The 57,516-nt window shown below is 60.6% G+C and carries 52 protein-coding genes and 1 pseudogene (1 of these 53 only partly in view); 36 read left to right on the top strand and 17 right to left on the bottom strand.

Annotated elements, in window-relative coordinates; genetic code table 11:
- Positions 1–340, top strand: partial view of a NorM family multidrug efflux MATE transporter gene (locus EGM97_RS16810; RefSeq protein ID WP_238961729.1) — the 3' end only. It extends 1,061 nt beyond the left edge of the window; 340 of the gene's 1,401 nt are visible here — the last part of the coding sequence; its start codon lies off the left edge, out of view; its stop codon occupies positions 338–340.
- Between the two features lie 49 nt (positions 341–389).
- Here the strand turns inward: EGM97_RS16810 and EGM97_RS16805 are convergent, their stop codons facing one another.
- The gene (locus EGM97_RS16805; protein WP_238961730.1) at positions 390–2,057 is read right to left on the bottom strand and encodes a putative bifunctional diguanylate cyclase/phosphodiesterase; all 1,668 of its coding nucleotides are present in this window, start codon (positions 2,055–2,057) and stop codon (positions 390–392) included.
- Between the two features lie 272 nt (positions 2,058–2,329).
- Between EGM97_RS16805 and rep the strand changes: the two genes are divergently transcribed.
- Both rep and EGM97_RS16795 read left to right on the top strand, forming a co-directional pair.
- Entirely contained in the window at positions 2,330–4,339 is a 2,010-nt protein-coding gene (gene rep, locus EGM97_RS16800) for a DNA helicase Rep (RefSeq protein ID WP_238961731.1), read from the top strand.
- Positions 4,340–4,394: 55 nt separating this feature from the next.
- Entirely contained in the window at positions 4,395–4,967 is a 573-nt protein-coding gene (locus EGM97_RS16795) for a xanthine phosphoribosyltransferase (protein WP_238961732.1), read from the top strand.
- A 116-nt stretch (positions 4,968–5,083) separates the two neighbouring features.
- Here the strand turns inward: EGM97_RS16795 and EGM97_RS16790 are convergent, their stop codons facing one another.
- The 6 genes from EGM97_RS16790 to dadA form a co-directional block, all read right to left on the bottom strand.
- The gene (locus EGM97_RS16790; protein WP_238961733.1) at positions 5,084–7,006 is read right to left on the bottom strand and encodes an acetyl-CoA hydrolase/transferase C-terminal domain-containing protein; all 1,923 of its coding nucleotides are present in this window, start codon (positions 7,004–7,006) and stop codon (positions 5,084–5,086) included.
- A 133-nt stretch (positions 7,007–7,139) separates the two neighbouring features.
- Positions 7,140–7,553 carry a c-type cytochrome gene (locus EGM97_RS16785; RefSeq protein WP_343075398.1) on the bottom strand — a complete coding sequence of 138 codons (414 nt, stop codon included), beginning with the start codon at positions 7,551–7,553 and terminating at the stop codon, positions 7,140–7,142.
- Positions 7,554–7,736: 183 nt separating this feature from the next.
- Positions 7,737–8,285 carry a cupin domain-containing protein gene (locus EGM97_RS16780; protein WP_053148616.1) on the bottom strand — a complete coding sequence of 183 codons (549 nt, stop codon included), beginning with the start codon at positions 8,283–8,285 and terminating at the stop codon, positions 7,737–7,739.
- Positions 8,286–8,413: 128 nt separating this feature from the next.
- Positions 8,414–9,487, bottom strand: a complete 1,074-nt coding sequence (alr, locus tag EGM97_RS16775) for an alanine racemase (RefSeq protein ID WP_238961734.1) — start codon at positions 9,485–9,487, stop codon at positions 8,414–8,416.
- A 98-nt stretch (positions 9,488–9,585) separates the two neighbouring features.
- A complete protein-coding gene (locus EGM97_RS16770) occupies positions 9,586–9,939 on the bottom strand; it encodes a RidA family protein (protein ID WP_238961735.1) in 354 nt (117 codons plus the stop codon).
- Complete coding sequence (gene dadA, locus EGM97_RS16765) at positions 9,911–11,215, bottom strand: D-amino acid dehydrogenase (protein ID WP_238961736.1); 1,305 nt, start codon at positions 11,213–11,215, stop codon at positions 9,911–9,913. The genes EGM97_RS16770 and dadA overlap by 29 nt, the downstream gene beginning before the upstream one ends.
- Before the next feature lie 154 nt (positions 11,216–11,369).
- Between dadA and EGM97_RS16760 the strand changes: the two genes are divergently transcribed.
- Complete coding sequence (locus tag EGM97_RS16760; RefSeq protein WP_003206849.1) at positions 11,370–11,858, top strand: Lrp/AsnC ligand binding domain-containing protein; 489 nt, start codon at positions 11,370–11,372, stop codon at positions 11,856–11,858.
- Between the two features lie 18 nt (positions 11,859–11,876).
- On the opposite strand, the gene EGM97_RS16755 is transcribed toward EGM97_RS16760, so the two are convergent.
- Positions 11,877–12,230 (bottom strand): YkgJ family cysteine cluster protein, encoded by a 354-nt coding sequence (locus EGM97_RS16755; protein ID WP_238961737.1) that lies wholly within the window; start codon positions 12,228–12,230, stop codon positions 11,877–11,879.
- A 146-nt stretch (positions 12,231–12,376) separates the two neighbouring features.
- Between EGM97_RS16755 and EGM97_RS16750 the strand changes: the two genes are divergently transcribed.
- Complete coding sequence (locus EGM97_RS16750) at positions 12,377–13,690, top strand: NAD(P)/FAD-dependent oxidoreductase (RefSeq protein WP_238961738.1); 1,314 nt, start codon at positions 12,377–12,379, stop codon at positions 13,688–13,690.
- Between the two features lie 72 nt (positions 13,691–13,762).
- Here EGM97_RS16750 and EGM97_RS16745 read toward each other — a convergent pair whose 3' ends face one another.
- The gene (locus EGM97_RS16745; protein ID WP_238961739.1) at positions 13,763–14,008 is read right to left on the bottom strand and encodes a DUF1127 domain-containing protein; all 246 of its coding nucleotides are present in this window, start codon (positions 14,006–14,008) and stop codon (positions 13,763–13,765) included.
- 168 nt (positions 14,009–14,176) lie between these two features.
- Here EGM97_RS16745 and EGM97_RS16740 point away from each other — a divergent pair, with 168 nt between their 5' ends.
- Together EGM97_RS16740 and EGM97_RS16735 are read left to right on the top strand one after the other, a co-directional pair.
- The gene (locus tag EGM97_RS16740; RefSeq protein ID WP_238961740.1) at positions 14,177–15,610 is read left to right on the top strand and encodes an aminotransferase-like domain-containing protein; all 1,434 of its coding nucleotides are present in this window, start codon (positions 14,177–14,179) and stop codon (positions 15,608–15,610) included.
- Positions 15,611–15,669: 59 nt separating this feature from the next.
- On the top strand, positions 15,670–17,235 hold the full coding sequence (locus tag EGM97_RS16735; protein WP_238961741.1) for a phospholipase D family protein: 1,566 nt from the start codon (positions 15,670–15,672) through the stop codon (positions 17,233–17,235).
- A 3-nt stretch (positions 17,236–17,238) separates the two neighbouring features.
- Here the strand turns inward: EGM97_RS16735 and EGM97_RS16730 are convergent, their stop codons facing one another.
- Together EGM97_RS16730 and EGM97_RS16725 are read right to left on the bottom strand one after the other, a co-directional pair.
- Positions 17,239–18,381, bottom strand: coding sequence for an MFS transporter (locus tag EGM97_RS16730; protein WP_238961742.1), 1,143 nt, complete (start codon positions 18,379–18,381; stop codon positions 17,239–17,241).
- Between the two features lie 169 nt (positions 18,382–18,550).
- On the bottom strand, positions 18,551–20,044 hold the full coding sequence (locus EGM97_RS16725) for an aldehyde dehydrogenase (RefSeq protein WP_238961743.1): 1,494 nt from the start codon (positions 20,042–20,044) through the stop codon (positions 18,551–18,553).
- Between the two features lie 235 nt (positions 20,045–20,279).
- On the opposite strand from EGM97_RS16725, the gene EGM97_RS16720 reads away from it, so the two are divergent.
- On the top strand, positions 20,280–20,642 hold the full coding sequence (locus EGM97_RS16720) for a cupin domain-containing protein (protein ID WP_238961744.1): 363 nt from the start codon (positions 20,280–20,282) through the stop codon (positions 20,640–20,642).
- 134 nt (positions 20,643–20,776) lie between these two features.
- Here the strand turns inward: EGM97_RS16720 and rpmG are convergent, their stop codons facing one another.
- Positions 20,777–20,932 (bottom strand): 50S ribosomal protein L33, encoded by a 156-nt coding sequence (gene rpmG / locus EGM97_RS16715; RefSeq protein ID WP_003177274.1) that lies wholly within the window; start codon positions 20,930–20,932, stop codon positions 20,777–20,779.
- An 11-nt stretch (positions 20,933–20,943) separates the two neighbouring features.
- On the bottom strand, positions 20,944–21,177 hold the full coding sequence (gene rpmB / locus EGM97_RS16710) for a 50S ribosomal protein L28 (RefSeq protein ID WP_007921114.1): 234 nt from the start codon (positions 21,175–21,177) through the stop codon (positions 20,944–20,946).
- Between the two features lie 437 nt (positions 21,178–21,614).
- On the opposite strand from rpmB, the gene EGM97_RS16705 reads away from it, so the two are divergent.
- A complete protein-coding gene (locus EGM97_RS16705) occupies positions 21,615–23,201 on the top strand; it encodes an ABC transporter substrate-binding protein (RefSeq protein WP_238961745.1) in 1,587 nt (528 codons plus the stop codon).
- Positions 23,202–23,338: 137 nt separating this feature from the next.
- On the opposite strand, the gene radC is transcribed toward EGM97_RS16705, so the two are convergent.
- Positions 23,339–24,013: a RadC family protein gene (gene radC / locus EGM97_RS16700; protein ID WP_238961746.1), complete on the bottom strand. Its 675-nt coding sequence runs from the start codon at positions 24,011–24,013 to the stop codon at positions 23,339–23,341.
- A 145-nt stretch (positions 24,014–24,158) separates the two neighbouring features.
- Between radC and coaBC the strand changes: the two genes are divergently transcribed.
- The 4 genes and pseudogenes from coaBC (at position 24,159) to argB (ending at position 28,410) form a co-directional block, all read left to right on the top strand.
- Entirely contained in the window at positions 24,159–25,367 is a 1,209-nt protein-coding gene (gene coaBC, locus EGM97_RS16695) for a bifunctional phosphopantothenoylcysteine decarboxylase/phosphopantothenate--cysteine ligase CoaBC (RefSeq protein WP_053148657.1), read from the top strand.
- Positions 25,368–25,369: 2 nt separating this feature from the next.
- On the top strand, positions 25,370–25,825 hold the full coding sequence (gene dut / locus EGM97_RS16690; RefSeq protein ID WP_053148660.1) for a dUTP diphosphatase: 456 nt from the start codon (positions 25,370–25,372) through the stop codon (positions 25,823–25,825).
- A gap of 272 nt (positions 25,826–26,097) precedes the next feature.
- Positions 26,098–27,480, top strand: a pseudogene (locus EGM97_RS16685) (phosphomannomutase/phosphoglucomutase); the annotation flags it as partial.
- A gap of 24 nt (positions 27,481–27,504) precedes the next feature.
- A complete protein-coding gene (gene argB / locus EGM97_RS16680) occupies positions 27,505–28,410 on the top strand; it encodes an acetylglutamate kinase (protein WP_238961747.1) in 906 nt (301 codons plus the stop codon).
- Positions 28,411–28,517: 107 nt separating this feature from the next.
- On the opposite strand, the gene pyrE is transcribed toward argB, so the two are convergent.
- Positions 28,518–29,162 (bottom strand): orotate phosphoribosyltransferase, encoded by a 645-nt coding sequence (gene pyrE, locus EGM97_RS16675; protein WP_238961748.1) that lies wholly within the window; start codon positions 29,160–29,162, stop codon positions 28,518–28,520.
- An 82-nt stretch (positions 29,163–29,244) separates the two neighbouring features.
- On the opposite strand from pyrE, the gene EGM97_RS16670 reads away from it, so the two are divergent.
- Positions 29,245–30,024 carry an exodeoxyribonuclease III gene (locus tag EGM97_RS16670; protein WP_013694557.1) on the top strand — a complete coding sequence of 260 codons (780 nt, stop codon included), beginning with the start codon at positions 29,245–29,247 and terminating at the stop codon, positions 30,022–30,024.
- A 177-nt stretch (positions 30,025–30,201) separates the two neighbouring features.
- Here EGM97_RS16670 and EGM97_RS16665 read toward each other — a convergent pair whose 3' ends face one another.
- A complete protein-coding gene (locus EGM97_RS16665; RefSeq protein ID WP_053148672.1) occupies positions 30,202–30,570 on the bottom strand; it encodes a DUF4870 domain-containing protein in 369 nt (122 codons plus the stop codon).
- 30 nt (positions 30,571–30,600) lie between these two features.
- Complete coding sequence (rph, locus tag EGM97_RS16660) at positions 30,601–31,323, bottom strand: ribonuclease PH (RefSeq protein ID WP_024780256.1); 723 nt, start codon at positions 31,321–31,323, stop codon at positions 30,601–30,603.
- A gap of 263 nt (positions 31,324–31,586) precedes the next feature.
- Here rph and EGM97_RS16655 point away from each other — a divergent pair, with 263 nt between their 5' ends.
- The 22 genes from EGM97_RS16655 to EGM97_RS16550 all read left to right on the top strand — a co-directional run bounded on the left by EGM97_RS16655 (position 31,587) and on the right by EGM97_RS16550 (position 57,038).
- Positions 31,587–32,450 (top strand): YicC/YloC family endoribonuclease, encoded by an 864-nt coding sequence (locus EGM97_RS16655; protein ID WP_053148675.1) that lies wholly within the window; start codon positions 31,587–31,589, stop codon positions 32,448–32,450.
- A gap of 12 nt (positions 32,451–32,462) precedes the next feature.
- Positions 32,463–33,083 (top strand): guanylate kinase, encoded by a 621-nt coding sequence (gene gmk, locus EGM97_RS16650; RefSeq protein ID WP_053148679.1) that lies wholly within the window; start codon positions 32,463–32,465, stop codon positions 33,081–33,083.
- A 167-nt stretch (positions 33,084–33,250) separates the two neighbouring features.
- Positions 33,251–33,514 carry a DNA-directed RNA polymerase subunit omega gene (rpoZ, locus tag EGM97_RS16645; RefSeq protein WP_003177259.1) on the top strand — a complete coding sequence of 88 codons (264 nt, stop codon included), beginning with the start codon at positions 33,251–33,253 and terminating at the stop codon, positions 33,512–33,514.
- Positions 33,515–33,574: 60 nt separating this feature from the next.
- On the top strand, positions 33,575–35,680 hold the full coding sequence (spoT, locus tag EGM97_RS16640; RefSeq protein WP_238961749.1) for a bifunctional GTP diphosphokinase/guanosine-3',5'-bis pyrophosphate 3'-pyrophosphohydrolase: 2,106 nt from the start codon (positions 33,575–33,577) through the stop codon (positions 35,678–35,680).
- 23 nt (positions 35,681–35,703) lie between these two features.
- The gene (locus EGM97_RS16635) at positions 35,704–36,084 is read left to right on the top strand and encodes a RidA family protein (protein ID WP_024780260.1); all 381 of its coding nucleotides are present in this window, start codon (positions 35,704–35,706) and stop codon (positions 36,082–36,084) included.
- Between the two features lie 55 nt (positions 36,085–36,139).
- Entirely contained in the window at positions 36,140–36,880 is a 741-nt protein-coding gene (locus EGM97_RS16630; protein ID WP_238961750.1) for a hypothetical protein, read from the top strand.
- Positions 36,881–37,329: 449 nt separating this feature from the next.
- Positions 37,330–38,886 carry a type VI secretion system protein TssA gene (gene tssA, locus EGM97_RS16625; protein ID WP_238961751.1) on the top strand — a complete coding sequence of 519 codons (1,557 nt, stop codon included), beginning with the start codon at positions 37,330–37,332 and terminating at the stop codon, positions 38,884–38,886.
- A gap of 30 nt (positions 38,887–38,916) precedes the next feature.
- Complete coding sequence (tssB, locus tag EGM97_RS16620) at positions 38,917–39,420, top strand: type VI secretion system contractile sheath small subunit (protein ID WP_238961752.1); 504 nt, start codon at positions 38,917–38,919, stop codon at positions 39,418–39,420.
- A 25-nt stretch (positions 39,421–39,445) separates the two neighbouring features.
- Positions 39,446–40,921, top strand: a complete 1,476-nt coding sequence (tssC, locus tag EGM97_RS16615; protein ID WP_238961753.1) for a type VI secretion system contractile sheath large subunit — start codon at positions 39,446–39,448, stop codon at positions 40,919–40,921.
- Between the two features lie 9 nt (positions 40,922–40,930).
- Positions 40,931–41,341, top strand: coding sequence for a type VI secretion system baseplate subunit TssE (tssE, locus tag EGM97_RS16610; protein ID WP_238961754.1), 411 nt, complete (start codon positions 40,931–40,933; stop codon positions 41,339–41,341).
- 7 nt (positions 41,342–41,348) lie between these two features.
- On the top strand, positions 41,349–43,136 hold the full coding sequence (gene tssF, locus EGM97_RS16605; RefSeq protein ID WP_238961755.1) for a type VI secretion system baseplate subunit TssF: 1,788 nt from the start codon (positions 41,349–41,351) through the stop codon (positions 43,134–43,136).
- Positions 43,100–44,107 carry a type VI secretion system baseplate subunit TssG gene (tssG, locus tag EGM97_RS16600; RefSeq protein WP_238961756.1) on the top strand — a complete coding sequence of 336 codons (1,008 nt, stop codon included), beginning with the start codon at positions 43,100–43,102 and terminating at the stop codon, positions 44,105–44,107. Before tssF ends, tssG begins: the two co-directional genes overlap by 37 nt.
- Before the next feature lie 11 nt (positions 44,108–44,118).
- The gene (gene tssH, locus EGM97_RS16595; RefSeq protein WP_238961757.1) at positions 44,119–46,704 is read left to right on the top strand and encodes a type VI secretion system ATPase TssH; all 2,586 of its coding nucleotides are present in this window, start codon (positions 44,119–44,121) and stop codon (positions 46,702–46,704) included.
- A gap of 11 nt (positions 46,705–46,715) precedes the next feature.
- Positions 46,716–48,233 (top strand): sigma-54 interaction domain-containing protein, encoded by a 1,518-nt coding sequence (locus tag EGM97_RS16590; protein ID WP_238961758.1) that lies wholly within the window; start codon positions 46,716–46,718, stop codon positions 48,231–48,233.
- Positions 48,234–48,286: 53 nt separating this feature from the next.
- A complete protein-coding gene (locus EGM97_RS16585) occupies positions 48,287–48,427 on the top strand; it encodes a type VI secretion protein (RefSeq protein WP_238961759.1) in 141 nt (46 codons plus the stop codon).
- A gap of 15 nt (positions 48,428–48,442) precedes the next feature.
- Positions 48,443–49,246, top strand: a complete 804-nt coding sequence (tagH, locus tag EGM97_RS16580) for a type VI secretion system-associated FHA domain protein TagH (RefSeq protein WP_238961760.1) — start codon at positions 48,443–48,445, stop codon at positions 49,244–49,246.
- A gap of 5 nt (positions 49,247–49,251) precedes the next feature.
- Positions 49,252–49,755: a type VI secretion system lipoprotein TssJ gene (gene tssJ / locus EGM97_RS16575; protein ID WP_238961761.1), complete on the top strand. Its 504-nt coding sequence runs from the start codon at positions 49,252–49,254 to the stop codon at positions 49,753–49,755.
- Positions 49,752–51,080 carry a type VI secretion system baseplate subunit TssK gene (gene tssK / locus EGM97_RS16570; RefSeq protein ID WP_238961762.1) on the top strand — a complete coding sequence of 443 codons (1,329 nt, stop codon included), beginning with the start codon at positions 49,752–49,754 and terminating at the stop codon, positions 51,078–51,080. The genes tssJ and tssK overlap by 4 nt, the downstream gene beginning before the upstream one ends.
- A 4-nt stretch (positions 51,081–51,084) precedes the next feature.
- The gene (gene icmH / locus EGM97_RS16565; protein WP_238961763.1) at positions 51,085–51,948 is read left to right on the top strand and encodes a type IVB secretion system protein IcmH/DotU; all 864 of its coding nucleotides are present in this window, start codon (positions 51,085–51,087) and stop codon (positions 51,946–51,948) included.
- A gap of 13 nt (positions 51,949–51,961) precedes the next feature.
- Positions 51,962–55,396: a type VI secretion system membrane subunit TssM gene (gene tssM, locus EGM97_RS16560; protein ID WP_238961764.1), complete on the top strand. Its 3,435-nt coding sequence runs from the start codon at positions 51,962–51,964 to the stop codon at positions 55,394–55,396.
- Positions 55,397–55,398: 2 nt separating this feature from the next.
- Positions 55,399–56,118, top strand: coding sequence for a PP2C family protein-serine/threonine phosphatase (locus EGM97_RS16555; protein WP_238961765.1), 720 nt, complete (start codon positions 55,399–55,401; stop codon positions 56,116–56,118).
- Entirely contained in the window at positions 56,115–57,038 is a 924-nt protein-coding gene (locus tag EGM97_RS16550) for a serine/threonine-protein kinase (protein WP_238961766.1), read from the top strand. Before EGM97_RS16555 ends, EGM97_RS16550 begins: the two co-directional genes overlap by 4 nt.
- Positions 57,039–57,516: the final 478 nt, after the last annotated feature.

Below are 57,516 nucleotides of genomic sequence, written 5' to 3'. Positions count from 1 at the left end.
CCGTGGGGTCATCGACCTCGCGGTGAGCCTGCTGGCGGTCGCGGCATGGTTCGAGTTGTTCGACGGCACACAGACCATCGCCATGGGCTGCATCCGTGGGTTGAAGGACGCCAAGACCACGTTCCTGGTGGGCCTGGGTTGCTATTGGCTGATCGGTGCACCGGCCGCGTGGTCGATGGCCTTCCACCTGAACTGGGGGCCGACCGGTGTCTGGTGGGGCCTGGCCCTGGGACTGGCGTGCGCCGCGGTGAGCCTGACACTGGCGTTCGAAGGGAAGATGGCGCGGATGATCAGGGCTGAGACTGGGCAGCGGGGTTTCGACACCGTCCAGATCGATTGAGCATCCCCCTGTGAGAGCGAGCAGACTCGCTCCCACAGAAAACGGGGGGTCAGGCCATGCCTTGCTGTGTCGACTTGCCACCTTGCATCAGGTAGTCAACCAAGTCAGGCAACGGCAACGGTTTGCTGATCAGGTAACCCTGCACCTGGTCGCAACCGAAGCCCCGTAGCAGCGCCAGTTGCTCCGGGGTTTCCACGCCTTCGGCCACCACTTCCAGGTTCAGGTTGTGAGCCAGGTTGATCATCGCGTGCACCAGCTTGCGGTTCTCTTCACGCTGCTCCATGCCGCCGACAAAACTCTTGTCGATCTTGAGCAGGGCGATGGGCAGGCTGTTGAGGTGCACGAATGAGGAAAATCCGGTGCCGAAGTCGTCCAGGGAAAAACGCACCCCCAGGCGTCCCAGGGCGTCCATGGTCTGCTTGACCAATTCACTGCGGCGCATGACCGCGGTTTCGGTGAGTTCGAATTCAAGCCATTGGGCCTCGACACCGCGCTCGGCGATCAGCCGGCTCAAGGTCACCAGCAACTGACTGTCCTGGAACTGCCGGAACGACAGGTTGACCGCCATGTGCAAGGGCGCCAGGCCCCGCTCGCGCAGTGCCTGCATGTCCCGTAGCGCCCGGGAAATCACCCAGTAGCCCAACGGCACGATCAAGCCACTCTGTTCGGCCAGCGGCACGAATTCGCTCGGCGGCAGCAACCCGCGCTCACCGTGGCGCCAGCGCACCAGGGCTTCGAGGCCGACAATATTGCCGCTATCGAGATCCAGTCGGGGTTGGTAATGCAGTTCCAGCTCATCGCGCCGCAGTGCCCGGCGCAGTTCGCTCTCCAGGTCGGCGAGGCTACGGGCATTGCGGTTGATCCGTTCGTTGAAGATATGGAAGGTGCAGCCCTGAGTGCTCTTGGCCTGCTGCATGGCGATGTGGGCGTGCCACATCAGCGGATCGGCGCCAGCCTGGGCGCGAGCGTGGGCTATGCCCAGGCTGCAGCCGATCAGCAGGCTTTCACCGTCCACCCAATAAGGCTCGGCCATGGCTTGCGTGATGCGCTCGGCGATCCATTCGGCCCGTTGAGGTGCGCGGCGGGTGTCAATCAGCAAGGCGAACTCGTCGCCGCCCAGGCGCGCCAGCTGGTCGCCTGCCTCGAGCGATCCCTTGAGACGCGACACCACTTGCAGGATCAAGCGGTCGCCAGCCTGATGGCCGAGGGCATCGTTGGCGTGGCGGAAATTGTCCAGGTCCAGATGACCGAGCGCCAGGCCGCGGCCGTCGTTTTCCGCCAGGCGCGCCGCCAGCAGGGTCTGGAAACCCTGGCGGTTCGCGATGCCGGTCAACGGGTCCTGTTCGGCCAGACGTTGCAGCGTGTTCTCCAGCACGCCGCGTTCGCGCACGTGGCGCAGGCAACGGCGCAGGGTCGCGCTGTCGAGCATGTCACGCACCAGCCAGTCGCTGGCGCCATCGGGCGGTGTCGCCGGCTCCTGTTCAAGCAGCAGGACCGTCGGCAGGCGGCAACGACCGGGCGCCGGTTGCAATGCCGCGACGGTCAGCAGTACAGCATTGCGATTATCTTCGAACAGACTGCTGACCGACTCCCAGTCCGGGGCGCTGATCAGCACGACGGAGCCCGCCATGGGCGCCAGGCACTCGCGCAATATCGCCGGCCATTCAGGCTCTTCGGCCAATAGCAGCAAACGCAAGGGTTCGACAGGCGTGGACAAGCTGACTCCCTAGACTCTGCAAGGTGATAGGCGCCGGGCATTATGACCTGCCAATCGGCAATGACCAATGGCAATGGTTCTCAAATACAGGCTTCTGGTGAATTTTTCATCCAAAAATCGAACATTCCCCGCAAATCCGCCGCAAATTCCGGGGCGCGCCAGCAAAACGGCGATGTTCCTGCGAGTGGCGTCACAAGTCGGACAGAGCAGCACAATTCGCTGAGCCTGTTAAAATGCCGGCCCATTTTCGCAAACGACTCCCTGACCCCGTCATGTCCCGACTCAATCCCCGGCAGCAAGAAGCCGTGAACTACGTCGGCGGCCCACTTTTGGTGCTCGCCGGTGCTGGCTCCGGCAAGACCAGCGTGATCACCCGCAAGATCGCCCATCTGATCCAGAATTGTGGCATCCGCGCCCAGTACATTGTCGCCATGACCTTCACCAACAAGGCCGCCCGGGAAATGAAGGAGCGAGTCGGCGGCCTGCTGCGCCCCGGCGAAGGCCGGGGCCTGACGGTGTGCACATTTCACAACCTGGGCCTGAACATCATCCGCAAGGAACATGCGCGACTGGGCTACAAGCCGGGCTTTTCGATTTTCGACGAGACCGACGTCAAGGCCCTGATGACCGACATCATGCAGAAGGAATACTCGGGCGACGACGGCGTGGACGAGATCAAGAACATGATCGGCGCCTGGAAAAACGACCTGATCCTGCCGCCCGAGGCCCTGGAAAACGCCCGCAACCCCAAGGAACAGACCGCTGCCATCGTCTACGCTCACTACCAGCGCACGCTCAAGGCCTTCAACGCGGTGGACTTCGACGACCTGATCCTGCTGCCGGTCAAGCTATTCCAGGACCACGCCGACATCCTCGAAAAATGGCAGAACAGGGTCCGCTACCTGCTGGTGGACGAATACCAGGACACCAACGCCAGCCAATATCTGCTGGTAAAGCTGCTGATCGGCAAACGCAACCAGTTCACCGTCGTGGGTGATGACGACCAGTCGATCTACGCCTGGCGCGGCGCGCGGCCGGAAAACCTCATGCTGCTCAAGGAAGACTACCCGTCACTCAAGGTGGTGATGCTGGAGCAGAACTATCGCTCCACCAGCCGCATCCTGCGCTGTGCCAACGTGCTGATTTCCAACAACCCCCACGAGTTTGAAAAACAACTGTGGAGCGAGATGGGCCACGGCGACGAGATCCGCGTGATCCGCTGCCGCAACGAAGACGCCGAAGCCGAACGCGTGGCCATGGAAATCCTCAGCCTGCACCTGCGTACCGACCGACCGTACAGCGACTTTGCCATCCTGTATCGCGGCAACTACCAGGCCAAGCTGATCGAACTGAAGCTGCAGCACCATCAAATCCCTTATCGCCTGTCGGGCGGCAACAGCTTTTTCGGTCGCCAGGAAGTGAAGGACCTGATGGCCTACTTCCGCCTGATCGTGAACCCGGACGACGACAATGCCTTCCTGCGGGTCATCAACGTCCCCCGCCGGGAAATCGGTTCGACCACCCTGGAAAAACTTGGTAATTACGCCACCGAACGCAAGATTTCGATGTACGCCGCCACCGACGAAATCGGTTTGGGCGAGCACTTGGACAGCCGTTTCACCGACCGCCTGGCGCGCTTCAAGCGCTTCATGGACAAAGTACGTGAACAGTGCGCCGGGGAAGACCCGATCGCCGCGCTGCGTAGCATGGTCATGGACATCGACTACGAGAACTGGCTGCGCACCAACAGCTCCAGCGACAAGGCCGCCGATTACCGCATGGGCAACGTCTGGTTCCTGATCGAGGCGTTGAAAAATACCCTGGAGAAAGATGAAGACGGCGACATGACGGTCGAGGACGCCATCGGCAAGCTCGTGCTGCGGGACATGCTCGAACGTCAGCAGGAGGAGGAAGAAGGTGCCGAGGGCGTGCAGATGATGACTCTTCACGCCTCCAAGGGGCTCGAATTTCCCTACGTGTTCATCATGGGCATGGAAGAAGAAATCCTGCCGCACCGCTCCAGCATCGAAGCCGACACCATCGAAGAAGAGCGGCGCCTGGCCTATGTCGGCATTACCCGGGCCCGCCAGACCCTGGCGTTTACTTTCGCCGCCAAGCGTAAGCAATACGGCGAAGTGATCGACTGTGCCCCGAGCCGCTTCCTCGACGAACTGCCGCCGGACGACCTGGCCTGGGAAGGCAACGACGATACACCGACCGAAGTGAAGGCCGTTCGCGGCAATAACGCTCTGGCGGATATACGAGCGATGCTCAAGCGTTAGAATCGACTACTTTTTACTGACCCCAGGCGCTGATGGCGCCACCAGAGGAGGCTTCATGGAAGCCCTGCAGCAGAAAATCCGTGAACTGGGCATCGTGCTTTCCGATCAGGTCCTGAAAGTCGACGCTTTCCTGAACCATCAGATCGACCCGCAATTGATGAAGCTGATCGGCGACGAATTCGCCACGCTGTTCAAGGATTCGGGTATCACCAAGATCGTCACCATCGAAGCCTCGGGCATTGCCCCGGCGATCATGACCGGCCTGAACCTGGGCGTGCCGGTGATTTTCGCCCGCAAGCAGCAATCCCTGACCCTGACGGAGAACCTGCTGTCAGCGACCGTGTATTCGTTCACCAAGAAAACCGAAAGCACCGTCGCCATCAGCCCCCGTCACCTGACCAGCAGCGATCGGGTGCTGATCATCGATGACTTCCTGGCGAACGGCAAAGCCTCCCAGGCGCTGATTTCCATCATCAAGCAAGCCGGCGCCACCGTCGCCGGGCTGGGGATCGTGATCGAGAAATCCTTCCAGGGCGGTCGTGCTGAGCTGGATGCCCAGGGCTATCGCGTTGAATCCCTGGCGCGGGTGAAGTCGCTGGCGGGTGGTGTCGTCACCTTCATCGACTAACCCTATCTCCTGTGGGAGCGGGCTTGCTCGCGAATGCGGTGTGTCAGCTAAAGTAATTTCGACTGACACACTGCATTCGCGAGCAAGCCCGCTCCCACAATGGATTGTGCTCGTCGTTACAGCGCCGTAGCCTTCAGCCCTGCCAGCAACAACCGCTGGGCCAAATCCTCTTTCAGCCCTTCCGGGCTCGCCAGTTGCATCCGTTCCAGATGCTCGGGGTAGGTCCCGGGTTCCGGCGCATCCAGCGCAGCCTTGCCCAGTTCGAACATTTCGGTGAGCTTGAACTTGCTCTTGAGCCAATTCAGCGCCCGCAAGAGATCGCGCTCTACCCCGTCGAAATCAGAGCCCAGCGGGTATTCGGGAAACAGGTTCGGGTGCCGGGCCTGGATCGCCTGCAAACGTTGCGGGGTGTTGTCAGCGAACCGCGGATCGAGACGGAAATCCCTGGGCAGCTTGCCCGCGTTCTGCGCCTGCTCGATCAGCCCCGGCTGGAAGCGTGAATCGCTGATGTTCAGCAACGCTTCGATCACGGCGGCGTCGGTCTTGCCCCGCAAGTCGGCGAGGCCGTACTCGGTGACCACGATGTCCCGCAAGTGCCGGGGGATCGTGCAGTGGCCGTACTCCCAGACAATGTTCGAACTGACCTCGCCTCCCGCCTCGCGCCAACTGCGCAAGAGCAGAATCGAGCGCGCGCCCTCCAGTGCATGCCCCTGGGCAACGAAGTTGTACTGCCCGCCCACACCACTGAGCACCCGTCCGTCTTCCAATTGATCGGCCACCCCGGCGCCCAGCAAGGTCATGGTGAACACCGTGTTGATGAAACGCGCATCGATTCGTTGCAGGCGCTTGAGCTGTTCCTGGCCGTACAGCTCGTTGATGTAGCTGATGCGGGTCATGTTGAATTCGAGCCGCCTGCTTGGGGGCAATTCGTGCAAGCGCTCGTAGAAGCTGCGCGGGCCCAGGAAGAAGCCACCGTGGATGCACACGCCGTCGGGCTGCGCCGCCTCATCGAGGGTACCGGCGTTGGCCTGTTCCTGGGTCGTCACGTCGGGGTAGACCTTGCGGCGGATAATTCCGGCCTCGGCCAGCACCAACAGGCCGTTGACGAACATTTCACTGCACCCATACAAACCTTTGGCAAACGGCTCGACGCCGCCCTCGCGCTCGATCAACTGCGCCCACTGGCTAAGGTTCAGGTCAGCCAGCAACGCTTGGTAACCCACATTATCCGCCTGGCGCGCCAGCAACGCGGCCGTCAATGCGTCCCCCATGGAGCCGATGCCGATCTGCAACGTGCCGCCGTCGCGCACCAGGGTGCTGGCGTGCAGGCCGATGAAATGATCCTGGAACCCCACCGGCATGTTGGGCGTGGAAAACAGCGTGTGGCTGTCCTTCTCGTCGATCAGGAAATCGAAATCATCAATGCCGATTTCCGCGTCCCCTGGCATGTAGGGCAAGTCGCTGTGAACCTGGCCCAGCATGAGGATGGTCTCCCCCGCCGCCCGCCGCTTGGCAATCATGGGCAGCAGATCAAGTGTGATGTCGGGGTTGCAGCTCAGACTCAGGCGATCCGAGTGCTGCGGGTCGCTCGCCACCAATTGCGCGATCAGGTTCAGACCGGCGGCGTTGATATCCCGGGCAGCGTGGCTGTAATTGCTGCTGACGTAGTCCTGCTGGGCCGAAGCGCTGTGCAGCAGGCTGCCGGGTTGCAGGAAGAACTGCTCGACCCGGATGTTGGAAGGCAGGCAGTCCCGATGCAGATCGGCCAGGTAGTCGAGTTCGGGGTAGTCGCCGAAAACCCGCTCGATGAAAGGCTCCAGAAATCGCTTCTGCAAACCATCGCCCAGGTTCGGCCGCCCCAGGCTCAGGGCCGTATAGATGGTCAGTTGCCGCTCGGGCAATTGCGCGACGCGCCGGTACAACGCGTTGGCGAACAGATTGGGTTTGCCCAGGCCCAGGGGCATGCCGAGGTGAATGTGGGCTGGCAGGCGCTCCAGTACTTCGTCCACCGCCTGTTCGATTGAACACAACTGCACCATCCGACCCTCCGGGACATTCCGTGATGTGGGTTGGACCGAGCTTGCCGGGTCTTGGTTGCGATGAACAGGTCGGAAAGACATCGGGCACAAAAAAGCCGCTCGAAAGCGGCTTTTTGTGCCCGATACCGGAAGGTTACAGCCCGGACATCTCTTTGATGGCGCCTTTGAGTTCGTCATCCGAACAGTCGGCACAGGTACCTTTAGGCGGCATGGCGTTGATACCGGTAATGGCCTTGGCCAGGATGCCGTCGAGGCCGCCCTGGTGATCGGCGCGCTCTTTCCAGGCAGCCTTGTCACCGATTTTCGGTGCGCCCAGCAGGCCGGTGCCGTGACAAGCGTTGCAATGCTTGGCAATGACATCTTTCGGTGCCTTGGCACCACCAGCACCGCCAGCTGCTGCAGCAACCTCCATGCCCTTGCATTCTTTCCCTTGAACACAAACCTGGCCGACGGGTTCAAGACGTTTGGCGATTTCATCGGTGGGCGCCGCTTGGGCGCTCGCAGCCCAAAGGGCCAATACGGTAGCTGGTGCAGCCAGCATTTTCATAATTAGGTTCACGCGTACACCCTCAATGGTGGCTAGTCACGCCTGCGGCCACGGTTTGCAGGCGGGCGCAAGTATAGCGGTAAGCCTGTCACACTGAAACAACCCTAAAGTCGCAAGGGTCTTGTCCAGCATGACCCGCTTACCCCCAGGCGCCTCTGCCATCCAGGCTCGGCGCCATGTTTCTTAGAAATTGGCCGGTGTGGCTGCGCTGATCAGTCGCGCCGGCGCATCGAACGGATTACGGAAACGGTGCGGCTTGGTGCTTTCGAAATAGTAGCTGTCACCCGCTTCGAGCACGAATGTCTCGGCGCCCACCACCAGCTCCAACCGACCTTCCACCAGAATCCCGGTCTCCTCACCCTCATGGGTAAGCATCTCTTCACCGGTGTCGGCGCCAGGCGGGTAGATCTCGTTCAGGAAGGCAATGGCCCGGCTCGGATGCGCCCTGCCCACCAGTTTCATGGTCACGGCGCCGTCGGAGATATCGATCAATTCGTTGGCTTTGTAGACGATCTGGGTCGGTTTCTCCTGAAGGATTTCTTCGGAGAAAAACTCGACCATGGACATGGGGATTCCGCCAAGGACTTTACGCAGCGAGCTGATCGAGGGGCTGACACTGTTTTTCTCGATCATCGAAATGGTGCTGTTGGTGACGCCCGCGCGCTTGGCGAGTTCACGCTGGGAAAGACCTTTGAGTTTACGAATGGCTTGCAGTCGTTCACCGACGTCCAATGCAGGAACCTCCAGGAAGTCAGGTTGTGGTGTAAGTGAGCGTTATCATGGCGACAGCGTTCAGTATTTACAACACCTTGGCCCGAATCCTGTGCAGTGAAGCGACCTCCGGTCAAGCCTGCTTCGTCTCAGCCCTCGGAATAGAGCCTTGGCACTCGTCGCAGGTTACAAAAAATCTGATAGGGAATCGTGCCGGCGGCCTTCGCGACGTCACTGGCAAGAACGTGCTTGCCCCAAAGCTCTACGCTCGAACCGAGGCCGGCGTGCGGCAAGTTCGTCAGATCGACGCACAGCATGTCCATCGAAACCCGTCCGACCAGTTGACTGGGCTGTCCATCAACCTGCACCGGCGTACCGGTCGGCGCCTGGCGTGGGTACCCATCGGCATACCCCATGGCAACCACCCCGACCCGAGTCGGTTGCGCGGTCACGAAGCGGGCGCCATATCCCACCGGCTCGCCGGCGGGTAATTCGCGCACGCTGATGATCTTCGACTCCAGCGTCATGACCGGTTGCAAGCGTGAAGCCGTAGGGTGGGCTTCATCGAAGGGCGTCGCGCCATACAGCATGATACCCGGGCGCACCCAGTCGCTCGGAATTTGCGGCCAACCCAGAACCGCCGGTGAATTGCGCAGGCTCGTTTCCGCCACCAGGCCCTGGCGAGCCGCCTCGAACACCGCCAGTTGCTGGACGCTGCTGGAGTCGTGCAACTCGTCGGCACGGGCGAAGTGAGTCATCAACACAATCTTCGCCACCTTGCCGCTGGCCAGCAGTCGACGATAGGCGCCTTGGTAGTCCGCAGGGTGCAATCCGACCCGATGCATCCCGGAGTCAAGCTTGAGCCAGACGGTGATCGGCTTGCTCATCGCTGCCTTCTCGAGCGCTTCGAGCTGCCACAAGGAATGCACGACGCACCACAGATCATGCTCGACGATCAGCGACAACTCATTGGCTTCGAAAAAACCTTCCAGCAACAGGATCGGCCCACGAATCCCGCCGGCCCGCAGTTCCAGGGCCTCTTCGATGCAGGCCACGGCAAAGCCGTCGGCACTGTCCTGCAAGGCCTCGGCACAACGTACCGCACCGTGCCCGTAGGCGTCGGCCTTGAGCACCGCCAGGGCCTTGGCTCCTGTGACTTCGCGGGCCAATTGGTAGTTGTGACGCAGGGCTTGGAGATCGATCAGGGCACGAGCAGGACGCATGGCGGCAGACTTCTATAGTCGGACAGGGGTAAAAAACCGGCGCTGGCTGATGGCATGTACCACCCGCCGCGCCGGGAGAGGGAGGGGTTTCAATCGCTCTACGGCAGGGCGGCCACGACCGACAGTTCGATCAGGATTTCCGGTTCGCAAAGCCTGGCTTCCACCGTGGCTCGCGCCGGCGCGACGCCTTTGGGCAGCCACTTGTCCCAGACCGAATTCATGCCTTCGAAGTCGGCCTCGATGTCCTTGAGATAAATCGTCACCGATAGCAGACGCGTCTTGTCGGTCCCCGCCAGGTCCAGCAAACGCTCAATATTGGCAAGGGTTTCGCGGGTCTGCTGTTCGATGCCGGCGCTCATGTCGTCGCCGACCTGTCCGGCCAGGTAAACGGTGCCGTTGTGCACCACAACCTGGCTCATGCGGTCATTGGTGAGCTGGCGCTGGATTGCCATGTTTCGCAGACTCCTGATGTTTGCTGCCATAACGGGAAATATCGAGACCTTCGGCGCTGATCTGTGGCTTTTTCCGAGCCATCAAGTCCGCCAGCAAACGACCGGAACCACAGGCCATGGTCCAGCCGAGCGTGCCATGACCGGTGTTCAGGAAAAGGTTCCTGAACGGCGTGGCGCCAACGATCGGCGTACCGTCCGGGGTCGTCGGGCGCAAGCCGGTCCAGAAACTGGCCTGGGCCAGATTGCCGCCCTGAGGATAAAGGTCGTTGACGATCATCTCCAGGGTTTCACGGCGACGCGGATTCAACGACAGGTCGAAACCGGCAATTTCCGCCATGCCGCCCACACGGATGCGGTTGTCGAAACGGGTGATCGCCACCTTGTAGGTTTCGTCGAGGATGGTGGAGGTAGGCGCCATTGCCGGGTTGGTGATCGGCACGGTCAGGGAATACCCCTTGAGCGGGTAGACCGGGGCGCGGATACCGAGGGGCTTGAGCAATTGCGGCGAATAGCTGCCCAACGCCAGGACGTAACGATCGGCGGTTTCCAGCTTGCCATCGATCCAGACACCATTGATGCGGTCACCGGCAAAGTCCAGGCGTTGAATATCCTGGCCGAAGCGGAATTCCACACCGAGCTTGACGGCCATTTCCGCCAGGCGCGTGGTGAACATCTGGCAATCGCCGGTCTGGTCGTTGGGCAACCGCAGGGCGCCCGCCAGAATGTCGGTGACATTGGCCAGAGCCGGTTCGACCCGCGCGATGCCTTCGCGATCGAGCACTTCGAAGGGCACGCCGGACTCCTTCAGTACGGCGATGTCCTTCGCCGCGCCGTCGAGCTGAGCCTGGGTACGGAACAACTGTGTAGTACCCAGGCTACGGCCTTCGTAGGCAATACCGGTTTCGGCGCGCAGCTCGTCGAGACAGTCGCGGCTGTACTCCGACAGGCGCACCATACGTTCCTTGTTGATGGCGTAACGACTGGCGGTGCAGTTGCGAAGCATCTGCGCCATCCACAGGTATTGGTCAATGTCGGCCGTGGCCTTGATGGCCAGCGGCGCATGACGCTGCAGCAGCCACTTGATGGCCTTGAGCGGCACGCCCGGCGCGGCCCACGGCGAGGCATACCCCGGCGAGACCTGGCCGGCGTTGGCGAAGCTGGTTTCCATGGCGGGCGCCGGCTGACGGTCGACCACAACCACTTCAAATCCGGCGCGGGCCAGATAGTAGGCACTGACCGTGCCGATGACGCCGCTACCCAAGACCAGAACGCGCATTTTATGACCTCATCGCGGCTAACCGCTGACGTTTGTTGTACACAGCTTTGATGCGCGCAGTTTAAAAAAGATCAGGCAGTGCTTTTCACTATATAAATGCCTATATTTGGCGAGAATTCTCGGCAAAAACCCTTTTCATGGAGGAGCATCCCCTGTGCGCACCAATACACAGACCAAACGCGAGCTGGACAAGATCGACCGCAACATCCTGCGCATCCTCCAGGCGGACGGGCGGATCTCCTTCACCGAACTGGGCGAAAAGGTCGGTCTGTCCACCACACCGTGTACCGAGCGGGTGCGGCGCCTGGAGCGCGAAGGGATCATCATGGGTTATAACGCCCGGCTCAATCCCCAGCACCTGAAGGGCAGCCTGCTGGTGTTTGTCGAGATCAGCCTCGACTACAAGTCCGGCGATACTTTCGAAGAATTCCGACGCGCCGTGCTGAAATTGCCTCACGTTCTGGAGTGCCATCTGGTGTCGGGGGATTTTGACTACCTGGTGAAGGCACGGATTTCCGAGATGGCCTCGTACCGCAAGCTGCTGGGCGACATTCTGCTCAAGCTGCCCCACGTTCGTGAGTCCAAGAGTTATATCGTGATGGAAGAGGTGAAGGAGAGCCTGAATCTGCCGATTCCGGATTGAACGAGGCCCTCGCGGGTGTCAAACCAGTACCTGCCGATTGCTGGCCATGTACTCATGAATCTGCTTCTCGACCCGCGGATGAATCAACTCCACCGGACGTCGCCCATTGGGGCACGGCAAGCTTGCAGTGGTGCCGAACAGCCGACAGATCAACGGTCGCTCGTCATAGACGGTGCAACCGTTCGGTCCCAGGTGAACGCAATCGAGCGCTTCCAGGGCGGCGTCCTGTTCGGCCCGGGTCTTGCGCGGCAGACGGGCCATTTCCTCGGGGGACGTGGTCACCGGTCCGCAGCAGTCATGGCAGCCCGGCACACATTCGAACGACGGGATCTGCTGGCGCAGCGTGCGGATTTTTTGACTGTTGCAACTCATCGAAACGGCTACCAAGGCGAGACAGTCCGGGATTCTGCCTTAAAAGCAGCGGGCCAGACAGCGCCGGCCGACCGATGTTGCCCACGAGCGAAGCCGCGGCTTATGCTCCGTAAAATTTCTCAAACATAACAATCAGGATTACGCACATGAACGCCCGTGTTCAGCAAGCAGTCCCGAGCCACGCACACGCCGCTTCCTATTACGCCGCCAGCAGCCTGCCACAACCGAATCATCCGGCGCTGCAAGGCGAGCGAGTGGCCGATGTCTGCGTGGTCGGCGGCGGATTCTCCGGGCTGAACACGGCCATCGAGCTGGCCGAGCGCGGCCTGAGCGTGGTGTTGCTGGAGGCCCACAGGATCGGTTGGGGCGCGAGCGGGCGTAACGGCGGCCAATTGATTCGAGGCGTCGGCCATGGCCTGGATCAGTTCGCCCCTGTCATCGGGGCAGATGGCGTACGTCAGATGAAGCTCATGGGTCTGGAAGCGGTGGAAATCGTCCGCCAACGCATCGAGCGTTTTCAGATCTCCTGTGACCTGACCTGGGGCTACTGCGACCTGGCCAACAAACCCGCCGATCTGGAAGGCTTCGCCGAAGACGCCGAAGAGTTGCGCAGCCTGGGCTATCGCCACACGACCCGCCTGCTGCAAGCCCACGAAATGCACAGCGTGGTGGGCTCGGATCGCTACGTGGGGGGCCTGATCGACATGGGCTCCGGTCACTTGCATCCGTTGAACCTGGCCTTGGGCGAAGCCGACGCGGCGCAGCGACTGGGGGTCAGCCTGTTCGAACAATCGGCGGTCACGCGCATCGATTACGGCCCACAAGTGAAGGTGCACACCGAACATGGCTCGGTGCTTGCCAAGACCCTGGTATTGGGTTGCAACGCCTACCTCAACGGCCTCAACCAGGAGTTGAGCGGCAAAGTGCTGCCCGCCGGCAGTTACATCATCGCCACGGAGCCTCTGAGCGAGACCCTGGCCCACAGTTTATTGCCGCAAAACATGGCGGTCTGTGACCAGCGGGTGGCGCTGGATTACTATCGGCTTTCGGCGGATCGACGCCTGCTGTTCGGCGGTGCCTGTCATTATTCAGGCCGTGATCCGCAGGATATCGGCGCCTATATGCGTCCGAAAATGCTCAAGGTCTTCCCGCAACTGGCGGACGTGAAAATCGATTATCAATGGGGCGGGATGATCGGCATCGGCGCCAATCGCCTGCCGCAAATCGGTCGACTCAAGGACCAACCCAATGTGTATTTCGCCCAGGCTTACTCCGGTCATGGCGTGAATGCCACGCACCTGGCCGGAAAACTGCTGGCCGAAGCCATCAGCGGGCAACACAGCGGCGGGTTCGACCTGTTCGCCAAAGTGCCCCACATCACGTTCCCCGGGGGCAAACACCTGCGCTCACCGCTGCTGGCGTTGGGGATGCTGTGGCACAGGCTGAAAGAGTTGGTCTGAAAGCTTTGGTGGCTCAGGGAGCTATCGCAGGCAAGGCTTGCCTGCGATAGCAGATTAATGACCGACTTCACTTCAGAGCCGCCAGAACGGTTTCAACCCCTCCGCCCGCGCCTGCTCCCGGCTCAACCCGATATCCCGCAACTGTTCGGGCGTCAGCTCCAACAAGGCTTTGCGTGTATGCAGACGATGCCAGAACAGGCCCCAGCGGCCGAGGCAGGCAGGCGCATTGCGCGGCATGGCGCTGCGCATCTCCTTTTCCTGCCCTGCCTCCAGTTCCTGACTGTGCAGCGTTAGCCGTACATCGCTCAAGCCGTTCATTTTCATCGCTCCTGTTTACATGGATAACCAGAGCTTTCATGATGCGCGGACGGCAAAATTCAATACAGATTCAACCTTCGAATATTAAAATCATACAGATCTGGCTTTTTTTGCACTGAATCCTGTTTTTATCAGCCAACTGTATCGGTACCTCATCGAGAACACGCCATGACCCTTTACGTGAACCTCGCCGAATTGCTCGGCACCCGCATAGAACAGGGCTTCTACCGCCCCGGCGACCGGCTGCCGTCGGTACGGGCCTTGAGCGTGGAACACGGGGTCAGCCTGAGTACGGTGCAGCAGGCCTATCGCGTGCTCGAAGACAACGGCCTGGCGATGCCCAAGCCCAAATCCGGCTATTTCGTGCCGGTCAGCCGCGAGTTGCCAGACCTGCCGGTGGTCGGCCGTCCCGCCCAACGACCGGTGGACATTTCCCAATGGGACCAGGTGTTGGAGCTGATACGCGCCGTACCGCGCAAGGATGTGGTGCAATTGGGGCGCGGCATGCCGGACGTCAACTCACCGACCCTGAAACCGCTGCTGCGCAGCCTGGCGCAGATCAGCCGTCGCCAGGACATGCCGGGCCTGTATTACGACAACATCTATGGCAACCTCGCCCTGCGCGAACAGATCGCCCGTCTGTCGCTGGACTCCGGTTGCCAGTTGGGCCCGAGCGACTTGATCGTTACCACGGGTTGCCACGAAGCGCTGTCGGTCAGCATCCGCGCAACCTGCGAACAGGGCGATATCGTGGCCGTGGACTCCCCCAGCTTTCATGGCGCCATGCAAACGCTCAAGGGTCTGGGCATGAAGGCTCTGGAAATTCCTACAGACCCGCTCACCGGTATCAGCCTGGACGCACTGGAGCTGGCCCTGGAACAGTGGCCGATCAAGGCCATACAGTTGACGCCCAGTTGCAACAACCCTTTGGGCTATATCATGCCGGAGGCCAATAAACGTGCTCTGCTGACCTTGGCCCAGCGCTTCGACGTGGCAATTATCGAGGATGATGTGTATGGGGAATTGGCCTACACCTACCCGCGCCCTCGCACGATCAAATCCTTCGACGAAGATGGCCGTGTCCTGCTCTGCAGTTCTTTTTCCAAGACCCTGGCGCCGGGCCTGCGAGTAGGTTGGGTCGCTCCGGGCCGGTATCTGGAGCGAGTGCTGCACATGAAATACATCAGCACCGGCTCCACTGCCCCGCAGCCGCAGATTGCCATCGCAGAGTTTCTCAAAGGCGGACACTTCGAACCTCATTTGCGACGGATGCGTGCGCAATATCAGCGTAATCGCGACGCCATGATCGACTGGGTCAGCCGCTATTTTCCGTCGGGCACCCGGGCCAGTCGTCCGCGAGGCAGCTTCATGCTGTGGATCGAGCTACCCGACGGTTTCGATACGCTTAAGCTCAACCGGGTCCTGCACGACCAAGGGGTGCAGGTCGCCGTTGGCAGCATTTTTTCGGCGTCGGGCAAGTACCGCAATTGCCTGCGGATGAACTACGCTGCCAAGCCAACAGCACAGATCGAAGAAGCTGTACGCAAGGTAGGCGCCGCTGCCGCTGCGCTGTTGAACGAAACCCACTGCAGCGACGTCTGAAGTTTACGCAGGGAAGCGGCAGCAAAGCCGATCAATAACAACAAGCGGAACGTTCCTACGTGAGATCAAGACCGATCCTGCCTGCGCTGTTAATCGTCTCGCTGCTGGGTGGCTGCGCCAGCGTAGACATCACCCGCGAGCCTTCCCAGGCATTGCCGGCTTCCGACTCCTCCTTTGGCCGCTCGGTCCAGGCCCAGGCCGCTCCTCACGAAGGACGCTCGGGATTTCGCCTGCTCTCCGACAGCACCGACGCCTTCACCGCCCGGGCCGAATTGATTCGTAACGCCCAGAGCAGCCTGGATCTGCAGTACTACATCGTTCATGACGGCATCAGCACACGCATGCTGGTGGACGAATTGCTCAAGGCCGCCGACCGGGGCGTACGGGTGCGGATCCTGCTGGACGACACCACCAGTGATGGCCAGGATCAGATCATCGCCACCCTCGCCGCCCATCCCCGCATCCAGATCCGCCTGTTCAATCCCCTCCACCTGGGACGCGCCACAGGCGTGACCCGTGGCCTAGGGCGCCTGTTCAACCTGTCGTTGCAGCACCGGCGGATGCATAACAAGCTCTGGCTGGCGGACAACAGCATGGCGATCGTCGGCGGACGCAACCTGGGTGATGAATATTTCGACGCCGAACCCAACCTCAACTTCACGGACATCGACCTGCTCGGCGTCGGTCCCGTGGCGCAGCAGTTGGGGCACAGTTTCGACCAGTACTGGAATAGCGCCCTGAGCAAGCCGATCGAGCAATTCCTGTCCCATCGGCCTACGGCCAAGGAGCTCGATAACAGCCGCCTGCGCCTGCAAGAGTCTCTGGAGCAGACGCACAAGGAGAATCACACGCTGTACCAACAACTGACCAGCTACAGGACTCAGCCGCGGCTGGACATCTGGCGCGACCAGTTGATCTGGGCCTGGAACCAGGCATTGTGGGACGCACCCAGCAAAGTGCTGGCGAAGGACGAACCGGACCCGCAACTGTTGCTGACCACCCAATTGGGCCCGGAGCTGACGGGCGTCAGCAAAGAGCTGATCATGATTTCAGCATACTTCGTTCCCGGCCAACCGGGGCTGGTGTACCTGACCAGCCGCGCCGACGCCGGAGTGTCGGTGAGCCTGCTGACCAACTCCCTGGACGCCACCGACGTGCCAGCGGTACATGGCGGCTACGCGCCTTATCGCAAGACGCTGCTGGAGCATGGCGTACGGCTGTTCGAATTGCGTCGTCAACCTGGCGACACCGGTGGCAGCAGCCCACATCTGTTCTATAGCAAGTCCTACGGCGAATCGGATTCGAGCCTGCACAGCAAGGCGATCATTTTCGACGGACAGAAATCCTTCATCGGCTCGTTCAATTTCGACCCGCGCTCGGTGTTGTGGAATACCGAAGTCGGCGTCTTGGTGGACAGCCCGGAACTGGCGGGTCAGGTACGCGATCTGGCCTTGCAGGGCATGGCGCCGCCCCTGAGTTACCAGCCCAGACTGGAAGATGGAAAGTTGGTGTGGACCACCGAAGACAACGGCAAGCTGCACGATCTGGATCGCGAGCCGGGCAGCTGGTGGCGACGGTTCAACGCCTGGTTCGCCAACACCATCGGCCTGGAGCGGATGCTGTAGGGATCAGGCGGGCTGGACCGCCCCGAATGCCCCCTGGCGCAACAACAGTATCACCAGCCCGAACGCCCCCGCCGCCATGAACAAGGGCAGCGCGTGGCCACTGATCCACTGGCTGCCCGCCCCCGCCACCAGAGGGCCGACCAGGCAGCCGATCCCCCATAGCTGGGCGACATGGGCATTGGCGCGCACCAGTGCATCATCGCGATAACGCTCGCCGATCAGAATCAACGACAACGTGAACAAGCCCCCTGCACTGGCACCAAACAGCACCCACAACGGCCAGATCAACAAAGTATCGATCAGCAGTGGAACCGCCAGGCTGGACAAGGTCAGCGCCACCGCACAGCCGGTGAACAGCGACCGACGCGACAAATGATCAGCCAAGGCGCCAATAGGCAGTTGCAACAGCGCATCGCCCACCACCACGGTGCTGACCATCGCCAAGGCAATATCGGCACTGAAACCCTGGCGCAAGCAATAAACCGGCAACAGCGTCAGGATCATCGCCTCGAACGCTGCGAACAACGACACGGCCCAGGCGATGGCTGGCAAGCTCCGGCAAAATCCCCAGAGGTCCATGAGCGTGACGCTGCCGGCCTCGCTGGTGGGCGCGCCGGTGCGACCGAGCAACAGCAACGGCGCGACCATCAACAGGCCGACGCCGACCCAGAAACCGTAGTCGTGATCCGTTCCCAGGGCACCGAGCAGCAACGGACCCGACAGCTGGCTCAGGGCGTAACTGCAGCCATACAGCGCCACCAACCGTCCTCGCCACTGCTCGATAACCAGTTGATTGATCCAGCTCTCACCCAGGATGAACACCAGGGTCAGGACCACACCGATCCCCAGCCGCAATACCAGCCAGACCGGATAACTGGGCAACAATGCCAGCAATCCGATCGACACCGCCCCGCCCCACAGGCACAGGCGCATCAACGCCGCCGTACCAAACCGCGCCGCCAGCCGGCTCGACACCTTGGCCCCGAGCAGCACCCCGACAGCCGGCATGGCCGCCATCACGCCGATTGCAAACGCGCCATAACCCCAGCCCTCCAGGCGCAGCGACACCAGCGGCATGCTCACGCCCAAGGCCAGCCCGACACTCAGGACGGACGCCAACACGGCGAAATAAGTCGCCCAACGCATTTCCACGCTCCTGTGGGTAGTGATCAGAATGCGGGATCACTCAAAAACAATGTGGGAGCGAGCCTGCTCGCGATAGCGGAGCAACATTCAACAAAATTGTCGACTGTCATACTGCTATCGCGAGCAAGCCCGCTCCCACAAGGAGGATCAGTGTCGCAGCAGGCTCTCGTCAGAGCTTGATCCAGGTCGCCTTCAACTCGGTGTATTTGTCGAACGCATGCAGCGACTTGTCACGGCCGTTACCCGATTGCTTGAAGCCACCGAACGGTGCGGTCATGTCGCCGCCGTCGTACTGGTTCACCCACACGCTGCCAGCGCGCAGGGCCTTGGCGGTCAGGTGCGCCTTGGAGATGTCCCGGGTCCATACCGCCGCGGCCAGGCCATAAGGCGTGTCGTTGGCTATCTGGATAGCCTCTTCGGCGGTATCGAAGGCGATGACCGACAGGACCGGACCGAAGATTTCTTCCTGGGCAATTTTCATGGCATTGCTCACGCCGTCGAAAATTGTCGGCTCGACATAGGTGCCGCCGGTGTCTTCCATGATCCGTTTGCCACCTGCCACCAACTTGGCGCCGTCGCTATGGCCGGCTTCGATGTAGGACAGCACGGTATTCATTTGCTGGGTGTCGACCAGGGCACCGACATTCGTCGCGGGGTCCAGCGGATTGCCAGGCTTCCAGCCCTTGAGGGCTTCAATTACCAATGGCAGGAAGGTGTCCTTGATGGAGCGCTCCACCAACAGGCGCGAGCCAGCGGTGCAGACTTCGCCCTGGTTGAAGGCGATGGCGCTGGCCGCGGCCTCGGCGGCAGCCTGCAAGTCCGGAGCGTCGGCGAACACGATGTTCGGGCTCTTGCCGCCAGCCTCCAGCCAGACGCGCTTCATATTGGACTCGCCGGAATAGATCATCAGTTGCTTGGCGATCTTGGTGGAACCGGTGAACACCAGCGTATCGACATCCATGTGCAGCGCCAGGGCCTTGCCCACGGTGTGACCGTAGCCAGGCAGCACATTCAGCACGCCTTTCGGAATGCCCGCCTCAACGGCCAGGGCTGCGATGCGGATGGCGGTGAGCGGCGATTTTTCCGACGGTTTGAGCACCACCGAGTTACCGGTGGACAGTGCCGGACCGAGCTTCCAGCAGGCCATCAACAGCGGGAAGTTCCACGGCACGATAGCCCCCACGACGCCCACCGGCTCACGAGTCACCAGGCCCAACTGGTCGTGCGGGGTCGACGCCACTTCGTCGTAGAGCTTGTCGATGGCCTCGCCGCTCCAGCTCAGTGCTTGCGCCGCACCGGGAACGTCAATGTTCAGCGAATCGCTGATGGGCTTGCCCATGTCCAGGGTTTCGAGCAGGGCCAGTTCCTCGGCGTGCTGCTTGAGCAGGCCGGCGAAACGAATCATGGTGGCTTTACGCTTGCTCGGTGCCAGGCGCGACCAGGCGCCGGAATTGAAGGTCGCACGGGCGTTCTCGACAGCACGCTGGGCATCGGCAACGTCGCAGCTGGCGATTTTGCCCAGCAGCCGGCCATCGACCGGGCTCAGGCAATCGAAGGTTTCACCGGACACCGCATCGGTGTATTCGCCGTTAATGAAGGCGCGACCCTCGATACGCAAATCGCGGGCGCGTTGTTCCCAGTCGGCACGAGTCAGGGTGGTCATACGAGTGTCCTCCTCTTATTTGAGTACGAGCGCCGTGCGGTGCGCAGCGCTCAAGAATTCTGCCCGGCCAGCCTGTTTACGGAACAAGTTTTCGACACAGGGCACCCGCCACCCTAAACCAGCCACCCCTTGTGTTTCAATATATTTGACACCAAGGCGGGAAACAGCCTTGCGATGTTCATTTTAATAAACATAGACTCGGGGCTTTTCCAGGCATTCACCGGGGATTACGGATATGAGCATTCAGGACATCGTCGATTTCAGTCAGGCCACCACCACCGCCGACCGCTATCGCCCGGATCCGGCCAAGGTTCTCAAGGGGGATCCCGAACAAGCCGTGTTCAACCACTACAACAGCCCCTGCGGACAAATGAACGCCGGCGTATGGGAAGGCGCGGTCGGCCAGTGGACAGTCAATTACACCGAGCATGAATACTGCGAAATCGTCCAGGGCGTTTCCGTGCTGCGCGACAGCGAGGGCAACGCCAAGACCTTGCGAGCGGGTGACCGCTTCGTGATTCCGGCGGGGTTCAAGGGCACCTGGGAAGTGCTGGAGCCGTGCCGCAAGATTTATGTGGTGTTCGAGGAAAAGGCTTGAGAGTAAGGGGCCGGCAGGTCTGACCTCATCGCGAGCAGGCTCGCTTCCACAAAGGATCGTGACTTGCCTGAAAACAGGCAACAAAAAAGGCCCGTATCTCTCGATACGGGCCTTTTGGCAGAGGGAAAAATCAATTACTTGATTTTGCCTTCCTTGTAGATCACGTGCTTGCGAACAACCGGATCATATTTCTTGATCTCGATTTTGTCCGGGGTAGTACGCTTGTTCTTGTCGGTAGTGTAGAAGTGACCAGTACCGGCGCTCGAGATCAAACGAATCAATTCACGCATGATTAGCTCCCTTAAACCTTGCCATCGCGGCGAAGTTCGGCCAGCACGACATCAATGCCGCGCTTGTCGATGATACGCATGCCCTTGGCAGATACGCGCAGACGTACAAAACGTTTCTCGGACTCAACCCAGAAGCGGTGATGCTGCAGGTTCGGCAGGAAACGACGACGGGTTTTGTTGTTTGCGTGGGAAATGTTATTCCCAGTCACCGGACCCTTACCGGTAACTTGACAGACTCTAGACATGCCTCAGCCCTCTAAAACCACATGCCCAACCCGGCATGGGTTGGCCGCTTAATCTCTCAGTCATTTGGCGCCAGGCGCCGCGTTTCTTTAAGGGTCTTACCGGCTACACCTACAGTGAAGGAACCGGGCCCCTAGAAAAGAGCGCTGCTTTATACCAGAAAGACCCAGGCACAACAACAGCCCGTTTGATTTGTCTTCCGGGGAAATCATCGAACGACCGCTCCGGATAGCCGGTGCAAGGGCTGGCGCTATCCATGACCGCTCGTCGCTGCACCGGTGTTTTTCTACCGTCGACCGGTTTCCAGCCATCGATACGGCGGCAAAGCGTGCCGGAAAAAGCAAAAAGGGGATAGTCATTTACCGGCGAGCCCACTAGGGTAGGCCTTTTCCAGACTGCACTCGCAGATGGGCCTTCGACCTGCACAAGGAAACTGCTCATGCGTCTCGCCGCCCTGTCACTGCTCCTCACTCCCCTGCTGGCCAGCCCACTGGCCCAGGCCGCTGCCCTGAGCGTCTGCACCGAGGCCAGCCCGGAAGGGTTCGATGTCGTCCAATACAATTCCCTGACGACCACCAACGCCTCTGCCGACGTGCTGATGAACCGATTGGTGGAATTCGACACCGCCAGCGGCAAAGTAGTCCCCGGACTGGCCGAGCACTGGGAAGTCTCGCCCGATGGCTTGACCTATGTGTTCAAGTTGCGTCCAACGGTCAGGTTCCATCGCACCGAATACTTCACGCCACGTCGAGACTTGACAGCCGAGGACGTGAAATTCAGCTTCGAGCGCATGCTGGATCCGGCCAATCCCTGGCACAAAGTCGCGCAGAGCGGCTTCCCCCACGCCCAGTCCATGCAACTGCCGGCGCTGATCAAAAAGATCGACGCCCTGGACCCGCTGACCGTGCGCTTCACGCTCGATCACGCGGACTCGACCTTCCTGGCCACCCTGAGCATGGGTTTCGCCTCGATCTATTCAGCTGAGTACGCTGACCAACTGATGAAGGCCGGGACACCGGACAAGCTCAACAGCCAGCCCATCGGCACTGGCCCGTTCGTTTTCAATCGATTCCAGAAAGACGCATCGATCCGCTACAAGGCCAACGGCGACTATTTCGGCGGCAAGCCCTCGGTGGACCCGCTGGTCTTCGCCATCACCCCGGATGCGAATGTGCGCTTGCAGAAATTGCGGCGCAATGAATGCCAGATTGCCCTGTCACCCAAGCCGCTGGACGTACAGGCCGCCAGGCAGGAACCCACGCTGAAAGCGGAGCAGACCGACGCCTTCATGACCGCGTTCGTGGCGATCAACAGCCAGCATCCACCGCTGGACAAGCCTGAAGTACGGCAAGCCATCAACCTCGCCTTCGACAAGAGCAGCTACCTCAAGACAGTCTTTGAAGGCACCGCCGAAGCGGCAGACGGTCCTTACCCACCCAACACCTGGAGCTACGCCAGGAATCTGCCCGGTTACGCCCATGACCCGGCCAAGGCCCGTGCCCTGCTGGCCAAGGCCGGCTTGAAAGACGGCTTTCAAACGACGATCTGGACCCGCCCGTCCGGCAGCCTGTTGAATCCCAACCCGAGCCTTGGAGCACAACTGCTGCAATCGGACCTGGCGGAAATCGGCATCCAGGCCGAAATCCGCGTGATCGAATGGGGCGAGCTGATCCGCCGCGCCAAAGCCGGTGAGCACGACCTGCTGTTCATGGGGTGGGCCGGCGACAACGGCGACCCGGACAACTTCCTCACACCGCAATTCTCCTGCGCGGCGGTCAAGTCCGGCACCAACTTCGCCCGCTATTGCAACGCGGACCTGGACAAGCTGATCAGCGCCGGCAAGACCACGGGCGAACAAGGCGTGCGCACCAAACTCTATGAGCAGGCCCAGGCGCAGATCCAGCAGCAAGCCCTCTGGCTCCCTCTGGCGCACCCGACCGCCTTTGCGCTGACCCGCAAGGAAGTCCAGGGTTATTTAGTGAGCCCGTTTGGGCGCCAGGATTATTCGAAAGTCAGCCTCAAATAACCTCCTGCCCACAGCGCCCTCTGTGGGAGCGGGCTTGCTCGCGAAAGCGCTGGATCAGTTGAATGGATGCTGACTGACACACTGCCTTCGCGAGCAAGCCCGCTCCCACAAAAAAGCCTCAGCGCAGCGGATTTCCGCTACATCCACCCATACTCCGCCATCGACAACGGCTCCCCATCGCCAACGATGAAATGGTCGAGCACCCGTACGTCGATCAACTCCAATGCTTCCTGAAGCCGCTCGGTCAGTACCCGGTCGGCCTGGCTCGGCTCGGCGTTGCCGGAGGGATGGTTGTGACACAGGATCAGCGCGGCGGCGTTATGGGCCAGGGCGCGCTTGACCACCTGCCGCGGATGAACACTGGCGTTATCGATAGAGCCGCGAAACAGCGCCTCGAATGTCAGTACCTGGTGCCTGGAGTTGAGAAACAGGCAGCCAAACACCTCGTGAGGTTCGTGGCGCAGCATCGACTTCAGGTACTCACGGACCACATGGGGATTTTCCAGCGTCGTTCTCTGCCTGGCCCGTTCGGCCAGGTGACGACGACTCATTTCCTGAGCCGCTTGTAACTGGGCATATTTCGCCGGCCCCAGCCCCACATGGCTGCTGAACGCGGCCTGATCGGCTTCGAGCAAAGCACGCAGGCTGCCAAATTGGGTCAAGAGATGTCGCGCCAGATCAACCGCGCTTTTACCGGAGACGCCGGTGCGTAGAAAAATCGCCAACAACTCGGCATCCGAGAGACTTCCCGCTCCCAACGCCAATAACCTTTCCCGCGGCCGCTCGGCTGCGGGCCAATCCCGAATACTCATAGTCGCTCCCTGATCGTGGGCGCCGCTGTTCCATAGCGGTCGCTGTGATATCGTAGCCCATCTTTTTTGCAGGCGATTTGCACCCCGGCAAGCTGTTGCCCAGAGGTTCGCCTTGCACTGACCATTGAAATCGAAAGGCAGGCCTATGCAGCGGCTGTATCGGAAACGCATCGTTCTGGGCGTCGGCGGCGGCATTGCCGCCTACAAGAGCGCCGAGCTGGTTCGCAGGCTTATCGACCAGGGCGCGGAAGTGCGGGTCGTCATGACTCGCGGCGGCAGTGAATTCATCACGCCGCTGACCATGCAGGCCCTGTCCGGGCACCCGGTCCACCTGGACCTGCTCGACCCGGCGGCCGAAGCCGCCATGGGCCATATCGAACTGGCCAAATGGGCCGACCTGGTGCTGATCGCACCGGCCACGGCTGACCTGATCGCTCGCCTGGCCCAAGGCATCGCCGACGACCTGCTGACCACGCTGGTGCTCGCCACCGACGCCGTGGTCGCCGTCGCACCGGCCATGAACCAGGCCATGTGGCGCGATCCGGCCACCCAGGCCAACCTGCAATTGCTCGAAAGCCGCGACCTGAAAGTCTTCGGCCCGGCCTCCGGCAGCCAGGCCTGCGGAGATGTCGGCATGGGCCGGATGCTCGAAGCGACCGACCTGGCCCAATGCGCCGCCGATTGCTTCCAGCGCCAGGCCCTGACCGGCAAGCACGTGCTGATCACCGCCGGGCCGACCCAGGAAAACATTGATCCGGTGCGCTACATCACCAACCACAGCTCGGGAAAAATGGGCTTCGCCCTGGCCGAAGCGGCTGTCGAGGCTGGAGCCCGGGTGACGCTGATCACCGGACCGGTACACCTGCAGACGCCGGACCGGGTGACCCGCATCGACGTGGTCAGCGCACGGGACATGCTCGCGGCCTGCGAAGCCGCGATCCCCTGTGATTTGTTCATCGCTTCGGCTGCGGTGGCGGATTACCGTCCCGAAGTCGTTGCCCCGCATAAATTGAAGAAAGACCCTACGAGCGGCGACGGCCTGCTACTACAAATGGTGCGCAATCCGGACATTCTGGCGACCATCGCCACCCGCCCCGACCGCCCCTTCAGTGTCGGCTTCGCCGCCGAAACCGAAAACCTGCTCGATTACGCCGCGCGCAAGCTCCAGGACAAGAACCTGGACCTGATCGTCGCCAACGACGTCGCCAACCCGAGCATCGGCTTCAACAGCGAAGAAAACGCCTGCAGCGTGATCGACCGCCAATTGCACGCCACCCTTTTCGCCCAGACCAGCAAGGGCAAGATTGCCCGTCAACTGATCACTTTCATTGCCGAACGGCTGAACCAGGTTTAATCATGCACGCTCTACAAGCCAAGATCCTCGACCCCCGCATCGGCACTGAATTTCCGCTGCCGCAATACGCCACGCCGGGTTCCGCCGGCCTCGACCTGCGCGCAATGCTCAAGCAGGACACACTCCTGGAGCCGGGCCAGACTCTGCTGATCCCCACCGGCCTGTCGGTGTACATCGGTGACCCGGGCCTGGCCGCCCTGATCCTGCCGCGCTCGGGCCTGGGCCACAAACACGGCATCGTGCTGGGCAACCTGGTGGGCCTGATCGACTCTGACTACCAGGGCGAGCTGATGGTGTCGTGCTGGAACCGCGGACAAACCGCATTCAACATCGCCGTAGGCGAGCGTATCGCCCAATTGGTGCTGGTACCGGTGGTCCAGGCCCACTTCGAATTGGTCCAGGAGTTCGACGAGACCCAGCGCGGCGCCGGCGGTTTCGGCCATTCAGGCAGCCACTGACCCCGCCCTTCCAGCCGGGCAGCCTGCCCGGCCGGTTAATTAAACTTCTGTTTCAGGGCAAAAAATGCGCAATGGCTTTCTGCTAGGTTTCCCATCCGGAATCAATGTATTAGGCGACCGAGGCCGGGATAACGCTGTCTCATGGCATTTTCCCACCACGAACTCTCTGTCAAAAACGCCGTCATACCCTTCAGCTTGAGCCTGCCGATGCTGAATGTCGGCCTGTCCAGTCACTTCCTTGATAGAGCGCCTCACCCATGAACACCCCAGCCGCAATTGCCCCGATCTTTCCTGAGAGCATTTTCCGCGCCTACGACATCCGTGGCGTGGTGCCGGAAACCCTGACCGCCGAAACCGCCTACTGGATCGGCCGCGCCATCGGCTCCCAGAGCCTGGCCCAGGGCGAACCGAATGTGTGCGTCGGTCGCGATGGCCGCCTATCCGGCCCGGAACTGGTCGAACAATTGATCAAAGGCATTGCCGACAGCGGCTGCCATGTCAGCGACGTGGGCCTGGTCCCGACCCCGGCGCTGTACTACGCCGCCAACGTGCTGGCCGGCAAATCCGGCGTGATGCTCACCGGCAGCCACAACCCGTCGAACTACAACGGCTTCAAGATCGTCATCGCCGGCGACACCCTCGCCAACGAGCAGATCCAGGCCCTGCACACCCGCCTCAAGACCAATGACCTGAGCAGCGGCAAGGGCAGCATCACCAAGGTCGATATCCTCGAGCGTTACAACGACGAAATCGTCAAGGATGTGAAACTGGCCCGTCGCCTGAAAGTGGTGGTCGACTGCGGCAACGGCGCGGCCGGCGTGATCGCCCCGCAACTGATCGAAGCCCTGAACTGCGAGGTCATTCCGCTGTTCTGCGACGTGGATGGCAACTTCCCCAACCACCATCCGGATCCGGGCAAGCTGGAAAACCTGGAAGACCTGATCGCCAAGGTCAAGGAAACCAACGCCGACCTGGGCCTGGCCTTCGACGGCGACGGCGACCGCGTTGGCGTAGTGACCAACACCGGCAGCGTCGTGTTCCCCGATCGCCTGCTGATGCTGTTCGCCAAGGACGTGGTGGCGCGCAACCCTGACGCGGAAATCATCTTCGACGTCAAATGCACCCGTCGCCTCGTGCCACTGATCAAGGAGTACGGCGGCCGCCCTCTGATGTGGAAGACCGGTCATTCGTTGATCAAGAAGAAAATGAAACAAAGCGGCGCCCTGCTGGCTGGCGAAATGAGCGGCCACATCTTCTTCAAGGAACGCTGGTTCGGTTTCGACGACGGCATCTACAGCGCTGCGCGCCTGCTGGAAATCCTCAGCAAGGAAAAATCCACGGCCGAAGAGCTGTTCGCGACCTTCCCGAACGATATTTCCACGCCGGAAATCAATATCCATGTGACCGAAGAGACCAAATTCAGCATCATTGATGCACTGCACGACGCTCAATGGGGCGAAGGGGCCGAGCTGACCACCATCGACGGTGTGCGGGTCGACTATCCCCATGGCTGGGGCCTGGTTCGCGCCTCCAACACCACACCGGTGCTGGTGCTGCGCTTCGAGGCCGACAACGAAGCGGAACTGCAGCGCATCAAGGATGTGTTCCACACCCAACTCAAACGTGTTGCACCCGATCTGAAACTACCGTTCTGACTTTTTGAAGCTCCGGAGCCCTGAATGACCCTCGAACGCGAAGCCGCCACCAATACCGCCAAGGTTTTGTCCGAAGCGTTGCCTTATATCCGACGCTACGTCGGCAAGACCCTGGTGATCAAATACGGCGGCAACGCGATGGAAAGCGAGGAGCTCAAGACGGGCTTCGCCCGCGACATCGTGCTGATGAAGGCCGTGGGCATCAACCCGGTGGTGGTCCATGGTGGCGGCCCGCAGATCGGCGACCTGCTCAAGCGCCTGTCGATCGAAAGCCACTTCATCGATGGCATGCGCGTCACTGACGCGCAAACCATGGATGTGGTGGAAATGGTCCTGGGCGGCCAGGTCAACAAGGACATCGTCAACCTGATCAACCGTCATGGCGGCAGCGCCATCGGCCTGACCGGTAAGGATGCCGAGCTGATCCGGGCTAAAAAGCTCACCGTCACCCGCCAGACGCCGGAAATGACCCAACCGGAGATCATCGACATCGGTCAGGTAGGCGAAGTGGTCGGCATCAACACCGACCTGCTGAACCTGCTGGTCCAGGGCGACTTTATCCCGGTGATCGCGCCTATCGGCGTGGGCGCCAACGGCGAGTCGTACAACATCAACGCCGACCTGGTGGCCGGCAAGGTCGCTGAAGCACTGAAAGCCGAAAAACTGATGCTGCTGACCAACATCGCCGGCCTCATGGACAAGTCGGGCAAAGTCCTGACCGGCCTGTCGACCCAACAGGTCGACGACCTGATTGCCGACGGCACCATCTACGGCGGCATGCTGCCCAAGATCCGTTGCGCGCTGGAGGCGGTACAGGGCGGCGTTGGTAGTTCGCTGATCATCGATGGTCGGGTGCCGAATGCGATTCTGCTGGAGATCTTTACCGATACTGGCGTGGGTACGTTGATCAGTAATCGCAAGCGTTCGTAAGCGATACCCAAAAAAAGACCCCGCTCAACCTGGTTGGGCGGGGTCTTTTTTATCACACTTCCTGTAGGAGCGAGCCTGCTCGCTTCTACAGGGGATTGTGTAGCCAATCAGACGCCGAATTGGGCGCGATAAGCCTCAACCGCTGGCAAATGCTGCTTGAGCTGCGGATCGTCGGCCAGAAACTCCAGGACCTGGTTCAGCGAAACAATGCTGATCACCGGAATACCGAAGTCGCGCTCCACTTCCTGGATCGCCGACAACTCGCCGTTACCGCGCTCCTGGCGGTTCAAGGCGATCAGCACACCGGCGGCCTTGGCGCCTTCTTGGGAACCGATGATCTGCATCACTTCGCGGATGGCGGTGCCAGCGGTGATCACGTCGTCGATGATCAAGACTTCACCGGTCAGCGGTGCGCCTACCAAGCTGCCGCCTTCGCCATGGGCCTTGGCTTCCTTGCGGTTGAAACACCACGGCAGGTCACGGCCATGGTGTTCGGCCAGGGCAACGGCGGTGGTGGCGGCCAGCGGAATGCCTTTGTAGGCCGGTCCGAACAGTACATCGAACGGGATGCCGCTCTCGACGATGGCCGCCGCGTAGAAACGACCCAGTTGCGCCAGTGCGGAACCGCTGTTGAACAAGCCGGCATTGAAGAAGTACGGGCTGGTGCGCCCGGACTTGAGGGTGAACTCACCGAAGCGCAGAACGCCGCGATCGATGGCAAAACGAATGAAATCGCGTTGATACGCCTGCATGAAAAAAGCCTCAGATACCGCGGATTTAGCTAAATAGGTAGACGGCGTGTATCATACACGCACGTGATTTTTGGGGCCATTTATGCGGATCATCAGTGTGAACGTCAATGGTATTCAGGCTGCAGTGGAGCGTGGTTTGCTCAGTTGGCTGCAAGCACAGAATGCCGACGTCATCTGCCTGCAGGATACCCGTGCCTCCGCCTTTGAACTGGACGATGCAGCCTTCCAACTGGATGGTTACTTCCTTTATGCCTGCGATGCAGAAGTCCCCGCCCAGGGTGGCGTGGCTTTGTACTCGCGGCTGCAACCGAAGGCTGTCATCAACGGTCTCGGTTTCGAGACGGCGGACCGCTACGGGCGCTACCTGCAGGCCGATTTCGACAAGGTCAGCATCGCGACCTTACTGCTCCCTTCGGGGCAGAACGGCGATGAAGATTTGAATCAGAAATTCAAGTTGATGGACGACTTCGCCCGTTACCTTGATAAACAGCGACGCAAACGTCGCGAGTACATCTACTGTGGCTCGCTGTACGTGGCGCAACAGAAGCTGGACATCAAGAACTGGCGCGACAGCCAGCAATCGCCTGGCTTCCTGGCGCCGGAGCGGGCCTGGATGGACGAGATCATCGGCAACATGGGTTATGTCGATGCCCTGCGCGAGGTCAGCCGTGAAGGCGACCAGTACAGCTGGTGGCCGGACAACGAACAGGCGGAGATGCTCAACCTCGGTTGGCGCTTCGACTACCAGTTACTGACGCCAGGCCTGCGCCGCTTCGTACGCAGCGCCCGCCTGCCGCGCCAGCCACGGTTCTCGCAGCACGCACCCCTGATCGTGGACTACGACTGGACGCTGACGATCTGATTGTCATCTTACAGCCACAAAAAAACCGACAGCGATGTCGGTTTTTTTGTGGCTGATCGCTTCAACCCTGTGGGAGCGAGCCTGCTCGCGATGCGATTTATCATCCAACATCAATGTTGACTGACCAACCGCTATCGCGAGCAGAGCTCGCTCCCACAGGGGTTTATTCACTGATCGTTATTTGATCACCCGCCAGGTGAACGGATACCGGTACGGCTGCCCTTCATTGGCCTTGATCCCGGCGATGATGGTCAGCACCAGCGCACCGATGGCGATCAGCCCGAACAGGAAGAAGCCAATCACCACGATCATCAACAGAAAGCTGATGAGCGAGGCAATCGCCACAGTGATCTGGAAGTTCAGCGCCTCCTTGCCCTGGGCATCGACGAACGGGTCGGACTCACGCTTGACCTGCCAGAGCACCAGCGGCCCGATCAGCGTACCAAACGGAATCACGATGCCCAGCAAGGCGGACAGGTGGCAAAACATCGCCCACTGACGTGCCTCCTGGCTTGGCTTGGGCAGCAGGACTTGCTCATCACTCATGTCGCTCTCCTTGTCTGAAGCGTGAAACGATCAGTCGGCCAACGCGGCCTTTTGCAGTTCGAAAATCTCGCTCATGCCTTTCTTCGCCAGCTCCAGCATAGCGTTCAATTCTTCAGGCTGGAACGGCGCGCCTTCGGCGGTGCCCTGCACTTCGATGAAGCCGCCGGCACTGGTCATGACCACGTTCAGGTCGGTCTCGGCGGCGGAATCTTCAAGGTAGTCCAGGTCCAGCACCGGCTCGCCCTGGTACATGCCCACGGACACCGCGCCGATCATCTGCTTGAGCGGATCGCCACCCTTCAGGCCGCCACGCTTCTTGATTACTTTCAAGGCATCGACCAGCGCGACCATGGCACCGGTGATGGACGCAGTGCGGGTACCGCCGTCGGCCTGGATCACATCGCAATCGACATACAGCGTCACGTCGCCCAGCTTGGACATGTCCAGGGCGGCGCGCAGCGAACGGCCGATCAGGCGCTGAATTTCCAGAGTACGGCCGCCCTGCTTGCCACGACTGGCCTCGCGCTGGTTGCGCTCACCGGTAGCGCGCGGCAGCATGCCGTATTCGGCGGTCAGCCAGCCTTGGCCCTGACCCTTGAGGAACCGTGGCACGCCGTTTTCGACGCTGACGGTGCAGATAACCTTGGTGTCACCGAATTCGACCAGTACAGATCCCTCGGCGTGTTTGGTGTAGTTGCGGGTAATGCGGATCGAGCGAAGCTGATCGGCAGCGCGACCACTTGGACGTTTCATAGGGAACACCTGTACAGAGGACGGAAAACTGCCGGCATTATAGAGCCGTCGACCGGCAGAAGGCAGTTCTAAAAAACCGTTGCGACGAGCGAGGCCCCTCAAAGCCCCGCCCGACGGGCTGCAGCGCTTTGTCACAGGCCCGGTTTGGGGGCATGCGCCTCACTGCGCTACAATCCTGCGCCTTTGCTACCCGTCGGCTTTTATTCATAGATTCCAGGCGCCACGACCACCGTCGTGCCCGACCTGCATTGCGAGGAACCCCCATGGTGCACAGCATGACCGCCTTCGCCCGCGTCGAAAAGGCCGGCGCCCAAGGCACGCTGAGCTGGGAACTGCGCTCGGTCAACAGCCGTTACCTGGAGCCGCACCTGCGCCTGCCCGAGTCCTTCCGCGACCTCGAAGGCGGTGTGCGCGAAGCGCTGCGCCAGGGCCTGTCCCGGGGCAAGCTGGAATGCACCCTGCGCTTCACCGAGGAAAACACCGGCAAGACCCTGCAAGTGGATCGCGAGCGCGCCGCCCAACTGGTGGCCGCCGCCGAAACCGTCGCCAGCCTGATCAAGCACCCCGCTGCCCTGAATCCATTGGAAGTCCTGGCCTGGCCCGGCGTGCTGGTGGGAGACGCGAGCGACCCGCAGGCACTGAACGCCGAGGCACTGGCGCTGTTCAACCAGGGCCTCAAGGAACTCAAGGCGGGCCGTGAGCGCGAAGGCGCGGAACTGGCCCGGCTGATCAACGAGCGCCTGACGTCAATCGAAGAAGACGTGGCAACCCTGCGCGAGCTGGTCCCGCAGATGCTTGCCACCCAGCGCCAGAAAGTCCTCGATCGCTTCGCCGACATGAAGGCCGAGCTGGACCCGCAACGCCTGGAACAGGAAATGGTCATGCTCGCGCAAAAGAGCGACGTGGCCGAAGAACTGGATCGCCTGAGCACCCACATCATCGAAGTCCGCCGGGTGCTCAAATCCGGTGGCGCGGCCGGACGCCGCCTCGATTTCCTGATGCAGGAACTCAACCGCGAAGCCAATACACTGGGCTCCAAAGCCTTCGACCCGCGCAGCACCCAGGCTGCGGTCAACCTCAAGGTGTTGATCGAGCAGATGCGCGAACAAGTGCAGAACATTGAGTAAGGCTAACCCGACATGACCCACAGCACCGGCACCCTCTACATCATTTCCGCGCCCTCGGGCGCCGGCAAGACCAGCCTGGTCAAGGCCCTGATCGACGCCGAGCCGCAGATCCGCGTCTCGGTCTCGCACACCACCCGCGCCATGCGTCCGGGCGAAGTGAACGGGGTGAACTATCACTTCGTCGACCGCGAAGAATTCGTGAGGATGGCCGAACACGGCGACTTCCTCGAGCGCGCCGAAGTCTTCGGCAACCTCTACGGCACCTCGCAAAGCCACCTGCAACAGACCCTGGACGAAGGCCATGACCTGATCCTGGAAATCGACTGGCAAGGCGCCGAGCAGGTGCGCAAGCTGATGCCCCAGGCCCGCTCGATCTTCATCCTGCCACCGAGCCAGCAGGCCTTGCGCCAGCGCCTGACCAACCGTGGCCAGGACAGCGACGAGATCATCGAAGGCCGGATGCGCGAAGCCGTCAGCGAAATGAGCCACTACGTGGACTACGATTACCTGATCATCAACGATGATTTCGCCCACGCACTGGACGACCTGAAAGCCATTTTCCGCGCCAACCAGCTGCAGCAGAAACGCCAGCAGCAACGTTTCGGAAAATTATTGGCCGAACTGCTGGGCTGACCGGCCCTTCCCAAAACCGCTGCGACGGCTTTACATTGGTAGTCGCAGCGCGCCTAGGGGTTTGGTTAAAAAATCAGCGCTTCCCTAAACGCTGGTGTTTTTTTAAACTGTCGAGTCCGCTCGCCCAACCGGGCAGCGCGCATATTGCATTCGCTCCGAGGAATACCATGGCCCGCGTAACCGTTGAAGACTGCCTAGAACACGTGGAAAACCGCTTTGAGCTGGTCATGCTCTCTACCAAGCGGGCCCGTCAGCTGGCCACCGGTGGCAAAGAGCCGTTGGTCCAGTGGGAAAATGACAAGCCTACCGTGGTAGCGCTGCGTGAAATCGCCGAAGGCCTGATGAGCTACGAGTTCATCGCCAACGCTGAAATCGTTGAAGACGAACCGCTGTTCGCGGCGTTCGAGGACGAGTCCAACGAGGCGGTCTAAATCTATGCCTGGTCGACGTAGCACGGCGCGGGGTCACAGCAAACGGCAGGAGTCATCATCATGCCGAGCATAGACGCCCTCGCCGATCGCTTATCGGCCTACCTCGGCACGGACCAGGTCAATCTGGTCCGCCGAGCCTATTTCTACGCCGAACAAGCCCACGACGGCCAGCGCCGCCGCAGCGGCGAGGCGTACGTCACGCACCCGCTTGCCGTGGCGAATATCCTGGCCGACATGCACATGGACCATCAGAGCCTGATGGCCGCCATGCTTCATGACGTGATCGAAGACACCGGCATCGCCAAGGAAGCGCTGCAAGCGCAGTTCGGCGAAACCGTGGCCGAACTGGTCGACGGGGTCAGCAAACTGACCCAGATGAACTTCGAGACCAAGGCCGAGGCCCAGGCCGAGAACTTCCAGAAGATGGCCATGGCCATGGCCCGCGACATTCGCGTGATCCTGGTCAAGCTCGCCGACCGCCTGCACAACATGCGCACCCTGGAAGTGCTGTCCGGCGAAAAACGCCGGCGCATCGCCAAGGAAACCCTGGAAATCTACGCGCCCATCGCCAACCGCCTGGGCATGCATGCGATTCGCATCGAGTTCGAAGACCTCGGCTTCAAGGCCATGCATCCGATGCGTTCGGCGCGGATCAACCAGGCCGTCAAGCGCGCCCGGGGCAACCGCAAGGAAATCGTCAACAAGATCGAAGAGTCGCTGAGCCACTGCCTGGCCATTGACGGCATCGAAGGCGAAGTCAGCGGCCGGCAGAAACACCTCTACGGCATCTACAAGAAAATGCGCGGCAAGCGTCGAGCCTTTAACGAGATCATGGACGTGTACGCGTTCCGGATCATCGTCGACAAGGTCGACACCTGCTACCGCGTGCTGGGTGCCGTACATAATTTGTACAAACCGTTGCCGGGGCGCTTCAAGGACTACATCGCGATCCCCAAGGCCAACGGCTACCAGTCGCTGCATACCACGCTGTTCGGCATGCACGGTGTACCGATCGAGATCCAGATCCGCACCCGTGAAATGGAAGAGATGGCCAACAACGGCATCGCCGCCCACTGGCTCTACAAATCCAGTGGCGACGAACAGCCCAAGGGCACCCATGCCCGGGCCCGGCAGTGGGTCAAGGGCGTGCTGGAAATGCAGCAACGCGCCGGCAACTCCCTGGAATTCATCGAAAGCGTCAAGATCGACCTGTTCCCGGATGAGGTTTACGTCTTCACGCCCAAGGGTCGGATCATGGAGCTGCCCAAGGGCTCCACGGCGGTGGACTTCGCCTACGCGGTGCACACCGACGTCGGCAACAGCTGCATCGCCTGTCGCATCAACCGTCGCCTGGCGCCGCTGTCCGAACCGCTGCAAAGCGGCTCCACGGTAGAAATCGTCAGCGCCCCCGGTGCGCGGCCGAACCCCGCCTGGCTCAACTTCGTGGTCACCGGCAAGGCCCGTACCCACATCCGCCACGCGCTTAAGCTGCAACGTCGCTCCGAATCCATCAGCCTGGGCGAACGCCTGCTGAACAAAGTCCTCAACGGCTTCGACAGCTCCCTGGACAAGATCCCGGCCGAGCGCGTGCAGATCATGCTCACCGAGTACCGCCTCGAACTGGTCGAAGACCTGCTCGAAGACATCGGCCTGGGCAACCGCATGGCCTACGTCGTCGCCCGCCGCCTGCTCGGCGAAGGCGAACAGTTGCCAAGCCCCGAAGGCCCGCTGGCGATTCGCGGCACCGAGGGCCTGGTGCTCAGCTACGCCAAGTGCTGCACGCCGATTCCGGGCGACCCGATTGTCGGCCACCTGTCCGCCGGCAAGGGAATGGTGGTGCACCTGGAAAACTGCCGCAACATCAGCGAAATCCGCCACAACCCGGAAAAATGCATCCAGCTCTCCTGGGCCAAGGATGTCACCGGCGAATTCAACGTCGAGCTGCGGGTCGAGCTGGAGCACCAGCGCGGCCTGATCGCCCTGCTGGCCAGCAGCGTCAACGCCGCCGACGGCAACATCGAGAAAATCAGCATGGACGAACGCGATGGCCGCATCAGCGTCGTCCACCTGGTGGTCAGCGTGCATGACCGCGTGCACCTGGCCCGCGTGATCAAGAAACTGCGCGCCCTGACCGGCGTCATCCGCATCACCCGCATGCGCGCGTAGCCCACCCGTAACAAGGAGTCCTCATGACCAAGACCGTTATCACCAGCGACAAGGCCCCGGCCGCCATCGGCACCTACTCCCAGGCGATCAAGGCAGGCAACACCGTGTACATGTCGGGCCAGATCCCACTGGACCCGAAAACCATGGAGCTGGTGGAAGGCTTCGAAGCCCAGACCGTGCAAGTGTTCGAAAACCTCAAGGCCGTGGCCGAGGCTGCCGGTGGTTCGTTCAAGGACATCGTCAAGCTCAACATCTTCCTCACCGACCTGAGCCACTTCGCCAAGGTCAACGAGATCATGGGCAAGTACTTCGAGCAGCCCTACCCTGCCCGCGCCGCCATCGGCGTGGCCGCCCTGCCCAAGGGCGCGCAGGTCGAAATGGATGCCATCCTGGTCATCGAGTAACAAGGCCGGCGCAGCATTCCCCGCTGCGCCGTTTTCGTTTTGAAAGGATTCCACCATGCGCAAAGCGCTTGCTCTCCCGCTGCTCGCCCTTCTTCTGGCCGGCTGCGCCAGCGACCCCGCCGACCGTGACATCAGCGGCACCTGGATCAACCAGGCCGCCATCGACGCTGCCGCCAAGGGCGGCCCACTGCGCGAAGCCCTGCAGGCCTACGGCCCGAACCTGGAGTGGGACGTCAACACCCGAGCCGGTCAGGCGCGCTACACCAACGGTTTTGAAAACGTCGAAGGCAAGCTGCTGGGCGAAGAAGACGGCGCGTGGAAAGTCGATTTCTACGGCAGCTCGGCCAGCGAACTCCAGCGCGACGGCGACCAACTGAGCCAGACCGCCACCGAGAACGAACCCCAGCAAGTCTTCGACCGCGCTCAGGTCCAGGTACCGGAAGGCGCCCCTATCGGCGCCAGCTTCGAGCGAGCGCTGTATGCCGCTTACCTGGGCGGCACCTGGAACATCGTCGACGGCCCCGGCCAAGGCGCCAGCGTGCAATTCCAACCCGACGGCCAGGTCAGCGGCCTGCCCGGCGCCGACCGCTACGCCCTGTGCCTGGCCGGCGACTGCGCCTCCATGAGCGGCGGCAATGACAACATCTGGCTGCAACAGAACGGCCACGGCAACACCTGGATTTTCACCCGCAACGGCAAGACGCTGGAAATCTTCCAGACCGTGAACGCAGCGCTGGCCGATGAAATGCCATCGTTCACGCCGGGTAAGCGGCAGTGGGTGTTGGAAAAGCAATAATCCCCAGGCGCTGAGCTTGCCCACAGGCCCGGCGCCAAACCCAATCCCCGCCCCATCACAAATCCACTGTGGGAGCGAGCCCTGCTCGCGATAACGGTGGGTCAGCCGCCTCTCATTCCGAATCTGCTCCCACCATCTTGAGCAAGCTCAGCTCCCAGAGACTGGCGCAACCTCCCTTCAAATATCGCCACGATTAATGGGCGCAGCATCTCCTTAAAGCTCTCCGCCACTATCAATGTCCTTTAGCGCACTGTTTTACAGAAAATTCCTACATTTCTGTTTTTATAATTTTGGCATTCTTCGCAACGAATGTTCGACCAACAGCCTTATTTATTAGATCTCTAATCAATTGATTATAAATGCGAAATTTCTTACAGAAATCAGTCCAGCTTTGATAATCAGAAACTATTTATAACTCGAAAAAGCACCACACACTCTTAAGGCAATGAATGTCTTACGTAAATAAACTGTCCACCCAATACTTGATTCTCGCCAAAACGCCTGTCTCCGAAGAGAGCTTCGTGGGCGCGGACGTGCGTTTTTCAAATGAATTTGAAGCACTGGAGGGCGAGCTGGGCAAAGCCCTGTCGGTGCATGAAACTGGCCAGGTGGATTGGCTAAAAGTCCTTGAACAGAGCGAGGCTCTGTTGCGCACCCAATCCAAAGACTTGCGGGTGGCGGTCTGGCTGACGTGGGCGCTGTACCAACGTTTGTCTTTCCCGGGTCTGCTGGCTGGGCTTTGTCTTGTGCGACACCTGTGCCAAAACCATTGGTCGGAGATCCATCCCGCCAAGGTCAGGACCCGTTCCGCCAGTATCCATTGGCTGCTGCCTCGCCTGGAACAGGCTCTGGGCGATGACGTAGCCATCAAAGAACAGTTGCCCTTGTTCCGACAGTTGCTGGAACAACTTAAAAGCCTCGAGAGCATCTGCACTTCCCATTTGGGAAATGAAGCTCCACTGTTATTGCCGCTAAACCGTCGGCTCGAGCATATGATCCGGCGTGCTACCGACGAGCCGTCCAAACCCGGCGCCATAGAGGCAGTAGCGACTCAGGTCAAACAAATCACCACGCAACTACTCGCCCCCGTCGCGTCTATCGAGAACGAAAAAGAAGCCCAAAAAGTGTTGCGCGCCCAGCAGGAAAGCGCACGCACATTGTGCGCCTGGTGGCTCAGACATAAAGCCACCGACATTCGCGCCCTGCGCCTGAATCGCGCTTTGCCCTGGCTGGCGATCGAAGCGGTACCCGAGCACGACGCCGAACAGATCACCCAGTTGCGCGGATTACCAGTAGCCAAACTCAAGGCTTATCAAGACAGCCTCCAACGAGGCAGCTTTGCGGATCTATTGGTGGAGATCGAGGCCAGCCTGGCGAAGGCACCCTTCTGGCTGGACGGCCAGAGGTTCGCCTGGGAATGCCTGCAAGGACTGCACGCTGAAGCGGCGATGCTCGAGCTGGAGGTCCATTTCGCCTTATTCATCCAGCGCTTGCCGGACGTTATCGAACTGCGCTGGCATGACGGCTCGCCATTTGCCGATCCAGACACACGGGAGTGGATCGCGGCCCAGGTCATGCCTCACTTGCAGCGCGCCAGCGCCGGGCCCGGAATCGAAGCTGGCAGCCAGCATGCGCCCTGGGAGCAGGCGTTGGAAGAGGCCCAGTGGGTCCTACACAGGGAGGGTCTCAAATCCGCCGTTCAATTGCTCAGGCAAGGCATGCAAACCGCCCAAGGCACTCGCGAATGCTTTCTATGGCGGTTCGCGATGGCCCGGCTGTGCTTTTCAGCCAAAAAGTACGAACTCGCCAAAGTCCAGCTCGAAGCCCTCGATCAAAGACTACAGCACCCGGAGCTGAATGCCTGGGAGCCGGCGCTCGCCTTACAGGTGTTGCATCTGCTGCACCACTGCTGCGAGTTGCTGCCTCAGAACCACCCCGTACGAGAGCGTAAGGAAGAGACTTTCCGAAGGTTGTGTCACCTGGACCTCGAACGGGTCATTGGATAGGCCTCGCCCCCCCATCACAAGGAGAAAATCATGGCCAAAGAAGGCTCGGTAGCACCGAAGGAACGCATCAACGTTACTTTCAAGCCCGCCACTGGCGGCGCCAAGGAGGAAATTGAGCTGCCGCTGAAGCTGTTGGCGATCGGCGATTACACCCACCGCGTGGACGAACGCAAGTTCGAGGATCGAAAACCCATCAGCATCGACAAGATGACCTTCGACGAAGTCATGGCCAAGCAAGAGCTGAACCTGACCCTGAACGTACCGAACCGTCTCAGCGATGAGAGCGATACCGAGGAGTTGACCGTTCAACTGCATCTGAACTCCATGAAGGATTTCAACCCTGCCAGCCTCGTCGAGCAGCTGCCGGAACTCAAGCAACTGATGGGTCTGCGCGAGGCCCTGGTGGCGCTCAAAGGTCCACTGGGCAATGCACCGGCGTTTCGCAAGGCCATTGAAGACGTGCTGACCGACGAAGCATCACGCAGCCGCGTCCTGGACGAGCTGGGCCTGAACGCCGCAGCAATGGACGCTTGATTTCCACAGACAAGGAAGCCGCCACATGAGTACCCAGGCAACGCAGCAACAGCATCAAAACAACGGTGAGTACGGCATTCTGGAAACCATCATTGCCCAGACCCGCCTGACGCCGGACGACGAAGCCTATGACATCGCCAAGCGCGGCGTATCGGCCTTCATCGAAGAATTGCTCAAGCCGCAGAACAATGGTGAGCCGGTCAGGAAGGCCCTGGTGGATCGCATGATCGCCGAAATCGATGCCAAGCTCAGCCGCCAGGTGGACGAGATCCTCCATCATCCAGAGTTCCAGGCGTTGGAGGCAGCGTGGCGTGGCTTGCAGTTGCTGGTCGATCGCACCAACTTCCGCGAGAACATCAAGATCGAAATGCTCAACATCTCCAAGAGCGATCTGCTGGAAGACTTCGAAGACTCCCCCGAGGTCATGCAGTCGGGCTTGTATAAACATATCTACACCGCTGAGTACGGCCAGTTTGGCGGACGGCCGGTAGGGGCGATCATCGCCAACTACTTCATGTCTCCCAGCTCACCGGACGTGAAATTGATGCAGTACGTGGCAAGCGTGGCCTGCATGTCCCATGCGCCTTTCATCGCGGCGGCCGGGCCGAAGTTCTTCGGTCTGGAAAGCTTCACTGGCCTTCCGGATCTCAAGGACCTGAAAGACCACTTCGAAGGTCCGCAATTCGCCAAGTGGCAAAGCTTCCGACAATCCGAAGATGCTCGTTACGTCGGCTTGACCGTTCCACGCTTCCTGTTGCGCACGCCATACGATCCGGAAGAAAACCCGGTCAAGTCGTTCGTCTACAAGGAAATCGTCGCAAACAGTCACGAACACTACCTGTGGGGTAATACCGCCTACGCGTTTGGCACCCGACTGACCGACAGTTTCGCCAAATTCCGCTGGTGCCCCAATATCGTCGGCCCGCAAAGCGGAGGCGCGGTTGAGGACCTGCCGTTGCACCATTTCGAAAGCATGGGCGAAATCGAAACCAAGATTCCAACCGAAGTGCTGGTTTCCGACCGCCGTGAGTATGAGTTGGCCGAGGAAGGTTTTATCCCCCTGACCATGCGCAAGGGTAGCGATAACGCCGCGTTCTTCTCCGCCAGTTCCGTACAAAAGCCGAAGTACTTCGGTACCGGCGTCGAGGACAAACACGCAGAGCTGAACTACAAGCTGGGCACCCAACTGCCGTACATGATGATCGTCAATCGCCTGGCTCATTACCTGAAGGTGTTGCAGCGTGAGCAACTGGGATCGTGGAAAGAACGCACGGACCTGGAACGCGAGCTCAACCACTGGATCCGCCAGTACGTGGCCGACCAGGAGAACCCGAGTGCCGAAGTCCGTGGTCGCCGTCCATTGCGCGCGGCCAGGGTCGTCGTCAGCGATGTGGAAGGCGAACCGGGTTGGTACCGCGTCAGCCTGAACGTCCGCCCACACTTCAAGTACATGGGGGCCGATTTCACGCTGTCGCTGGTTGGCAAATTGGACAAGGCATAAGTACAGCCCATGACTTACGGAAGCCTTTTCGAACGCCTGGACGGTGTTAACGAGAAACGGGCGGGCTTGGGCCGCGAGGCGTGTGTCATCGCATCCGTGGCGGCTCATCTGACCAGGATGCTCAGCACGCGAGCCGGTAGCGTACAAACGTCATCCGATTACGGCTTACCGGATCTCAATGACATGCGCCTGAGCTTGCATGACGCACAAGTCCAGGCCTGTCGGGCGATCAGGACGTTCATCGAGGCGCATGAGCCGCGCCTGGGCGACGTCCGCGTCGCTGCAACGCCGAGCAATACCAATCCGCTTTGCCTGTTCTTGACCATTGATGCTTCGCTGGTCATGGACGGTTCGAAGCGACAGATGAGTTTCTCCGTCTGCCTGGATGGCAACGGCCGGGCCAAGGTCAGCCAAGGATAGCCGCACCGTGTCATTCAACCACTACTACCAGAGCGAACTGACCGCGCTTCGTCAGTTGGGACGGCGTTTTGCCGAGCGTAACCCGGCGTTGGCGCCGTTCCTGGGCCAAGCCGGACGGGATCCGGATGTGGAGAGGTTGCTGGAGGGCTTTGCGTTCCTGACCGGGCGTTTGCGTCAGAAGCTCGATGACCAATTGCCGGAACTGAGCCATTCACTGATGCGTCTGTTGTGGCCTAACTACATGCGGCCACTACCGGCATTCAGCATCCTGCAATTCGCCCCCCTGAAACGCTCCGGCCCAGCCTTGCGGGTGGAACGCGATACCCCGGTTGAAAGCAAACCCATCCAAGAGGTCCGTTGCCGTTTTCGCACCTGTTACCCGACCGATGTGCTCTCGCTGGATTTGACCGACCTTGGCTTTTCGGTCAAGGGCGACAGCTCGGTGCTGAGCCTGCGCCTGGAGATGCAGTGTGACGGCCACCTGGGTGAATTGCAGTTGAGCCGTGTGCGCCTGCATTTTGCCGGTGAGCGGTACATCAGCCAAATGCTCTATCTCAGCCTGCTGCGTCACCTCAAGGTGATCGAACTCGTCCCACTGGACGCTGCTGGCAAGCCCATCAACACGGCTGACGGTACGCCGATGTCCTTCGCAATCCCCGCCAACCGTGTCCAGCCGGTAGGGTTTGCCGAAGAGGAAGCGCTGGTCCCTTATCCGATGAACACCTTTCGTGGCTATCGCTATCTCCAGGAATACTTCGCCTTCCAGGACAAGTTCCTTTTCGTCGACATCAACGGCCTGGATGTCATCAATGCACTGCCCCTGGCCAGCCTTGAACAGGTACGCGGCCTGGAACTGCGCTTCGACATTGGCAAGAGTGGAATCCATCGGCTTCGCCCGACGCTGGATAACGTCAAGCTCTATTGCACACCTATCGTCAATTTGTTCAAGCACGACGCTCAGCCGATCCGCCTTGATGGCAAACAGAACGAGTACCTGCTGCGGCCCGCCGATTACGACCAGGAGCAGTGCGACGTGTATTCGGTGCAAAGCGTTACCGGCTGGAATCCCGGAGGCTTGGGCTATCGCACCTATGTGCCATTCGAATCCTTCGAGCACGACCCAAGCTTCGATACATCCCAACCCCATCCTTACTACAGCATCCGCTTACGTCCATCGCAGCTGCACGATGGGCTGGACACGTATCTGGGCTTCGGCGCTCGGGACATCCAACCCCATGAAACGCTGTCGATAGAACTGATGTGCACCAACCAGAACCTGCCACATCGACTCAAGGTAGGTGACATCGACCAACCCGGTGAAAAAAGTCCCGAATTGTTGACCTTTCGCAATATCGGTCCGGTCACCCGGAGTTTCGCGCCGCCACTTGATCAGGACTTTCTCTGGAGATTGATCAGCAACATGTCGCTCAACTATCTGTCGCTGGCGGATGTGAACGCACTCAAGGTGATTCTCGAAACCTATGATTTTCCGCGCTATCACGACGAGCAGACAGAGCGAGCCAGCCAGTGTCTGCTGGACGGACTCAAGTCGATCACGCACCAGCATGTCGACCGGCTACACCGGGGTCTGCCGGTTCGCGGCTTGCGAACCGAACTGACGATCGATCCGCAGGGATACATCGGTGAAGGAGACTTGTTCGTTTTCGCTTCGGTCCTGAACGAGTTCTTTGCGCTTTATGTCAGCCTCAATTCGTACCACGAACTGCGAGTGAACAGCACACAAGGAGAGGTGTACCAATGGACGCCGCGCATGGGCCAGCAGCCGATTCTATAAGTACGCTGACGCAAAAAATACGCGAGTACTCGCTCTTCCAGGCAGTCCTACTGACCATCGACCGGCTGCGTGAGGCACATCCGTTACTGAGCGATGATGATTTGTACGAGCTATTGGAATTCCAGGCCAACCCGAGCCTGGGATTCGCGGCCAGTGACATTGAGCATGTGGAGTTTTTCGAAGAACAGGGGCAGATGCGGGCACGCCTGCGCTTGAATCTGCTCAGTCTGGTAGGAGCGGGCTCCCCGTTACCGGCCTTCTACGCTGAACAAGCCCTCCATGAGGACGAGCGAGGCAATCCAACCCGGCACTTTCTCGACCTGTTTCATCATCGCCTCCAACGGCTGATGTTGCCGATCTGGCGCAAGTATCGCTACAGCACCCGTTTTCGAAGCGGGGCTCGAGACAGCTTTTCCGAGCAATTGTTTGCCCTGGTCGGCCTGGGAGGGGAAGAGATCCGCAAGGCCACCCAACTGAACTGGAAACGGCTGCTGCCCTACCTGGGGCTTTTGAGCCTACGGGCCCATTCGGCGGCACTGATCGAAGCTGTACTGCGCTACTACTTCAAGCACGCTCAGTTGAGCCTCGAACAATGCATCGAGCGTCCGGTGAAGATCCTTCCCGAGCAGCTCAATGGCCTGGGGACCATCAACTGCCTGCTGAGCGAAGACCTGGTGCTGGGCGAACAGGTGCGCGACCGCAGCGGCAAGTTCCGGATCCATATCCGCGAGCTGGACTGGCAACACTTCCACGATTTCTTGCCCATCGGTGCCGGATATTCGGCGCTCTGCGCGCTGGTGCGTTTCACCTTGCCGGCCCCTCTCGACTACGACATCCGCCTGGTCCTGCGCCCACAGGAAATACGCGAATTACGCATTGGCAAACCGAACAACTGCCACCTGGGTTGGACCAGTTGGCTGGGCCAGGCAGGCGTCGACGGGGTCGTGACCCTGGGCAGCAAACATCATTAGGGATAGATGAGATGACCAACGTAGACCTCCAGCAACTCATCCAGGCGCTGGACGCCGATACGAAAATCGACCTGGAACGCTCGGCAGAGCAGTGCGTGGTCCGCGGAGCAGACAAGGTCTTGGTGGAAGATTTGTTGCTGGGCCTGCTGCAGCGACCGCAAGGTCTGCTCGCGCGTGCCTTGCAGGATGCTCGGATAGACCCAGACGAATTGAGCGCAATTCTGCAACCAAAGGCTGAATCCAATGCCTCGCGCAATCCAGCCTTTGCGCCTGAACTGGTGCAATGGCTACAGGACGCGCTGCGGGTGGCTCATCTCGAACTGAGTCAACACGAGATCGGAGAAGCGGCCCTGATCCTGGCATTGCTGTGCAACCCTGTCCGCCACGCAGGCACACCCTATCACGCGCTACTCACCCGATTGAACATCGACCGACTGAAAGGGTTCGTCCTGTCACAACAGGATCAAACGGTCGCCGTCCCGTCCATGCCACCGCATGACTCCCTACTGGAGCGTTTTACCCACAACCTGACCCAACAGGCCCGTGAAGGCCAGATTGACCCGGTGCTTTGCCGGGACGGCGAGATCGGGCAAATGATCGATATTCTGGTGCGTCGCCGCAAAAACAACCCGATCGCGGTAGGCGAAGCCGGGGTGGGCAAGACAGCCATCGTCGAAGGCCTGGCGTTGCGCATAGCGGCGGGAGAAGTGCCACCGGCGCTTGAGGGCGTCGAGCTGCTTTCGCTGGATATGGGCCTGTTGCAGGCCGGTGCCAGTATCAAGGGCGAATTCGAGCGGCGCCTCAAAGGTGTGATCGACGGGGTCAAGGCGTCCCCCCAATCCATCGTCTTGTTCATTGATGAAGCCCACATGCTGATCGGCGCAGGCAGCACCGCCGGCGGTTCCGACGCGGCCAACCTGCTCAAGCCGGCGCTGGCCCGAGGCGAGCTTCGCACCATCGCCGCCACCACCTGGTGCGAGTACAAGAAATACTTCGAGAAGGACCCGGCCCTGGCCCGTCGTTTCCAGCCCGTGCAGTTGCACGAGCCGAGCGTCAGTGAAGCAGTCACCATCCTGCGTGGTCTGGCCCGGATCTATGAAAGCAGCCATGGCATCTACCTGCGAGACGACGCCGTAGTCACAGCTGCCCAACTGTCGGCACGCTACCTGACCGGGCGTCAACTGCCAGACAAAGCGGTCGATGTGCTCGATACCGCGTGCGCCCGTGTACGCATCAGTCTGGCCACCGCGCCGCAACGTCTTCAGCGACTGCGTGGCAACCTGGCCGAAGGCGAGCGCCAGCGCCAGGCATTACGTCGTGATGCCGAGGCCGGCCTGTCGATCGATGTTCAGGAATTGGAGGCGCTGCAAGCGCGACTGGACACCACCGAACAAGAACTCCAGACAGTAGAAGCCCGCTGGACAGAGCAGCGAATCCTTGCCGAACGCTTGTTGTCGCTCCGTCATCAGTTGGCTGAGGCGCGGAGAACAGCGACCGATCAAGACCTGAACGTAGAGACTCTGCAATCGGCGCTGCACGAAACCCTGGGAGCCCTGACAAACGCGCAAGCCCAGGAACGCCTGGTCAGCTTCGAAGTCTGTCCGCGCCTGGTGGCCGAAGTGGTCAGTGCCTGGACCGGCGTACCGCTGGCGCAACTGGCACGGGAACACAACGCAAGCATTGCCGGCTTCGCCACCGACTTGCGCGCCCGAATCCGCGGACAGGAACAAGCCATACAGGCCCTTGACCGAGCAATGCGTGCCGCGGCCGCAGGGCTCAACAAACCTGACGCCCCGGTAGGTGTCTTCCTGCTGGTAGGACCAAGCGGCGTCGGCAAGACTGAAACGGCGCGAGCCCTCGCCGACCTGCTATACGGCGGCGAGCGATTCATTACCACCTTGAACATGGCTGAGTTCCAGGACAAACACACGATCTCCCGATTGATCGGCGCACCACCAGGCTACGTTGGTTATGGCGAGGGCGGCATGCTCACCGAAGCCGTGCGGCAAAAGCCCTATTCGGTGGTGCTGCTCGATGAAGTGGAAAAAGCCGATCCGGAGGTCCTGAACCTGTTCTACCAGATTTTCGACAAAGGTCTGGCCAACGACGGGGAAGGACGAGAGATAGATTTTCGCAACACGCTGATTCTGATGACGTCGAACCTGGGGAGTGAGCGCATCAGCGAACTGTGTGAAAACGGTACGCCCCCCAGTGCCGAGCATTTGGAAGAAATGATTCGCCCTCTGCTCGTCAGGCATTTCAAGCCGGCGCTGCTGGCACGCATGCGCGTGGTGCCGTATCACCCGGTAAGCGGTCCGGTGCTGCATGAACTGGTGGAAATCAAGCTCGGTCGCCTGGGAGAGCGCCTGCAATCGCGCCGCATGAACTTCAGTTATTGCGAACGCCTGGTTGGGCACCTGGCAGAGCGGTGTACCCATAGCGACAGTGGCGCGCGGTTGGTCGACCAGTTGATCGAGCGACACCTGATGCCGCTCGTGGCGGACCGCTTGCTCGCAGCCATGGCAACCGGCGAACGGTTGCAACATGTACACGCCACCCTCGACGACAACGCCAGCATCGCCTGCGAGTTCACCTGAGAATGGCCTCGATGTTCGAGCAGATTTCGCAACCGCTGGCCTACGCCGAAGCCCTGTTGACACAATTTGCCAGCCTTTCAAAAGTGACAGATGCGGCGGCGTTGCTGGGGAAGTTTGTCCAGGGAGTGACGCAGCTCAGCGGTTGCGAGCTGGCGCAGTTGTACCTGCTTGATACCACCCACACCCACCTGCAAATGCATACCGAATGCCTGGAAGGCCAATTGCAGTTCCGTGATCGAACCCGGCTGCCTTTCGATTACAACGGCGAACAGCTGCTGCAATTCGCTCTGTGCCAGAACCGGGTGGTGAACCTCGGCACGCTGAGCACAAGCCTGCACGAAACGGCCTTTCTGCCCACTCGGGCCACACCATGGCAGTCGCTGCTCTGCGTACCGCTCGCCAATGTGCAAGGTACGGTTGAAGGTCTGTTGCTCTGCGCCAGTGGCAAGTACATCGAGCTGCAGGGATTGGCAACCTCTCTGGGTCAACTCGGAACCTTTGCGCTCAACCAAGTGCACTTGCTGCAACGCCCTCGCCATTCGGCCGACACACCCCGCTGCGTCACCAAACACCTGCCCAGCGTCAACGGCTACGGCCTGATTGGCAAAAGCGCAGCGATGCGCCAGACCTGCGCCTTGATCAGCAAGGTGCTGCACAGCCCTTACACCGTCCTGCTGTGCGGCGAGACGGGCACGGGAAAGGAAGTGGTCGCACGGGCCATTCATGACAGCGGACCGCGGCGAGCCAGGGCATTTGTCGTGCAGAACTGCGCGGCGGTCCCTGAGAATCTGCTTGAAAGCGAGCTGTTCGGTTATCGCAAGGGCGCCTTCACCGGAGCCGATCGGGCTCGCCCCGGGCTGTTCGATGCGGCGGATGGCGGCACGCTGCTGCTCGATGAAATCGGCGATATGCCGTTGTCCCTCCAGGCCAAATTGCTGCGGGTTTTGCAGGAGGGTGAAGTCCGCCCACTGGGATCCAATGACACCCACAAGATCGATGTCCGCATCATTGCCGCCACTCACCGTGACCTGAAGCGGTTGGTGGAACACGGCAAGTTCCGCGAAGACCTGTATTACCGTCTCGCACAGTTTCCGATCCAACTTCCGGCACTTCGTCAACGCGAAGGAGACATCACCGAATTGGCGCGGCATTTTGCCGACAAGGCTTGCCGCTTCTTGCGACGTGACCCTGTGCATTGGTCCGATGCCGCCCTCGACCATCTGGCCGCCTACGGTTTCCCCGGCAACGTCCGCGAACTCAAAGGCATCGTGGAACGGGCCGTGTTGTTGTGCGATGACGGAGAGCTGCTGGTCGAGCATTTCGCGCTGCACATCGAGCCCCTGCCCGATCGCAACCATCTCAACCTGCGCGAACGTCTGGAGCAGATCGAACGTAGCCTGCTGATCGATTGCCTGCGCAAGAACGCAGGTAACCAGACACTTGCCGCCCGTGAACTCGGCCTGCCACGTCGCACCCTGCTCTATCGTCTCGGGCGCCTGAAGATTCGTCCGAGGGACTTCGATGACTGATCCCTTGGCCCGCCTCCTCGGCCTCCCCCCCTTTCAATCCTGGAGATCTTCCAATGCCTGGCTTTTGCTGGCGAATTGCGCTGCTGACCTTCGTCGTGTCACTCGGCCTCTGTGGCTGCGGCGGCAACTACAAAATCAACGACAACGATTATCGGCCTCTGGGCGATCCCCAGGCGATCAATCGCGGTAAATGACTGCAAGGAGTATCGATGGAACTGGTTCTTGAAGTACTGAACGCCAGGCAATTCATTGCAGCACCGCTGTGTCGCAAGCGATTCGGGCCGGAGGGTGGAGTGCTGGGGCGGGGTGAGGGGTGTGACTGGGTCATCCCCGACCGCCAGCGCCTGCTTTCGAAACGCCACGCGCAGATCAGTGCACGCGAAGAGGCATTCTTCCTGACCGACACCAGCGGCAACGGCGTGAGCCATCGCGACAGCGGGGCGCGCCTGCCCAAAGGCGAGCCAGTGCGCATACAGGACGGAGATGTCTATCTCATGGGCGATTTCGAGATCCTGGCGCGACTGGTATCCGGCCGCTCGAGCACCGCTGAAGCGGGCCGGCCGTTGTCGACAGACAGCTTGATTCCCGACGATGCCTTTTCGCATCTCGACCCACTGAAGATGCTGGATCAGGAGGCCCATGGGCCTGCACATACAGACGATCTGATAAATCCCACAACCATGCCAGCAGGGAACTGTGAATGGTCAGGTTCTGCATCTATCGACAGAGAAAACCTGCTGTTGCCGGAACTGGTGGAAGCCCCGGACCAATCGATGCCAGGGCCTCTGCCACCAGACGCTGCGTTCGATCATCCAGCCGATGAGTTCTGGGAGCGCTTCGGCATCGCGTTGGGCATGGACCTTGGAAACCTGGACGACAAGGCCCGCGAGACTCTGGCAATCAACGCGGCGCGGTTAATCGGGCAAAGCCTGCGGCTGGGCCGCGACTTCACAGAGGCCTACGACGAGCAGGTTCGCTCGATTTCCGTCCAGCACTCCGACCACCATGGATGACACACATGTTTCGCCGCACCACGTTCTTCCCCAAAACCCTGATGGCGCTTGTTGCACCGTTAATACTGACCAGTTGTGCCACGCTGTCTCCCTTCTCGACGATGACCAAGCTCGACCTGACACTGACGGCCAGCGACCAACTCAACCCAGACCTCAATGGACGCCCATCGCCCGTGGTGTTGCGGATGTTTGAGCTCAAACATCCGGTAGCTTTCGAGAATGCCGACTTCTTCAGTCTCTATGAACGCGCCAGGGAAACCCTGTCGCCGGACCTGATCGCCAGCGAAGAACTGGAACTTCGCCCAGGTGAAACCGTTGTGCTCAAGCTCGATATTGCGGGGGGCGGTCGTTACGTCGGTCTGCTCGCCGCCTACCGCGATCTGCCCCATGCGACATGGCGCTACACACTGCCAGTCGCCCCGGCGCACGTCACCGAAGCCAGTCTTATCCTCGACCAGGACGGGATCACCCATGTCATCGAACGGTTGGCTGAGGTAAACACCCGATGAATCACGACAAGGTCATCTGGCAGGAGGGCATGCTTCTTCGGCCTCAGCATTTGCAGCACAACGATCGATACGTCGATCATCAATTGAAGTTCCGTACCCGCTTCCTGACGTGTTACGCCTGGGGATTTCTGGTGCTGGACATCGATGCCCAATTTCTCAATATGGGCCAGGTAGTGGTCAGCCAGGCCTCGGGCGTTCTGCCGGATGGCAGTCTGTTCGAGTTGAGCAGCACTACCGCCCCCTTGGCCCTGGCAGTCCCCTCCAATACCCGCAACGCCTCTATCTATCTCGCACTGCCGTTGATGACCGGGAACCACATCGAGTCCCGTCGCCCGGAGCAATCCGACGTACTGGCACGCTATACCACCTACGAAACACAGGTGGTGGATTCCAACGCCGCCGATGCGTCCAGCAGCCAGATCAGCTGTGGTCGTCCAGACCTGCGCTTGTTGCTGGGCGAGCAGCAAAGCAATCAGGCATTCGTGAAACTCAAGCTCTGCGAAGTGCTCGACGCCACCTCCGACGGTGTAATCCGACTTGATCCCGACTTTGTCCCGACCTTCATCCAGGCCGGCTCATCCCCCTACTTGCTGTCGTGCCTCAAGGAGGTCATCGGCATGCTGGCGCACCGGGGCAACAGCCTTGCCGAACGGATTCGCGCCCATGGCAGCGCCGGCGGGACGCAAGTCGGCGATTTCATGATGCTGCAATTGATCAACCGCACCGAGCTGGTGTTGCGCCATGATCTGGACCTGGAACAACTGCCTCCCGAAAGGCTATATCGCACGCTGCTGGCCCTGTTGGGCGACCTGGCGACATTCGCCAGTGAGAAACGACCGGCGTTCAGTCACCACTACCGACACAACGACCAGGGCGGCTGTTTTCGCAACCTGATGCAGGCAATCCGTCAAATGCTCTCGATGGTACTCGAGCAACACGCGATCGAATTGCCGTTGCAGGTGCGCCAATACGGAATCAGGGTCTCGCCGATTGCCGATCCGTCACTGATGGACTCGGCTTCGTTCGTACTGGCAGCCAGTGCCCAGTGCGACGGAGAAGTATTGCGCCAACGCTTGCCGTCACAACTCAAGGTCGCTCCGGTGGAACAGATCCGCCAGTGGGTGAATCTGCACTTACCGGGTATCAGGATCAGGCCCTTGCCCGTGGCGCCACGGCAGATCGCATTCCATGCCAACAAAGCCTATTTCATCCTCGAACTCACTCCCGAAGACCTGGCCCGACTCAAGCGCTCCGCAGGTTTCGCATTCCATGTTTCCGGAGACTTCACCGAGCTCGAACTGAACTTCTGGGCCATCAGGAACTGACGAAATGGATAAGGAATATCCCCAGGACGAAACCACCGTCCTGCTCGACCATCACGGACAACGCCCCGCTTCGCAGCCCCTGACCGACGCGACCATGCCGCCGCGTATTGAGCAGCTGCAAGCGCGCATGGTCTACGCCGCGCATCTGCCACCCACGCAGGCGCCCAGCGTGAGCCTCAATCCATTGGTAGCGGCAGCCTCAGGGTTGCTATCGCAAGTGGTGCGTCTCAAGCAGAGCCGTGATCGTCAGGACTTGCAAACCCTCAAGCGAGAACTGACCTGGGATCTGGACCAGTTCGAAGCCCGTGCCTCGCACCAGGGTGTGGAGAACAGTCAACTGATCGCTGCCCGCTACGTCCTTTGCACTGTCCTTGATGAAGCCGTGGTCACCACGTCATGGGGACACGGGAGCGGCTGGTCGCAAATGAGCCTGCTCAGCACCTTCCACAACGAAACCTTCGGCGGCGAGAAGGTATTCCAGCTCATCGATCGCTTGTCGAAAGATCCCGTCAAGCACTTGCCGATGCTCGAATTGCTTTACCTGTGCCTGTCCCTCGGTTTCGAAGGCAAATACCGGGTCCGGGTACGCGGGGTACTGGAGCTCGAAGAGATCCGCAACACCCTCTACAGGCAGATCCGGCAGGTCCGTGGTGAAGTGCCTCGCGAGCTCTCGCCTCACTGGGAAGGTCTCGAAGGCGAACGTCGTCCCCCGATACGCATTGTTCCGGTCTGGACGGTGGCAATCATTACTTGGGCCTGCCTGGCCGTGATGTATTCGAGCTTCGCCTGGGTGCTGGGTGAGCACCGCGAAAGTGTATTGCAACGTTATCAACCGCTGGAGCCGGCCACCGCTCAGCCGCTGCCTTGAACAGGGATGTGTCATGAAACTGCTTTTTACGAGAATCGGCGCCTGGGTGCGCCAGGCCTGGGTCTGGACGCTGTTGCTGGTCGTGGGCACGGCGCTGCTGGTGTGGTTCGTCGGGCCACTGCTGGCGATCGATGACTACAAATTCTGGGCGAGCCCGACAGCACGCTTGCTGAGCGTGTGCGCATTGCTGCTGGGTTGGGGGTTGGGGATGGTCTTCGTCAACGGCCGCGCCGCTGCGAGCGGCCAAGGCCAGGAAGCTGACAACGCCCCGCAGCGCCTTCCCCGTCAAACCCGTATGGACGAGGAGCAACGCGAATTGCACGCGTACTTCAAGGAGGCGATGAGGACTGCAAGCCTGCACCCGAGCCAAAGCGGCCGTCGCCGCAACGATCTGCCGTGGTACTTGCTGATCGGACCACCCGCCAGCGGCAAGACCAGCCTGTTGGCCTGCTCGGGCCTCGAACGTATTATCGACCGGTCTGGAGACCACACGTCGAGTACCCGCCATTGCAACTGGTATGTTTCCGATCAGGCGGTACTGGTCGATACCGCTGGCCGTTACCTGACACAGACAGATGTCGAGGTCGACGGCCGTGCCTGGGATGTGCTCCTCGACCGGCTGCGCAAGCATCGTCGTCAGCGCCCGCTGAGCGGCGTGCTGGTGACGGTGCCGGTCGAGATCCTGCGGTACGCAAGTGAGGATGAGGTCATCACCCTGGCCTGCCAGATTCGCGGCCGATTACAAGAGACGCAACGGAGGCTGCGTAGCGAAGTACCGACATACCTGGTGCTGAGCAAGACGGACAGCGTGCCGGGCTTCAACGAGTTCTTCGACTCGCTGACGCGCGAGGAAAGTGATCAGGTGCTGGGCGCAAGCTTCAGCCGGAATCAGCGCGGTACCGACGCTTCCGTGCTGCGAGACGAACTTGAAGCACTGCTCCACCGGCTCAATGGCCAAGTAATCCTGCGCATGCACTTGGAACGGGACCTGCAACGTCGCAGCCGCATCCTGGATTTCCCTCACCAACTTGGCCTGATCAGCACCAACCTGTGCCTGCTGATGGAGAAGGCCTTCACCGGTAACGCGGGTCTACTACGAGGGTTCTACCTGACCAGTGCCCAGCCGAGCTCAAGCGCCGGAGACAATGCCAACCTCCACGACATCGCGTTGGATGCACGTTCGCGGTTTATCCAACCCTTGCTCGATCGGGTGATTTTCCCGGAAGCCAACCTGGCCGGCCCCGATCAACGCGAGCGCAGCCACATCCAATGGAGCCAGCGCGCTTTGTACCTTGGGGCCCTGGCGATCCTGGGTCTGTTCGGGCTGGCGTGGGCCAGCGGCTTCGAGGCCAATCGAGACCGTCTGGATCTGCTGCGTACGCTGTCGCAACGCTGGGATCAGCAGCACGCATCCCTGAAACCGGAGGATGATCTGGCCGCCGTCCTCGCAGCCCTCGATACCCGCTTCGAAGCCAGCCAGGTTTTCCCTGCCCAGGAAGAGGTACCGCTGCATGAACGCGTCGGCCTGTACCAAGGCGAAAAGAGTCGCCCGGTCGTCGTTGATGCATATCGAAAAGCGTTGCAGGAGCAATTGCTGCCCCGGGTCGCTCGGATGCTGGAAGGGCATATCCGCGACAATTTGAATAACCGCGAGCACTTGCTCAACGGTCTTCGGGCCTACTTGATGCTGAACCTGCACGAGCGGCGCGATGCACCGTGGCTCAAGGATCGGCTGGCCCGCGATTGGTCCGTGCGTTACGCCGCAGACACGGCACTGCAGGACGGCCTGAATGCGCATTTCGAACGTCTGCTGGCGTTGCCATTCACCCACGGGCTCGACGAACCACTGGTGGCTCAGGCACGGGAAGCCCTGCGCAGCGAATCCCTGGCCGTCGTGGTTTATCGAATGCTGAGCGAGCAGGCCCGTCACTTGCCGCAGTATCGGCTCAGCCAGTACCTGGGCCCGCAGGGCTCGCGACTGCTTGGCACCGATCAGGTGATTCCCGGCTTCTACACGCGTCAGGGTTACGAACAGTACTTTTCGGTCCAGGGCACGGCGCTGGTGACTGAGCTGCTGCGCGACAACTGGGTGTTGGGTGAAGGCACCGGCCTCAGCGGCAGGGACTTGCGTCGTCTGATGATCGAACTGGAGCGGCTGTACTTCAGTGACTACGCCGACCATTGGAGCGAAGCCGTCGGGCAAGTCGCTCTGCAAGCGTTCAGTGACACCCGCGAAGGGGCCGACCAACTGGCGGGATTGACCTCGGTCCACTCGCCGATCCTCCACATGCTGGTACAGGTTCGCGAGAACACTCGGTTACAGACCGTTGTCGAACGCATCAACGGCGTGACACCAGCCGTCGCCAATCTGGGAACAGCAGCCCAATTGGCCGCCGTTACTCGAACAATAACCGGCCCCGACAGCTTGCCAGACACCCCGCTGAAATCCTTGCAGCGGCGTTTTGAGCACCTGCATCGACTGCTCGAAGACGACGGCAGCCCTTGCGCAGACCTGGCCCAGACCTTTCGAACCCTCGACGAGGTGCAATTGCAACTGGCAAACCTGGCACGGGCCAGTACGCCGGAGCAGGCCGCGTTCGAACTGGCGAGGAACCGCATGGCCGGCAAGCGCGATGCGTTGGGCAACCTGCAGGATGCGTCCACCCGCCTACCGCGGCCGATCGGCACGTGGTTCAGCGGGCTGGCCGAAGACAGCTGGCGCCTGGTGCTCAACGATGCATACCGCTTTTTGAACCAGCGCTACCAGAGCGAGCTGTACAGTTTTTACGGCAAGGCGATCAACAAGCGGTATCCGTTCAACGCCCATAGCAGCAGTGATGTAGCGCTTAACGATTTCCGGGAGTTCTTCAAGGACCAGGGCATCGTCGATCGATTCTTCGAGCGTTACCTCCAGCCCTTCGTCAGCGGCACGCCGGGACATTATCGCCTTCGCGGCATCGACGGCCAGAGCTTGCCGATGTCGAGGGCATTTCTGGATCAGATCGCAACCGCGCACACCATCCGCCAGAGCTTTTTCGCTGAAAACCCGGCCGAACCGCAGGTGCGTTTCAAGCTCGAGCCATACACCCTCGACCCGGTGGTGAGCCGTTCCGAATTCCGCTTCGGTGACAACGTGCTTGAGTACCGTCATGGCCCCATCCTGCCCGTGGCGTTTACCTGGCCGAGCGATGGGCATAACGGTCGAGCCTCCCTGCTGTTGGACAGATTGGTTGAACGCGGAGTGGGTATCGAGAAAAACACCGGGCCGTGGTCGCTGTTCCGCCTGTTCGACCTGATGCAGATCGAGTACCTGACTGGACGCGACGTGCGGATACTCAAGGCGGAGCTGGGTGGCCTGCGGGCGAACTATCTGTTGACGAGCCAGCGCACGCCGAACCCGTTCGACATGAGTGTGCTACGCACCTTCCGCCTGCCGGTGCAGCTTTGAAGATGGGTGCCTGGTGCAGCGCCGCCCGTACCGATCCTGGCAAACATCGACGCCGCAATGAGGACGCCTTTCTCGACGGCCCATGCCAGGGGTTGTGGGCCGTCGCCGATGGGATGGGCGGACACTGGGGCGGCGATATCGCCAGCCAGTTGATCGTGGCAAACCTGGCGGCGCTGCCACCGTACCCGGACCTGAGCGAGCGTTCAAAAGCCGTTCGCCAGTGCTTGCGCTGGACCAATCGACGGCTCAACCAGGAACTGACCCTCACCAACGGGCGGCCTTCCGGCATCATCGGCAGCACCGTGGTGGCGCTGCTCCTGGAAGACAACCGTGCCGCCTGCATCTGGGCAGGCGACAGCCGCTGCTACCTCTGGCGAGGACGGCAGTTGTACCAGTTGTCCAAGGACCATTCGCTGCAACAGCTGCTGATCGACGAACAACGCATCAGCCACGACGAGGCCGGCGCCCATCCTGCCGCCAAGGCGTTGACCCGTGCAGTGGGCGCGGCGCCAGAGCTGATGCTTGGGGTGCTGGAGCTGGACGTTCGGCCCGGTGACACGTTTTTGTTGTGCAGCGACGGCTTGTATCAAGGGTTGGGCGGTGCAACCTTGGGACATGCCTTGAGCCTGGCATCACCACGCCTCGCGCTGGAGCGTCTTTTCGAGCATGCTCTGCGCGGCGCGGCTGTGGATAACCTGACCGCCGTGGTCGTTCGGCAATGAGCCCGCCCCACAGCTACCTCACCTTTGCCAGCGCTTCGGCGGTTGCAATCCCACGCCAACGCGACCTCATGGAAATGCCGGACATACTCTCGGGACGCTATCGCCTGGAAGGCCTGCTCGGCGCGGGCGGCATGGGGGTCGTCTACCGTGCGCGGGATCTGTTGCACGAACAGTACAGCGATCCCGATCCGTACATCGCGCTGAAAATGCACAACGAAACACTGGATGAATCACCCGACGCCAGCGCCCTGCTCTACAACGAATTCGCTCTGACCCGGCGCTTGCATCATTCCAACGTACTGCGTCCGTACACCTTCGAAGTGGATGCAGCCCAAGGGCGAGCGTTCATCACCATGGACCTGATGCGCGGCCTGACCCTGGACAAGCTGCTCTGCGAGCGCCCCCTCGGCTTGCCCTGGCGCGAACTGAAAACGATCGCCGTGCCGCTGCTCGACGCCCTGGCGTACGCCCACAGCCAGCACACCCTGCATGGCGACGTGAAGCCAAGCAACGTCATGTTGAGCGATACGGGGGTGCGTCTATTCGATTTCGGTCTCGGCCTGGCAACAGCGGGCCCTCTTAAGGACCTGCCTCACCTCAACCGCAACCACCTTAACGCCTGGACCCCGAGCTACGCCGCCCCCGAACTGCTTGAAGGCGCGCCCCTGTCGGCGGGCGCCGATGTCTATGCCGCAGCGTGCGTGCTGTATGAACTGGCGAGCGGTCAGCATCCGTTTCGGCGCTTGCCTTCCGAGGCGGTACACGGGGCCCGGTTGGAGCGCTCACTCAAGGCCCCAGGCAACCTGCCCAGGCGTTGCTGGCCGGCGCTGCGAATAGCGTTGGCAGTTGATCCGGAACTTCGGGGTATTGGGGCGGCTCAGTTGCGTGATGCCTTGAGTGATGTTTCGTTTTGGTGGTGAGAGGGGATGTCCGAAGCGGCAAACGAAGAGGCTCCATTCGCCACGCTTGAACGTTCAGGGCTCTTCGGGTTTGTGCCTGATCTAATTCAGCGCCTCTCGTCTACCGATCCTCAATCCAATCAGCTGTCAGCGATCACGACCTTGTGAACGTTAGCGGGCAATCGCTTACGCTTGAAAAAAAGGGCTGGAGCAGTGGAAAAAGGGGACAGATTTCTGAAAATAAATCTGTCCCCTTTTTTAGTGTCCCCTTTTTTACTCTTCGCGGAAGTGACTCCAGCGTATCCAGAATGAATCGACATCACTCAGACTGCCCCGTAGTGCTGAGTCTATATCGCATAACGTGCTCTTCTGGTCAGCTGTCAAAGGAGATCGTGTCCCAGGAAGTGGTGTAACTGAACCAGCCGAAGGCGCCCTGCGGGCGAAAGAGGATGGTCATCGTGGTTCTTGGCTAACGTTGAGTTTGCGAAGACCAAACACT

Source organism: Pseudomonas sp. AF32, from assembly GCF_022342325.2.
GTDB lineage: Bacteria > Pseudomonadota > Gammaproteobacteria > Pseudomonadales > Pseudomonadaceae > Aquipseudomonas > Aquipseudomonas uvaldensis.
The sequence above is the reverse complement of the archived record's forward strand: the minus strand, read 5'-3'. Positions and strand labels throughout refer to the sequence as shown.

Excerpts from the sequence above, each read along its gene's own strand:
- tssG (WP_238961756.1), top strand. The coding sequence starts at position 43,100 with ATGGACGCCGCGCATGGGCCAGCAGCCGATTCTATAAGTACGCTGACG.
- radC (WP_238961746.1), bottom strand. The coding sequence starts at position 24,013 with ATGAGTATTCGGGATTGGCCCGCAGCCGAGCGGCCGCGGGAAAGGTTA.
- EGM97_RS16555 (WP_238961765.1), top strand. The coding sequence starts at position 55,399 with ATGGGTGCCTGGTGCAGCGCCGCCCGTACCGATCCTGGCAAACATCGA.
- tssB (WP_238961752.1), top strand. The coding sequence starts at position 38,917 with ATGGCCAAAGAAGGCTCGGTAGCACCGAAGGAACGCATCAACGTTACT.
- tssC (WP_238961753.1), top strand. The coding sequence starts at position 39,446 with ATGAGTACCCAGGCAACGCAGCAACAGCATCAAAACAACGGTGAGTAC.
- EGM97_RS16705 (WP_238961745.1), top strand. The coding sequence starts at position 21,615 with ATGCGTCTCGCCGCCCTGTCACTGCTCCTCACTCCCCTGCTGGCCAGC.
- icmH (WP_238961763.1), top strand. The coding sequence starts at position 51,085 with ATGGATAAGGAATATCCCCAGGACGAAACCACCGTCCTGCTCGACCAT.
- tagH (WP_238961760.1), top strand. The coding sequence starts at position 48,443 with ATGGAACTGGTTCTTGAAGTACTGAACGCCAGGCAATTCATTGCAGCA.
- coaBC (WP_053148657.1), top strand. The coding sequence starts at position 24,159 with ATGCAGCGGCTGTATCGGAAACGCATCGTTCTGGGCGTCGGCGGCGGC.
- rph (WP_024780256.1), bottom strand. The coding sequence starts at position 31,323 with ATGAAACGTCCAAGTGGTCGCGCTGCCGATCAGCTTCGCTCGATCCGC.
- EGM97_RS16770 (WP_238961735.1), bottom strand. The coding sequence starts at position 9,939 with ATGGCAATCCAGCGCCAGCTCACCAATGACCGCATGAGCCAGGTTGTG.
- dut (WP_053148660.1), top strand. The coding sequence starts at position 25,370 with ATGCACGCTCTACAAGCCAAGATCCTCGACCCCCGCATCGGCACTGAA.
- EGM97_RS16665 (WP_053148672.1), bottom strand. The coding sequence starts at position 30,570 with ATGAGTGATGAGCAAGTCCTGCTGCCCAAGCCAAGCCAGGAGGCACGT.
- pyrE (WP_238961748.1), bottom strand. The coding sequence starts at position 29,162 with ATGCAGGCGTATCAACGCGATTTCATTCGTTTTGCCATCGATCGCGGC.
- EGM97_RS16550 (WP_238961766.1), top strand. The coding sequence starts at position 56,115 with ATGAGCCCGCCCCACAGCTACCTCACCTTTGCCAGCGCTTCGGCGGTT.
- EGM97_RS16745 (WP_238961739.1), bottom strand. The coding sequence starts at position 14,008 with ATGAACGGCTTGAGCGATGTACGGCTAACGCTGCACAGTCAGGAACTG.
- tssK (WP_238961762.1), top strand. The coding sequence starts at position 49,752 with ATGAATCACGACAAGGTCATCTGGCAGGAGGGCATGCTTCTTCGGCCT.
- EGM97_RS16790 (WP_238961733.1), bottom strand. The coding sequence starts at position 7,006 with ATGGTGCAGTTGTGTTCAATCGAACAGGCGGTGGACGAAGTACTGGAG.
- EGM97_RS16785 (WP_343075398.1), bottom strand. The coding sequence starts at position 7,553 with ATGAAAATGCTGGCTGCACCAGCTACCGTATTGGCCCTTTGGGCTGCG.
- alr (WP_238961734.1), bottom strand. The coding sequence starts at position 9,487 with ATGCGTCCTGCTCGTGCCCTGATCGATCTCCAAGCCCTGCGTCACAAC.
- rpmG (WP_003177274.1), bottom strand. The coding sequence starts at position 20,932 with ATGCGTGAATTGATTCGTTTGATCTCGAGCGCCGGTACTGGTCACTTC.
- EGM97_RS16740 (WP_238961740.1), top strand. The coding sequence starts at position 14,177 with ATGACCCTTTACGTGAACCTCGCCGAATTGCTCGGCACCCGCATAGAA.
- EGM97_RS16670 (WP_013694557.1), top strand. The coding sequence starts at position 29,245 with ATGCGGATCATCAGTGTGAACGTCAATGGTATTCAGGCTGCAGTGGAG.
- EGM97_RS16585 (WP_238961759.1), top strand. The coding sequence starts at position 48,287 with ATGCCTGGCTTTTGCTGGCGAATTGCGCTGCTGACCTTCGTCGTGTCA.
- tssJ (WP_238961761.1), top strand. The coding sequence starts at position 49,252 with ATGTTTCGCCGCACCACGTTCTTCCCCAAAACCCTGATGGCGCTTGTT.
- rpoZ (WP_003177259.1), top strand. The coding sequence starts at position 33,251 with ATGGCCCGCGTAACCGTTGAAGACTGCCTAGAACACGTGGAAAACCGC.
- tssE (WP_238961754.1), top strand. The coding sequence starts at position 40,931 with ATGACTTACGGAAGCCTTTTCGAACGCCTGGACGGTGTTAACGAGAAA.
- EGM97_RS16730 (WP_238961742.1), bottom strand. The coding sequence starts at position 18,381 with ATGCGTTGGGCGACTTATTTCGCCGTGTTGGCGTCCGTCCTGAGTGTC.
- EGM97_RS16590 (WP_238961758.1), top strand. The coding sequence starts at position 46,716 with ATGTTCGAGCAGATTTCGCAACCGCTGGCCTACGCCGAAGCCCTGTTG.
- rep (WP_238961731.1), top strand. The coding sequence starts at position 2,330 with ATGTCCCGACTCAATCCCCGGCAGCAAGAAGCCGTGAACTACGTCGGC.
- EGM97_RS16630 (WP_238961750.1), top strand. The coding sequence starts at position 36,140 with ATGCGCAAAGCGCTTGCTCTCCCGCTGCTCGCCCTTCTTCTGGCCGGC.
- gmk (WP_053148679.1), top strand. The coding sequence starts at position 32,463 with ATGACCCACAGCACCGGCACCCTCTACATCATTTCCGCGCCCTCGGGC.
- argB (WP_238961747.1), top strand. The coding sequence starts at position 27,505 with ATGACCCTCGAACGCGAAGCCGCCACCAATACCGCCAAGGTTTTGTCC.
- EGM97_RS16725 (WP_238961743.1), bottom strand. The coding sequence starts at position 20,044 with ATGACCACCCTGACTCGTGCCGACTGGGAACAACGCGCCCGCGATTTG.
- EGM97_RS16755 (WP_238961737.1), bottom strand. The coding sequence starts at position 12,230 with ATGAGTTGCAACAGTCAAAAAATCCGCACGCTGCGCCAGCAGATCCCG.
- tssM (WP_238961764.1), top strand. The coding sequence starts at position 51,962 with ATGAAACTGCTTTTTACGAGAATCGGCGCCTGGGTGCGCCAGGCCTGG.
- EGM97_RS16655 (WP_053148675.1), top strand. The coding sequence starts at position 31,587 with ATGGTGCACAGCATGACCGCCTTCGCCCGCGTCGAAAAGGCCGGCGCC.
- tssH (WP_238961757.1), top strand. The coding sequence starts at position 44,119 with ATGACCAACGTAGACCTCCAGCAACTCATCCAGGCGCTGGACGCCGAT.
- spoT (WP_238961749.1), top strand. The coding sequence starts at position 33,575 with ATGCCGAGCATAGACGCCCTCGCCGATCGCTTATCGGCCTACCTCGGC.
- EGM97_RS16795 (WP_238961732.1), top strand. The coding sequence starts at position 4,395 with ATGGAAGCCCTGCAGCAGAAAATCCGTGAACTGGGCATCGTGCTTTCC.
- EGM97_RS16720 (WP_238961744.1), top strand. The coding sequence starts at position 20,280 with ATGAGCATTCAGGACATCGTCGATTTCAGTCAGGCCACCACCACCGCC.
- EGM97_RS16750 (WP_238961738.1), top strand. The coding sequence starts at position 12,377 with ATGAACGCCCGTGTTCAGCAAGCAGTCCCGAGCCACGCACACGCCGCT.
- dadA (WP_238961736.1), bottom strand. The coding sequence starts at position 11,215 with ATGCGCGTTCTGGTCTTGGGTAGCGGCGTCATCGGCACGGTCAGTGCC.
- EGM97_RS16635 (WP_024780260.1), top strand. The coding sequence starts at position 35,704 with ATGACCAAGACCGTTATCACCAGCGACAAGGCCCCGGCCGCCATCGGC.
- rpmB (WP_007921114.1), bottom strand. The coding sequence starts at position 21,177 with ATGTCTAGAGTCTGTCAAGTTACCGGTAAGGGTCCGGTGACTGGGAAT.
- tssA (WP_238961751.1), top strand. The coding sequence starts at position 37,330 with ATGTCTTACGTAAATAAACTGTCCACCCAATACTTGATTCTCGCCAAA.